Consider the following 57,671-nt stretch of genomic DNA (forward strand, 5'->3'; position numbering starts at 1 on the left):
CTCCAACCCTCCAACCCTCCAACCCTCCAGACCTCCAACCCTCCAGACCGACTGACCTCCGGACCTCCAGACCACCAGCCCCTTCAGACCATTCAGACCTCCAGACCATTCAGACCACCAGCCCCTTCAGACCTCCGACGCCGACCGAACAAGTTGTAAATGTACAACTTTTTTCGCAGGATGACCTTCATATCAATCAATAAGTTGTAAATGTACAACTAAATCGGCCATTTTTTGCTGATTTATCGATTTTCTGCTGAANNAGTAAATGCCTCTTCTCCGCCAATGGGAGCCAAATAAGTTGTACGAATACAATTGATTGGGGAGCGAGCACCATCATCGGTTGACCTACGCTATTCTCCGGCGCTCGCGAGTCCAAGATGGATTCTATTTTCGAAAAGTCCGTGCGGTATGCGCAATCTGAGCTAGCCGCATCTTGAGGGACGCCGCTCGCCCGAGTCCCGAGCACCCTGTGTCACGCTAACCGCAGCTCGAAGCCGACTTCGAACATGCGCCGCCAAGGCATCTCGACGTTGTCCAGGAGGAAGCGCGAAGGATCGAGATCCTGCAGGTACGTCTCCGCGAACGCGGTCAGCTTGGCCAGCACCAGCGCCGAGATCTCGCCATGGATGGCCGAGACGTCGAAGTAGTTGCCGCCGAGCGCTTCCAGATGGTTCCACGCAATATCGGTGCGCACGATCGCTTGGTAGCCCCAATCCTCCAGCAACCGCGACACGTAGAAGGACTCGCTGTTCCGCGCGCGTTCCGCTTCCCAGGCCGCGCCAGTGGACTCTCCCGCTTGCACGTCTACCTGCCCGCCTGCTCCGCCTTGCTGCTCGCCAAACGCGCTCGGAGTCCCTTGCTTCTTGCCGCCAAGCTCGCCAGCCGCTCCCCCCGCTTCACGCGACTGCAAGCCTCCCGCTCGCTGCGCCGCCCCGCGATAATAGGATTCCACGATCGCATGCGCGATCACGGTGCCGAGCGTGTTGCCGGACGTGTTCCAGCCGGCATACGCCGCGATCTTCGGCAGCAGCCCCCACCGCGATAGCAGCTTCATGAGCGGCTCGTCCGACCCGTTGCACGTCGCGACGTCGGCCAGCGCGACCATCCGCCCTTTCGCCGTATAGCGCGCGATCGCTTCCGCGAATTCCCGCAGGTTAACCTCCGAGAAGTAGGACGCATGCCGGTCGGCCAGCGCCGTCGTCGTCTCGGCCATGTCGTGCTGTCCGACGGGCGGAGAGTTGACCATGAGGACGAAGTCGGCCTCCGAGGCATGATCGCCGATGAAGCCGCCGGCCGCATGGATCTGCGCCTTCAGGCTCTCGCCCAGCGAACGGTCCTCGTACTTCGGAATGGAGAACGGGCCGGAGGTGGAGGCGTGACGGATGTAGATCTCGGGTTGGTAACCCTTCAGCTCGCAGAAGGCGCGCGCGAACAGCGTGTTCCCGATCTCGTCCGCTCCCGGGTACAGATGGATGCGATCCAGCAGCCCCAGCTTCTCCACCCGCAGCAGAAGGTTGCGCTGCTCGGAGGAGGAATAGCCGTACTTGGCATTGTCGTCGAGCGGAATAAGGAGGAAGTCGATGACATTCTCCTTCACGAGATCGATCGCCATGCGGTTTACCGTCGTATTGATCCGCCGACGATCCGTAAAGTCGAGCCGTACCGCTTCGGGCACGTATGCCGTCAGCCGCTCCAGCTCCGCCTGCGCGTCCTCGTCCAGACCGTCCCGCGCCAACTGGTCCTGCAGCGCCCCGAGCCGCGCCAATTCGGCGCCGTAGTCCGCGTAGTAGTCCGGCTCTTCGTCGCTGCTGCTGTAAGCGGGCGCCCGCATGATGAGATTAAAGGCAAAGATCCGCAGCGCGGGATTGCGTTCCTTGCACGACTTGATGACGTTCAGCCGCGCTTGGCATTGCGCTTCGCTCAGATGGTGCAGGCGAGAAGGGACGATCCCCCCGTAGACGAGCATGTCCAGCGAGACGATCAGCCGGCTTGCCTCGGCGGATTGCGCCAGCAGCCACTCGGCGAGCGCGGCCGTATCGGCGGGACGTTTTTTGTCGCCGAGCATGGCGCGCGGAGGCGCGGTCAGACGGACGTCCGAGGCGGCGGCGATCCGGACGGGATAGGCGGCGTTGCAGGGCCGTTCGTCCAACGGCAGGTAGACGATTGCGGACATCGGAGATTCCTCCCGGAAAAAATGATGTAATTTGGCTCCAGTATACCATAGCTTTTGAACTTAAATTCCATAAACATTTAATAAAAAGAAATAAATATCTTTCCCAAATCGAACCAAATTGCTATAATGAAACCAATTCAGAGATGGAGGTGAATTCCACTAAGTGTGATGGAAATGAAAAATAACTCCAATGACAAAATGGGTGAGCTCATGAATGAAGCATTAATCATCGATAGCCTGAAGGACGGATTTATCGTCTCCTGCCAAGCGCTGGAGCAGGAGCCGCTCTTCGGGGCAGAGCTCATGGCATCCATGGCCGTTGCGGCAGAAGAGGGCGGAGCCGTAGCGATTCGCGCCAACACGCCAAGGGATATCGCCGCGATCAAACGAAAAAGCGCGCTGCCGGTCATCGGACTTTATAAGAAGCATTATCCAGGCTCGGAAGTCTATATCACGCCTACGCTCCAAGAGATCCGGGAGATCGCGGAGGCGGGAGCCGATCTGCTGGCGTTCGACGCCACGCAGCTCCCGCGGCCGGACGGACGGTCACTCCAGGAATTCGTCGCCGCGATCCGTCTGGCTTACCCCCATCTTCGCTTGGTCGCCGACATCTCTACCTACGAGGAAGGCGTCGCGGCCATGGCGCTCGGCGTCGATCTGGTCTCGACGACGCTGTCCGGATACACCTCCTACAGCACGCAGCAAGAGCAGCCGGACATCGACTTGGTATCGCGCCTCGCCGCGCTGCGCCGCACGCCGGTATTGGCCGAAGGACGGATCTGGACGCCGGAGGAATGCATCGCCTGCCTGCGGCTGGGCGCGCATGCCGTCGTCGTCGGCACCGCCATCACGAGACCCCAAGAGATTACCAAACGCTTCGTCCAAGCCATCCGGGGCGCATTGAATCATGACGGATCTTGATCCGGCATGATTCAAGCCGCGATCGCGATGATCTGGATTATCTGTTATCCCTAAAAATAATAGCGCTTTCTTTTCAAAATATAGCAGCATTCCCTAAACGCCCGAACGGAGGCGAAGGATCGTTCGGCACGACCCATCAACCAAATCGAATCGGAAGAGGAGGCAAGGAGAATGAATCGTTTGTTTAGAACGTTAACGCTCGTAATGGTTATGGTGCTGTTATTCGCCGGAGCCGCGTCGGCGGCCGGTACGGAAGGCGCGGCGCAGCCGCTCGCTGCGCCCCAGATCGTGCTGGAGGACGGCAGAACGCTGACGGTGGCCGCGGTCGATCAAGAGCGGCAGAACGATCAGTTGGCCGTATACACGCGGAACTACGGAGAGAAGACGAAGCCGTTCGCCTCCGGAACGGTAGAGTACATCGTGGCGGACGGCGCCGTGGTCGTCAAGTCCGCCGAAGGAAGCCAAGGGACGTTCATCCCGACGACGGGCTACGTGCTCTCGGCCTCGGGGACGGCGGCCGCCGCGCTCGGCGATCTCGCGATCGGCGCGCTCGTCGAGACGCGCGACCTGAATATTCCCGTGCTGCCGTCGAAGTACTTCACCGTCCAAGGCGTCGCGGTCGGCATCGACCGGGTCGACGGGCCTCGCGGCGCGGGCGAAGTCGTCCTCTATCAACCCGCGTACGGCCCCTCGACCCGGCAGAACGCCTGGGGCATGGAGCTGGCGGTGTCGGGCGGCAAAGTGACGAAGGTAACGGACGTTCGCACGGATTCGAATACGGGGGCCTACCTGGACAACGATACGCCGATTCCGGCGGACGGCTATGTCGTCTCGATCCAGTCGGGCAGTTCGTTCTACGACCGGCTGACCGGCAAAGTCGCCGTCGGGGACCCGGTGGAGCTCGTGACGGACAGCCTCATCTATTCGGCCGGCAAGATGACCTACGACGCCTTCAATCCGAAAACGCGGGAGGACAACCCCGGCGGCTGGGACGATGTCGGGAATACGCCTTATCCCGGGATGCGCGGCACCGATCAGCTCATCGTTTATGACAGCAGCTACGGCGCCAGCACCGGCACGAATCCTTGGGGCTTCGAGGCGGTCGTGAACGACCGGGGCTTCGTCATCGCGAGCGGCGGCAACGACAACGCGATCCCGGCGGGCGGCTATGTCCTGTCCGGCCACGGCGCGAAGAATACGTGGCTGACCAAGAACGCGCTGGTAGGCGCCAAGGTGCGGATCGACAAGGTCAACAAGCAGGTGCTCCTGATCTTCACGCCCGAATCGTATCTGGACCGGGCGACGATCAGCGTCGACAACGCGGAGAAGGCGCTGCAGACGTCCCGCAGCCAATTCCTGGACGTGCCTTACAAGCAGATCGAGCAAAAGATCGCCGAAGCCAAGACGCTGCGCGATCAGGCCAAGACCGCGATCGAGAGCGGCGCGACCGGGGGCTTGTTCGCATTGCTGAACAAGCTGGACCAGAGCATCTCGGATACGCACTTCATGAACTTCGAGTCCCGCAAGGTGGACAACCGCGGCCTGTGGCTGCGTCCGAAGGAGACGAACCTGGCGCAGGTGCGCGAGCATCTGGACCGCATCCAGGCGACGAATATCAACTCTATCTATCTGGAGACCTGGTGGGACGGTTATACCATCTATCCGACGAAGGTGCAGGATTCGGCGCAGAATCCGATCTACCAAGGGTTCGACGTCTTGAAGGCCTATCTGGACGAAGGCAAGAAACGCGGCATCGAGATCCATGCCTGGGTCGAGAACTTCTTCGCCGGCGGCCCGGTCGTCGAGCGTCATCCCGATTGGCTGTTGATTAGCCGCAAGGGCGACAACTACGAAGTCGGAACGAACGGCGCAAAGTGGTATTGGCTGAACCCGGCGCTGCCGCAGGCGAGGGACTTCGTGTCCGCCGTCTACAAGGAGCTGCTGCAGAAATACGACGTGGATTCGCTGCATCTGGACTATGCCCGCTATCCCGGCTCCGGCGACTACACCAACGATTTCGGCTATGACGCGTATACCCGCGACTTGTTCAAGAAGCAAGCCGCCGTCGATCCGCTCGAACTCCATCCGGGCGATGCGCATTGGGACGAGTGGCTGCAATTCCGCGCCGATATCATTAACAGCTGGGTCGACCGGCTCGTCTCCGAAGCGCGCAAGACGGCACCCGGCATTATCGTGACGGCGGCCGTATGGCCGAACTACGACGAAGCGCCGAAGTCGCACGCCCAGCAGACGAAGTATTGGACCGATCATAACTACATCCACAACCTCTTCCACATGTCGTACGTGCCGGACGCCACCATCATCGTGCAGGATCTGAAGAGCTCGCTGGCCGTCGCGAACGGCCGCGCCTTCGTCACGTCCGGCATCGGCACCTTCATCGACCTGACGAAGACGGAGCTCGTGCGCCAGATCGACGAAGCGGTCAAGAACGGCGCGGACGGAACGGCCCTGTTCGAGTTCGAGTCGTTGTACGACTATGGCTATGACCGGGAGCTTACGCTAGGCGTCTACCGGAACAAGGCCGTCATGCCCGACTACCGGACGACGAAGCCGCTCTATACGCTGCTTGCGGACATGGCCCGCAAGATCGACGAAGTCTACGTGCCCCTCGGGGGCATGAACGCCATGGACGCGGCCGAGCTGAAGAAGGATCTGAATAATGCGATGAACGTCCTTCAACCGGACAAGAAGTTCAACCACGGCATCGCGACCTCCGCGAAGCAGAAGCTCGGCAAGCTGGAGCAGACGCTGGCGGGCGCGAAGTCGGTACAGACCGAGGCGGCGAACCGGATTCGGTTCGATCTGAACTTCGCCGGGCGCATCGTGGATCTCTACTTCGTCAAAGAAGGCGAAAAGTAGACGCGAGCGGCGCAGAGAGAGCTGACGTTGGCGAAGACTAACAAAATATGGATTCATGATCCGAATCGAATGTAAAGATCAGATAAAAATTCCAAAATGATGTTGACGGTAATAAAAACCTATCCTATATTATGGACATTAATACCGCATAAATTGGATGGGTTGAAGAAAAATTCCAAACAGTGAAAAGAGGGAAGCGTATGACCAGCAAGTTCAGGTACACGGCTTTAACGGTCATCTGCACGCTCATGGTCTCGGTCTTCGCGGCATGCGGGAGCGGCAACAAGGAAGAGAGCAGCGGATCGCCGTCCGCCTCCGCCTCCTCTTCGCCGGAAGCGTCAGCCAGCCCGAGCGCAAGTCCGGAGGAGACGCCGAAGAAGGACATTACCCTCCAGTTCTGGACGATCTCGCTCAGCCCCAACTTCGACGATTATATCAACGGCAGAATCAAGAAGTTCCAAGACGAGAATCCGGGCATTACGGTCAAATGGACGGATCTCCCGTACGACGCGATGGAGAACAAGCTGCTCACCTCCATCGCGGGCGGCAAAGCGCCGGACGTCGTCAACCTGAACACCGGCATGACGATGACGCTCGCGGGCAAGAACGCGCTCGTCGACCTGAACGCCGAAGCGACGGAAGATCAGCGCTCGATCTACTTCGAGAATCTGTACAACTCCGCGAAGCTGGGCGACAGCGTCTACGCCTTCCCTTGGTACTACGGGCTGAACGCCTTCATGTACAACAAGGAGCTCTACGAGAAAGCGGGCCTCGATCCGGCCAAGCCGCCGACCACTTGGGACGAACTGAAGGAGCAGGCCGTCACGATCAAGCAGAAGACCGGCAAATACGGCTTCGTTCCGACCTACAACCCGCCGGCCGACCTGTACTTCTCCGGGGTGCCGGTCATCAGCGACGACAAGAAGAAAATGATCATCAACACGCCGGAAGCGCTCGAGTGGGTGAAGTGGAACAAGGCGCTCTATGACGAAGGCGTCGTTCCGAAGGAGAGCCTGACCGCCGACGCCAACTACGCCACGGACAAGTACCAGTCCGGTCAGATCGCCACGCTCACGACCGGCGCCGCCTTCCTGAGCCGGGTCAAGACGAACGCCAAGAAGGTCTACGACAATACCCTTGTCGCGCCGATGCCGGCGCTGAAGACCGGCAAGTATCACGCGGGCCTCATGAATCTCGTCGTGCCGGAGAAGAGCAAGAACCACAAGGAAGCGATCGCGCTCGCGAACTTCATGACGAACGACGAATCGCAGCTTGAGTTCTGCAAGATCGTCAACATCCTGCCGTCTACGAAGAAGGCGGCCGCCGACCCGTTCTTCACGGAAGCCGGCGACGATCCGGAGTCCAAAGCGAAGATCATCACCGCGCAGGAAGCCGCGCAGGCGCAAGACTTCACGCTTGGGGTCAAGGACGAAGGGAAGATTCTGGAGTCTCTCTGGAAGAACTGGCAGAAGATGCTGCTCGGCAAGATGACGCCGGAAGAATATCTGAGCCAATCCGAAGCCGCCGCGCAGAAGGTGCTCGACGAGGTCAACAAGGCCAACGGCTAATCCAAGTAATAACGGCTTCGCCGTCCGCTTTAGAGGGCGATACGTTTTTATCGGAGACGGACCAGCGAAGGATTGGTGAAACTTATACTTCCTGATACGTGAATATAGGGATAAATAGGAGTGAATTTCTTCACTCCTATTTATCCGTTGAAGGCCCGATTCGTGCTTCTTACACTGCAGGGGGGGTGACCGCTTTTGTTCTCCAACAAGCTCATGCGCAGGCAAGCCGGGTTCGCCTATCTGATGCTCGTTCCCGGCTGCATCTTGCTCCTCGCGTTTACGTTCTACCCCATCTTCCGCGGCCTGCCGCTCGCGTTCACGGATTACTCGGTCGTGGACACGACGCATTGGACGGGATGGGCCAACTTCAAGCGCGCCTTCGCCGACGGCAACTTCGGCCTCGCGCTCCAGCATTCGCTCTTCTATCTGATCGTCGTGCCGGTGCTGCAGATTCTCTCCATTCTGATGGCGATTCTCGTGAACAACAAGCTTCGCTTCATTACCTTCTTCCGCGTCGCCTACTTCGTACCCGTCGTTACGTCGATGGTCGCCGCCGCCATCGCCTGGAAGTGGGTCTACGAGGAGCAAGGCATCCTCAACTATTTCCTCCTCAAATTCGGCATCCTCGATCAGCCGGTCTCGTTCATGGTCGAGACGCGGCTGGCGCTGTACGGCGTCATGTTCGTCACGATTTGGAAAGGCCTCGGCTACTACATGATGATCTATCTGGCCGGCTTGCAGTCGATCCCGAGCGAGCTTCAGGAAGCCGCCCGAATCGACGGCGCGAACTGGTGGAGAACGATCTGGCATATCACCATCCCGCTCCTCATGCCGTTCGTCCTGCTCTGCTCCCTGTTGTCGATGATGGGCGCGATCCAGGTGTTCGACGAGGTGTTCGTCATGCACGGTCCGCTCGGCGATCCGGCCTATACGACGCTGACGACCAGCATCTATTCCTACAAGGTGGCGTTCCAGGACTTCGAATTCGGTTATGCGGCCACGCTCGGCCTGCTCGTCTCGCTGATCGTCATGGTGCTCTCGATCTTCATGTTCCGGTATACGAGAAAAGGAGGGCTGACTTACTATGAGTGATACCCCGATCGCGCCGGCCGCGGAGCGCCTTCCAGGCAATCGGAAGACGTCACCTAAGAAGATCGTGCAAGCGATCGTCGTCTATCCGCTGCTCCTGCTCACGACGGTCGTGACGCTGGGGCCGTTCCTGTGGCTGCTCTCGACCGCGCTCAAGACGGGCGACAACATCTACGCCTACCCGCCGCAGTTCATCCCGAACCCGATCACGTTCAAGAACTTCATCGACGTCTTTAACCTGATGCCGCTCTGGTCGTACATCGGCAACACCGTCTACATGACGGCGCTCGGCGTCCTGCTCAACATCTTCCTGTGCGCGATCACGGCCTATCCGCTGGCTCGGCTGCGGTTCCCGTTCCGCAACGCGATCTTCTTCGCGATGGTCAGCACGATGATCCTGCCGAACGCGGGGGGCATGATCGTCAACTTCCTGACGATCCAATCGCTCGGCCTGTACAACAACATGTTCGGCGTCGTTCTGCCGTCGGCGATCAGCATCTTTAATATCTTCCTGCTGCGCCAGGCGTTCATCACGGTGCCGAACGATATGGAGCATTCCGCCCGGATCGACGGCGCCGGCGAATTCCGCATCTTCGCGACCATTATGGTGCCGATGATCCGTCCGGCCATCGCGACCGTGCTGATCTTCGACTTCATGGCGTTCTGGAACAGCCTGATCTGGCCGGTCATCATCCTGGACGACCGCGCCAAGTATCCGCTCGGCCCCGCGCTCAAGTACCTGAACAGCAATCTGGCGTTTAACTTCCCCTATGTCGCCGCAGGCACGATCATCTCCGTCATCCCGATCATCATCATCTTCCTCGTGCTGCAGAAGCAGTTCATTAACGGCATGGTCGGGGCCGTCAAGGGGTAGGCGAATTGTCTCTCCGGGCATCAAGCCCGCGCAACCACACTCTGATGAAGCTGGAGGGTTGATTCATGAAGAGGCTGCCAGGAAGACTCGTGCTCTACGTGATGGCCATCGTTCTATCCGTGGGTACGCTCGGCATCGGTGCAGGGAAGACCGCGCTCGCGGCAGAGTCGATCAAGGCGATCGCGCCGGACGGCAGCGAGATCGTCATCACCGCCGTGAACCGCCCCGTCGCGGCGGTGAACGACATGATCCTCTACACCCGCGACAATAGCGGCAAGCAGACGGATTCGAACGAATGGTCCACCGCGGCCGTCGTGGATGATGTCGAAGGAAAGTACATCGTCAGCGCCATCGCGGACAAGAAGGGGGCCGTCGACATTCCGTCGAATGGATTCGTCCTCTTCGGCAACGCGGCGAGCGGCCAGTGGGTACTTGACCATTTAAAGGCCGGCGATGAAGTGATCGTATCGGGATATACGCTGCCCCAGCCTGTCATCGGTCCTTCCCTTCTGCTGGAGGATGGATCCTCGTATCCGGTAGATGCGCTGGACGAGGACAGGCAGCCGAGTCTGACCGTCATCTACACGCATGCGTACGGGGAAAAGACAAAGCCTTTCGATACGGATACGGTAGAGTACATCGTCGCCGGCGATGTCGTCGTCTCGCGCAATACGAACGGATCGGCAGGCACGGTCATTCCGGGGTCGGGTTACGTGCTGTCCGCCGCGGCTTCGGGGCCTCTCGGCATGCTGGAGATCGGGCAAGGGTTGCGAGCCTTTAATCTGGATATTCGGATCCTGCCCGCTCGCTATGCGGAGATCGGCCAGCTGCCGGTTGGAATCGACAAGCTGGGCGGCAGCCGGGATCTGGGCCAAGTCGTGCTGTATCAGCCGTCATACGGTTCTTCGACGCGGACGAATCCGTGGGGAATGGAGATCACGGTCGAAGGGGAGCGAGTGACGCGAATCGTGGCGATCGCGCCGGATCCGTCCCGTCCGGGCAGCTATCTGGACAACGACTCCCCCATTCCTTCGAACGGATTCGTTCTTTCCATTCAGTCGGCTAGCCCCTTCTACAACCAATTAAACGGCAAAGTCGCAGTAGGAGACTCCGTCAAGCTGGTGCTCGACAGCCTCGTCTACCAGGCGGGCAAGATCGGTTACGATGCCTTCAATCCGCGAACGAGAGAGGACAACCCCGCCGGGTGGGACGATGCCAACAACGTGCCGTTCCCAGGGTACAGAGGGCTCGATCAGATCATCGTGTACGATCGGACCTACGGAGAGCGGAGCGGTACGAATCCCTGGGGCAACGAGATCGTCGTCGATGCGAGAGGACTCGTCATCAGCAACGGAGGCAACAACAACGCGATTCCCGAAGGCGGCTTCGTCGTCTCCGGCGTAGGAACCACGGCCGCCTGGCTGGCGAGTCGCGTTCCGATCGGAGCGACAGTCACCGTAGATCGCGCAAAGAAGCGCGTCGTCGTCATCTTCACGCCTTCGTCCTATCTGGATAAGGCGAGCATCGGCATCGAACAGGCGGAACGGGGCATTCAAGCATCGAAGGCGAGATTCCTCGATGTGCCTTACGCGCAGATGGCGCAGCAGATCGCGGAGGCTAAGGCGGTCATGGCGCAGGTGCAGGCCAAGCTGGAACAAGGCGATCAAGAAGGGCTGCTCGCGATGCTGAACGAGATGGATCGAAGGGTGAGCGATCTTGCGTTCATGAATTACGAATCCCGCAAGGTCGAGACGCGCGGCTTGTGGCTGCGGCCCAAGGAGACGAATCTTGCGCAGGTCAAGGAGCATCTGGACCGGATCCAAGCGACTCGCATCAACGCGATCTATCTGGAGACCTGGTGGGACGGGTATGCTTCCTATCCTTCCAAGCAGCCGGATACGGCGCTTAATCCGATCTACCAAGGCTTCGATGTGCTGCAAGCGTACATTGAGGAAGGGTCAAAGCGCGGAATCGAGATTCACGCATGGGTGGAAAACTTCTATGTCGGCCAAGGCCATACGAGTCCGGTGTACGACAACCATCCCGATTGGTGGATGATCAGCCGCAAGGGCGATCCGTACGCCGATCTCGGCAATACGAAGGATTACTTCCTCAATCCGGCTTTGCCGGAAGCGAGGGACTATGTCCTCTCGATCTACAAAGAGTTGGTCTCCAAATACGACGTGGCCGGCATTCATCTGGACTTCACCCGATATCCCGATTCCGGCGATTATACGAACGATTTCTCCTATGATCCCTATACGCGCGGCTTGTTCAAGGACCGGTACGGGACGGATCCGATCGATCTGCATCCGGGAGACGTCCTCTGGGACGAATGGACCCGGTTCCGCATCGATGTCATTAACACGTTCGTGGACCGGATCGCCCATGAAGTGATGCCGCTGAGACCCGGTATGAAGCTGACCGCGGCGGTGTGGCCGAACTTCGAGCTGGCGCCGAAGACGGTGCTGCAGGAAGTGAAGAACTGGGTGGACAAGAATTACATGGATCAAATCTTCCATATGTCCTACGTGCCCGATACGACGCTGATCGCGGCCGATGCCAAGCGTTCGCTCGATCTCATGGGCGACAAGGGGCTCGTCGCGTCCGGCGTCGGCACCTTCATCAATCTGACAAAGCAGGTGCTCGCCGATCAGATCGATCAGGTGAACCGGCTGGGGGTAGCTGGTACGGCGTTGTTCGAATTCGAGTCGCTGTTTAACAACGGTTACGACCATGAATTGAAGCTCGGCCTGTACCGGAACGAAGCCATCGTGCCGGATTACGCGACCACCCTGCCCGTCTATACGATGCTCGAAGACGTCGTTCGCAAGATGAACGAGATCTACGTGCCGTTCGGAGGCATGTCATCGGTTGACGCCAAGGCGATCGCGGACGACATTCGCAAGGAGACGAAGAAGCTGCAGCCCCGGGAACGCTGGAACCACGGCAAAGTCGTCTCCTTGAAGTCGCACCTGTCGAAGATCGTATCCGATGTTCAAGGTCGTTCTTCCATTCAAGCGGAAGTCAAGAATCGGATCTTGACCGACCTACAGGCCTGCGATCATCTCCTCGATATCTATCTGACGAAGGAAGGGAAGAGCGGGCAATGACCGATATCGCAGGCGAAACGGCAGGACTCGTCTGGCACGACCCGCGGGAGGCGCCGTTCCGGATCGACGGTTTCGCTTGGCTGGCGGAGGAGGGCGTCTACCGCCGATTGCCGCGGCGGCCCGCGCATCCGCTGCCGCCGGCCGTCGACGAATTGGCGAGCCATACCGCGGGCGGGCAGATCCGCTTCCGAACCGACTCTGCCGGATTGTCCGTCCAGGTCCGGCTCGCCGGACCGGCGAATATGAATCATATGCCGGTGACGGGACAATGCGGCTTCGACTGTTATCTGGGCCCGCCGGGGCGGCAGCACTACTGCAATACGGCGAAGTACGATCAGACGCAGACGGAATATACGTTCACGATGTTCGAAGGTCTGGCGCGGGAGATGCGGGACGTGACTTTGTACTTCCCGCTCTACCAAGGCGTGCGAGAGGTGCGGATCGGATTGGATCGAGGGGCGGAGCGGCTTGCTCCGCCGCCATACGCGAGTGAGAAACGAATCGTCATCTACGGTACCTCGATTACCCAAGGCGGCTGCGCCGCAAGACCGGGAATGGCGTATCCGAACGTCCTGAGCCGTCGGATCGACGCCGAATTCATCAATCTCGGCTTCTCCGGCAGCGGCAAGGGCGAAGCGGAAGTTGCCCGCCTCGTCGCCGAAGTGCCGAATCCGGGGCTGCTCGTGCTCGATTACGAAGCGAATTGCGTCAGCCCCGAGCTGTTCCGGGAGACGCTGCCGGCGTTCATCCGGATCTACCGCGAGGCGCAACCGGACGTGCCGATCCTCGTCCTCTCCCAGATCCGCTTCGCCCGCGAGACGTTCGATCTCGATCTGCGCGACCTGCGACTCCTGCGGAAGCAGATTCAGATCGAGACGGTCCACGCCTGCCGGGAGCGGGGAGACGAGCGGATCTGGTTCCATGACGGCGGAGAGCTGCTCGGGCCGGACTACCACGAATGCACGGTGGACGGCATCCACCCGACCGATCTGGGCTTTGCCCGGATGGCCGAGGGACTGGCGCCGATACTGAGACGCTATATGGACGGCGGGGGGCGTTAAGCCTCCCGCCGTTTCGTTTGCGGGCTGCCGTCGGCGGCCCGGTCGTCTGACCCCGCGTCATCGCCATTCGCGACCGGGCGCTCGCTGGATCGCCGCGCGCGAATCGTGAATCCCAAGAGGGCGCCGGCGAAGGCGACGGCCGCCACGGCGAGATAGGCGTCTTTGAAAGCGTGCATCCATACGCCGCTCTCCGCGGGCGAAGCGGAGTCCGCATAGGCGCGCAGGCGGCTCGCGAGCAGCGTCGCCAGCCCGGCTACGCCGAAGGACGCCATCACTTGCTGAAAGGCGCCCGTCAAGGAGGCGACCCGGCCTGCCAGATGCGGCGGCGCAGCTTGGAACAGGTAGGCGTTCAATCCCATGCCGAACAGCGCCTGACCGGATCCGGCCAATAGGAAGGGCAGAATCAGCGTGCTTATTCCGTCATTGGCGGACAGCCTGGAGAGCAGGAATGCGCCTAAGCCGATCAAAGCCATGCCCGCGATCACGAGCGGCCTCAAGCCGATTCGGTCGAACCAGCGTCCGCCGAGCTGGATGAAGACCGCGGATAGGACGGCTTGCGGCAGCAACAGAAGGCCCGTGTCCCAGGCGCCGTATCCCTTGGCCTGCTGAAGCAGGACGGGATTCAGGAAAAGCAGGCCGTAGAAGGCGATAGCGACGATCCATTGGATCAGAATGGCGCGCGTAAAGGCGAACGAACGGAAGACGCGAAGGTCCAGCAGCGGCTGCTCCCGGCGTAGCTCCGCGAGGACGAGCGCGATCAGCGCCGCGGCGCCGACGGCAAGACCCGCGAGGGTCGAACTTGCGCCCCATCCGGCGTCGCCTCCCCTGCTCACGCCGTAGACGAGCGAGGCGAACGCCAGCGGAGCGAGCAGCAGGCCGGGCAGATCGAGCTTCGCCGATGCGCCCCGTTCGAGCCGTGGCAGCTTGCGAATTCCAAGCCATACCCCTGCGATGCCTACCGGCAGATTGAGGAGGAAAATGTACGGCCAACTCGCATAGTCCACGAGCATACCTGCGATCGCGGGCGCGATGGCCGGCGCGATCAGGATCGGGACGCCGACCATCCCCATGACGGTGCCGATCTTCTCCTGCGGACTGATGCGGTAGATCATCGATATGCCGATCGGCATGACCATCCCGCCGCCCAATCCCTGCAGGATGCGGAAGGCGATGAAAGTGCCCGCATCTTGGGCGATGGCGCAGAGGAGGGAGCTGACCGTAAACCAGACGATCGCGAGTAGAAAGACGCGTTTGGCGCCGAATCGGTCGGACAGCCATCCGGCCAGCGGGATAACGGCGGCTTCCGCGAGAATATAGCCGGTCAAGCTCCATTGGACGACCGGGAGCGAGCTGTCGAATTGGCGAACCAGCGCCGGGACGGCGACATTGATGGCGCTGCTATCCAAGAGCACCATGAACATGCCGACGATGACGGCGACGAGCGGTCCGCCGATCGATCGGATGGACCATGGTTGCGTTGCGGTTTGAATTTTCGGCGAAGACGATGACATGAGAATCCCTCCTACCTTGAATCTCTCTAGATGGGAGCTCGGGCATCCGTTGGCCGCCCGGCCCTCTCAGTGGGATTGTAAGGCGGATAGTTCAAAAATGTAAGAAGGCAAAAGTTTCTGATATTATCGTGTAAAGTAGACTTACTATAAATAAGTAAGATGAAGGTTGGCATGAATAAGAAGCCGTCCCGAGCGAGAAACGCGAATGGGGGGCTGCATGTCGATGTATGAGTTCAACTATGCTTTGTGTGGGGGGGGGCGCCGGTTCGGCCGATATGCGTATATAAACTACGCACATCGGCTGTCGGTGCGCCGAATCGGCCAAAGTGCGTATATAAACTACGCACATCGGTTGTCGGTGCGCCGAATCGGCCAAAGTGCGTATATAAGCTACGCACATCGGCTGTCGGTGCGTCGAATCGGCCAAAGTGCGTATATAAACTACGCACATCGGCTGTCGGTGCGTCGAATCGGCCAAAGTGCGTATATAAACTACGCACATCGGCGGTCGGTGCGCCGGATCGGCCAAAGTGCGTATATAAACTACGCACATCGGCGATCGGTGTGCCGGAACGGTAAATGGGGCTGTTCCCGAGGACGGCGACGACCTAGCGGAACAGCCTATTTTATTGACTCGAATAGACGGGGTGTGGACGGATATAGGTAGATCTCCCATAACGATTTTATATTGACTAAACGTTCACCCAATAATAAAATGGAGATGTTTAACGATACCCTGATTGGATGGAGGGATTGCAAATGGATTTGTATTATGAGGTCAGCGGATACGGAAAACCTGTCGTTCTTCTTCACAGCGGTGGTGCGGATATGCGGGATTGGACGTTTGTCGCCCCCCTTTTAGCCAAACACTATAAGACCGTCGCATTCGACGGACGCGGCGCCGGAAAATCGCCATCGCCCATGAAGCCAGCCAACTATGTTGAAGACTTGCTCGCCCTGCTTGACCATCTTGCGATTGATCAAGCTGTGCTCGTAGGTCATTCTATGGGCGGTCAAATCGCAACGGATTTCGCTCTGAAATATCCTGAGAGAGTATCTGAGCTCGTACTTATCGCTCCCTCGTTGTCAGGCTTCCGACACTCGCAGGAATTTGAGGACTGGATGCAGAAAATAAACGATGCTGTCCCTGACATCGATAAGATGGTTGAGCTTTCTTTCGACGCGCCGTCCTATCGGATCGTGATGTCAGGTCCACATCGGGATCTGATGGATCAAATGTTCAGACATCATTTAAAGAAAACGGGCGAATGGGGGACGTTCGAATCCATTTGGCCAGAGCCGCCAGCTGCCGAAAGATTAAAAGAATTAACGGTGAAGACGCTCTTTATGATTGGCGAAGAGGAATTGCCGGATAACATACGCGTTGCAGAATGCTTCCGGAGAGTTCCCCATATTCGTTTCATTCAAATGGCCGGCGCCGATCATAAGGTCACGCTAACCCATCCTGACGATGTGTATCGCCATATTACCGGTTTTTTGGAGGAATAAGGTCATGCCGCGTACCCCGAAAGAAAATGAACGCTTGCGACTGATGGCCAAAGAGAAAATTCGCATCGCTGCGATGGAGCTGTTCATTAAACAAGGATATCACGCGACTTCGATAGACGAAGTAGCGAAACATGCAGGTATATCCAAAGGTCTGCTTTACAATTATTACAAAGGGAAAGAAGACCTGCTAGCGACAATGGTCGAGGCCAGAATCGGCGAATTGGTTCAAGTGATGGAAGAGGCGATCGCCATTGAATCGCCTACCGAGCAACTTCGGCATATTGTCGAGGGCGCTATTGATAACGTCTATCGAAACCCGGAAATATTCCGGTTCTATCTCCATCTGCAGACGCAGCCGGAATCGGACGAAGCGGTAGCGAAATACAGTAAGCTGCTGATCGATGAAAGTGCCAGACAGTACAACTTTCAATGTGAAATGTTCGAAAGGCTGGGCGCAAAGGAACCGAGAAAACGGTCGTTATACTTTTCATCAACGCTTCAAGGCATCATGTTGATGATATCCACCTATCGCGAGCAGTTTCCTATCGAAGAAGTGAAGGCGCAGATCATACAGGATTTTTGTAACCCAGAACGGGAACGAGATGAATCTAACGTATAGAAAGCGGCTCGGCGAACAAGAAGATGCTTGCTTAAAAACCATCCCTGGCGACCGGTCGTGACTAACGATATAATCTACATCAAATCGAAACGACTTGCATGCGAGGGGCGTGATCCTATGCAGAATGTCTATACGGAAGAAGAGAACCGCGATTGCTGGGCGACGATCGGCGATGTCCTGCAGATTATCGGCAAGAAGTACGCATTCCTCATCATCGGCGAGCTGCACGAAGGGCCGCTGCGATTCAATCAGCTGCGCGGGCGGCTGGGGTCGATCAGCACCCAATCCCTGACGGATATGCTGCGACACCTGGAGAAAAACCGGATCGTGCATCGCGAGGTGTTCCCGACGGTGCCCGTAACCGTCGAATACTCGTTGACGGAGCTGGGTCGCAGCTTTCAAACGGTTCTGATCGAGATGCGCAAATGGGGGGTAGCGTGGAAACGGTCGTGCCCGGATTCGAAGGAAACGGAATAAAAACGGCGGCGAGTCCGGCAGGTACGCGTAACCGGAAACGCCGCCTTTCTCGTTGCTTCCGTTCCGCGTTGGCGGTGAAGTGTTAGATAACATAACGCATTATCGAGGAGAAAGGAAGAATTCTATCGATACATCCTAAATGGAGGCGCAAACGCCAAAAATACCTTACATAAACATTGACGAACGCCCCTTTATGCGTTATGTTTATTCACAACAAATGAATACTTAAGTTTACTAGGGTTCCGCCGACGGCAGTCGGGACTGGTCCGAGAGTAAACCGCTCTTGTTGCAAGGGCGCCACGGAAGGATAAAAACCTGGGAGATATCAACAAGACATTCGTCTTGTGGTATCTCCTTTTTTCATCCCCTTCCGATTCACGATATCGAACCGTAAAGGAGCGAATCATTCATGACAACCTTATGGAGCACGACCTTGCGCGCCGGAGGCAAATGGTCGGGATCGATCGGCCGCGGCAAGCTGATTCGTTTCACCGCTATGAATGACGGCGCGAACGTCTCTCTCCAGCTCTACAGCGCGAGGGACCTGACGGAGCGATACAACATGCCGGATACGCTCAAGGCGCAGCACACCGCGCACCTCACGCGCGGCAACGTCCTCATGAGCGACAACGGACGCGCGCTCGCCAGCATCGTGGCAGACAGCCTCGGGTGGCATGACCCGATCGCGGGCTACTCCACCCGCGAGGGGACGGACGCCAAGTACGGCAAAACGACCTACCAAGAGCTTCGCAACGCATGGCTGCGCAGCGGCGAAGAGAACTTCGCGGTCGAGCTTGCGCGGAACGGTCTCGGACCGCGGGATATGGCGCCGATCGTGAACCTGTTCTCGAAGGTGGTCTGCGACGAGGCCGGCGATCTGCATTTCGACGCGAATCATTGCCGATCGGGGGACTCGGTGACGCTGCGGACGGAGATGGACGTCCTGCTCCTCCTCTCCAACACGCCGAACCCGTTCGATCCGGCCGCCGAATATTCTTCCGTTCCCGTGAAGATAGAGGTGCTGGACGCCGAACCGGCGGACGGCGGGGATTACTGCGTGAATTATCGTCCGGAGAACCGCCGGGCTTTCGAGAATACGTGGGAATACCACGCGCTGCTGGGATTGAAGTAGGGAAGCGAAAACAGGAGATCGTGTAACGAGACCGGAGATTAGAGGAGGAAACGAAATGGCCGTATTCAACCGGGTGGAGAGCCCGCGCAGGGTCGAGGATGCCATATACAGCGAGACTATACTGGCCGGGGACGGCTGGATGTACGATCTGGAACCGAACCAAGTGCTGCGGATCGTCGACCTCGACGGGAACCAAGCCGCAGACACGTTGTTCTACGACGCGGACCGTCCGGAAGATCATTACAGCGCCGTACGGACGATCGCGGGTCAAGGCAACGTCTACCTGACGACGGGCTCGGTGCTGCGAACGGAGAGCGGGGCGGAGCTGCTGCGGATCGTCGCCGACACGTGCGGACGCCACGATACGCTGGGGGGCTCCTGCTCCGCGCAGAGCAACACGGTGCGCTACGCGCATGAGAAGCTGCACATGCACAACTGCCGCGACACGTTCATGCTCCAGCTCGCCAAGCGGGATGCGGGATATACGAAGCGGGACCTCGCGCCGAACATCAACTTCTTCATGAACGTGCCGGTGACCCCCGAGGGCGGCCTGACGTTCGCGGACGGCGTCTCCTCGCCGGGCGCCTACGTGGAGATGCGGGCGACGCGCCGCGCGACGGTGCTGATCAGCAACTGCCCGCAATTGAACAATCCGTGCAACGCCTACAACCCGACGCCGGTACGGGTGCTCGTCTGGAACGAATAGATCGATACGCAACATCGCGGATGAACGAAGGGGAGCGGTTCGTATGTTCAACAAAGTACTCATCGCCAATCGCGGCGCCATCGCCGTACGCATCGAGCGGACGCTGAAGCGGCTCGGCATCGCGTCGGTCGCCGTGTACACGGCGGCGGACCAAGACAGCCTGCACGCGGACGGAGCGGACGAGGCGGTCCTCATCGGGGAGGGACTCGCCAAGGAAAGCTATCTGAACGCGGAGCTGATCCTGCAGACGGCTATCGAGACGGGCGCGGAGGCGATCCATCCGGGCTACGGCTTCCTGAGCGAGAACGCGTCGTTCGCCCGCGCCTGCCGCGAGCGCGGGATCGCGTTCATCGGACCGACGCCGGAGCAGATGGAGCTCTTCGGGCTGAAGCACTCCGCCCGCGAGATCGCGGAGAAGGCGGGCGTGCCGCTCCTGCCGGGGACGTCGCTCATCGAGGAGCTGGATGAAGCGCTCGACGCAGCCGTACGCATCGGCTACCCGGTCATCCTGAAAAGCACGGCCGGCGGCGGCGGCATCGGCATGCGGGTCTGCGCGGACGAAGGCGGGCTGCGCGCCGCGTTCGAGGGCGTGCGCCATCTGGCGGAGACGAACTTCAAGAACGGCGGCGTCTTCTTGGAGAAATATATCGTGAGGGCGCGTCACGTCGAGGTGCAAATCTTCGGCAACGCCTACGGAGAGGCCGTGGCGCTAGGCGAGCGGGACTGCTCCATCCAGCGCCGCAACCAGAAGGTCATCGAGGAGAGCCCGGCGCCGAATCTGGCGCCCGAGGTACGCGAAGCGATGTTCGAGGCCGCCCGGCGGCTGGCGGCGGAGGCGGGCTACCGGAGCGCGGGGACGGTCGAGTTCCTGTACGACCCGCAGACATGCGCATTTTACTTCCTCGAGGTGAATACGCGTCTGCAGGTCGAGCACGGCGTTACCGAAGAGGTGCTCGGCGTCGATCTCGTGGAGTGGATGGTCCGGGAAGCAGCGGATGAACTGCGCGACCTGGCTTCGCTGGTTCCCGCCGCCCGGGGCCACAGCATCCAGGCGCGCATCTACGCGGAGGATTGCCTGCAGGGCTTTCGGCCGAGCGCGGGTCAGCTGGACAAGGCGTTATTTCCGGCGGACGCGCGGGTCGAGACGTGGGTGCGCGACGGCCTCGCGGTCACGACGCTCTACGACCCGATGCTGGCGAAGATCATCGTGCGCGGCCGGGACCGCGCCGAAGCGATCGCGAAGCTCGGGCGGGCGCTAGCCGATACGCGATTGTACGGCATCACTACGAACCTGCAGTATCTGGAGGCGCTGCTGAAGGAGGAAGAGGTCGCAGCTGGCCATGTCTATACCCAGTTGCTGAACGGCTTCGCGCCGGCGGAGCTGGCGCTGGAAGTGCTGGACGGCGGCGTACAGACGACGGTGCAGGACTGGCCGGGCCGGACCGGACACTGGGACGTGGGGGTGCCGCCTTGCGGACCGATGGACCCGCTGGCGTTCCGTACGGGGAACAAGCTGCTCGGCAACGCGGACGATGCGGCCGGTTTGGAGCTGACGCTGCGCGGCGGCGCCTACAAGTTCCGCAGCGACATGTGGTTCTGCGTTACCGGCGCGGATATGCAGGCCGAGCTGGACGGCGCGGCGGTGCCGATATATCGGCCGGTTCGGGTCAAACGCGGACAAGAGCTGAGCTTCGGCGAAGCGGCGGCGGGCATGCGCGCTTATCTCCTGATTGCGGGCGGGTTCGACGTGCCCCGCATTCTTGGCAGCGCGGCGACGTTCACGCTCGGCGGCTTCGGCGGCCACGGCGGCCGCGCGCTGCGCGCCGGCGACGTGCTCCGCGCGAACGCCGGCGGCGCGCCCGCCTTCGAGGGCGAGCTGGCCGCTCCCGCGCGGCCGGAGATCGTCCGGACGTGGACGATCGGCGTCATCCCGGGGCCGCACTGCACGGAGGAGTTCCTGCTCCCGAGTTATCTGCCGATGCTCACGGAGACGAAGTGGGAAGTGCACTTCAACAGCTCCCGCACCGGCGTCCGCCTGATCGGACCGGCGCCCCATTGGACGCGCGAAGACGGCGGCGAAGCGGGGCTTCACCCGTCGAACATCCATGACAACGCTTATGCAATCGGCACGCTCGATCTGACCGGCGACATGCCGATCCTGCTCGGCCCTGACGGCCCGAGTCTCGGCGGCTTCGTCTGTCCGGTGACGACGGCTTCCGCCGAGTTCTGGAAGCTGGGCCAGCTGCACGCGGGCGACACCGTCGAATTCCGCCTGCTGACGCTGGAAGAGGCGGACGCGCTGCGCGAACGGCAGGAGCGGCAGCTCGCTGCGATCGGCGACGGCTTGCGCGAGGGACTGGCGCTCGGAGCCGGCCGATCGGAAGGACTGCCGGTCGGCGATAGCCGGCGCGACGCGCTGGCGGTCGGCAGACTGCCGGAAACGCCGAACGCGGCGATCACGCCGGCCTATCCGCTGCTCGTGCAGGAGGAAGCGGGTCGACGCTTCCCCATCACGATCCGCTGCAGCGGGGACGAGAATCTGCTCGTCGAATACGGCGCGCTCGAGCTCGACTTGCTGCTGCGGTTCCAAGTGCACGCCTTAATGGAGGCGCTCAAGGTGAGTCGCGACATTCCCGTGCTGGATCTGACGCCGGGCATTCGCTCCCTCCAGGTGCACATCGACCGTTCGCGAATAACCGTGCAGGAGGCGTGCAGCCGCATCCTGGAGTTGGACGGAGAACTGCCGCCGCTCGAATCGGTCGAGGTGCCGTCGCGTATCGTGCGCTTGCCGTTGTCTTGGGACGACCCGGCGACGCAGCTCGCGATCGAGCGCTATCAGAAGAACGTCCGGCCGGATGCGCCGTGGTGTCCGAGCAATCTGGAGTTTATCCGCCGCATCAACGGGCTGGACGGCATCGACGACGTCGGGAAGGTCGTCTTCGAAGCCAACTATCTCGTCCTCGGTTTGGGTGACGTCTATCTGGGCGCGCCCGTCGCGACCCCGACCGACCCGCGCCACCGGCTGGTGACGACGAAGTACAATCCGGCGCGGACGTGGACGCCCGAGAATGCCGTCGGCATCGGCGGCGCCTACATGTGCGTCTACGGCATGGAAGGCCCGGGCGGCTATCAATTCGTCGGGCGCACGATCCAGATGTGGAACAAGCTGCGCGAGACGGAGAGCTTCAAGCCCGGCAAGCCTTGGCTGCTGCGTTTCTTCGACCAGATTCGGTTCTACCCCGTGAGCGCGGAAGAACTGCTGAAGCTGCGCGAAGACTTCCTGCGCGGACGCTTCGAAGCGGACATCGCGGAGACGACGTTCCGCCTTGGCGACTATTTGAAGTTCCTGGACGACATCGCCGATGACGTCGAGGCGTTCCGCGGCAAGCAGCAGGCGGCTTTCCGCGCGGAGCGCGACAGTTGGAAGGCGCTGGGCCTCGCGGAGTACGTCTCCGAGGGCGAATCGGCCAAGGCGTCGGAGGAGGAAGCGCTGCCCGAGGGCGCGACGGCCGTCCGCTGCTCGATGCCGGGCAGCGTGTGGAAGGTGCTCGTCGAGCCGGGCCAAGCGGTAAAGAAGGGCGAGACGCTGATCATCGTAGAAAGCATGAAGATGGAGTTCACTCAGCTCGCGCCATGCGACGGACGCGTATCGACGATCTATGTGAACCCGGGCGACGAGGTTCAGGCGGGACAGCTGATCGTGGCGCTCATGACGGCCTAAGGGAAAACCCGCGCTAGACGGCAGGCAGGATGGCAAGCGGGCTAGTTGGCGAAATGGAAAGGCGATGAGATTCAGGCAGCCGAGATGAAGGAGGAACATGATCATGACCCCAGATAAACTCGAAATTCCTCGCGAGCTAACGATCGGCTGGCTAGCGGAGGCCTATGCGGCCAAAGCGCTGACGCCTGCCGAGGTCGTGCGGGAGATCGTGCGCCGCGCCGAGGCGGACGCGGAGATGAACGTCTGGATCGCTCCGCCGGAGATCGGCCGTATTCAGCCGTATCTCGACCGGCTGGCGGAGCTGGATCCCGCGGATGCGCCGCTGTGGGGCATCCCGTTCGCGATCAAGGACAACATCGACCTGGCCGGAGTGCCGACGACGGCGGCTTGCGCCGAGTACGCGTATACGCCCGAGGCGAGCGCTGCCGTCGTGGAGCGTCTCGTCGCGGCCGGCGCGATCCCGCTCGGCAAGACGAATCTCGACCAGTTCGCCACCGGACTCGTCGGCACGCGCAGCCCCTACGGCGAGACGCATAACGCGCTGCGCCCCGAGCTTATCAGCGGCGGCTCCAGCTCCGGCTCCGCCGCGGCGGTGGCGCGAGGCCACGCGGCCTTCTCGCTCGGCACCGACACGGCCGGCTCCGGCCGGGTGCCGGCGGCGCTGCACGGGCTCGTCGGCTTCAAGCCGTCGCTAGGCGCCTGGCCGGTGCGAGGCGTCGTGCCCGCCTGCGAGAGTCTCGACTGCGTGACCGTCTTCGCCCATAGCTTGTCTGACGCGCTCGCGGCGGACGGCGCGGCGCGCGGCGCGGACGAGCGCGATCCCTGGTCGCGGGCGATCCCCGCGCCGATGCCGGCTTTGCCGGCCAAGCTGCTCCTGCCGAAGGAGACGCCGGCCTTCTACGGCCCCTTCGCGGACGCGTATCGGTCCGCGTGGTTGCGCGCGGCGGAACAGGCGGAGTCGGCCGGCCTGCCGGTCGAATACGCGGATTGGACGCTGTTCGCGGAAGCGGCGTCCGTCCTGTACGAAGGTCCGTGGGTGGCGGAGCGTTGGGCGGGACTCGGCGAATTCGTCGAAGCGAATCCGGGCGTTTCCTTCCCCGTGACCGAGCGGATCCTGCGCTCCGGCTCCGGCGAGCGGTACGACGCGGCGTCGGCGTTCCGCGCGATGCACAAGCTGCAGCGCTTCAAGCGCGAGGCGCGCGGGTTGCTGCAGGACGCCGTACTCGTCATGCCGACCTGCGGCGGGACTTGGACGCGCGACGAGGTTCGCGCCGATCCGATCGGCGCGAACCGCGACATGGGACGCTATACCAATCACTGCAACCTGCTCGACCTGAGCGCGGTGGCGATCCCGGCCGGCGAAGCGGCGCCCCGCACGCCGTTCGGCATCACGCTGTTCGCGCTCGCGGACAGCGAGGGGCTGCTCTGCGGCGCGGCCGAGGCGCTAGGCGCAGCTAAGCAGACGACGGCGCTAGCCGAGGGCGGACGCTCCGCCGCAGCCGGGGCCGACGCGCTGACGATCGCCGCGCCGCGCGCCGGCACGACGTTCGTCGCCGTCTGCGGCCTGCACATGCGCGGCTTGCCGCTGGAGCGGCAGATGCGCGACAGCGGCGCGCGCTTCATCCGCGAGACGGAGACCGCGCCGAAGTACCGTCTCGTGCGGCTGCCGACGGCGCCGGCCAAGCCGGGCTTGCTGAAGCAGGCCAGCGGCGGCGCGGCCATCCGGCTCGAGGTGTGGGAGATGCCGCTCGAGCGGTTCGGCGGCTTCGCCGCCGCCATTCCGGCGCCGCTCGGCATCGGCAAGGTCGAGCTCGCCGACGGCATGGAGGTGCCCGGTTTCGTCTGCGAAGGCTATGCCGAAGCGGGCGCGGAAGACGTCACCGCGTACGGAGGGTGGCGGAGTCTGTTGACGCAAGCGTAACGCCGATAACGGGATGGATCAGATCGCTTGCTGATCCGTCCCGTTTTGTTACCTACGGCCCTTGAACGCGTTGGAAGAGATAGAGAGGGATGGCAGGATATCCTTAGGGAATCTGGAAATAGAAGAGAGGCGGGAGAGCGGTCAAGACAAGCCGGACCGGGGGAACTAAGGATGAGATACGCCATCAAGCTGCAGATCGTAAGCGCCGGGTTCGCCTTTGCGCTGTTTGCGGCACTCGAACTGATGATGAACGTTTATCGCATCGGCAGATGGACCGGCTGGGAGATCGATACGGTCAACCGGACGCTGCTCTGGATTTATATCGGCGGATTTTTCCTCTCGTCTTTTCTGTTTCCGCTAATCTTGCTTCGCTGGCTGGAGGGAAGGTGGGCCAATTTCTGGTCGCTGCTGCTGTGGATGCCTTATTTCCTGCTGTTTGCCTATACGTTTGCCGAAGGATTTCCCATCACCGATCCGGGCGAATATCCGAATCCGATCGCAGGATTAATCGCCATAGGGGCTTTCGTCTTGTACCCGATCTACCTAGGCTTGTTGAATCTGGCCGCGAATGCGGTCCGGACCTTCTCCTAACCTTTACATGATGTTACACTGTAGGGAATCATGGCATTCTTTTCTTGCTGCGAAAAGGAAGGAGGGCGATCGCATGAAGATCAGCGAGCTGTCCAAGATTACCGGCGTCAGTGCGCGATCGATCCGGCATTACGAGAAGAAGAAATTGATCGCTCCGACCCGCCTGGAGAACGACTACCGGGAATTCAACGAGGCCGCGATTGAACGGATCAAGTCGATCAAGATCTATTTGGGCTTGGGCCTCACGACGGAAGAGATCGGGGAATTGCTGAGCTGTCACGATCCGGAGCCGGAACCGGATATGGACGAATATTGCGACGAGATGCTCGAGGTCTACGAGCAGAAGTGGGCGGAGCTGAACGGTCAGATCAAGACATTGGCTTCCGTGCAGCATCGGCTGGAGTCGCAGATCAATGAGATGAAGACTCTGCGGGATCGACAGAATGCCGATCAAGCCAAAGAAGTCCGTTCCGATTAACGCGAACGGACTTCCTTTCTGTTCAGTTTGGGCTGCGGCTCCGTTACGGCGTCTTGAAGGCCGGCTGCCGGAGCAGCTCGGCCAATCTGGACAGGCCGTCAGATCCGTAACCTTCGGCCACGCCGCGCCGGATGAGCGCCTGAATCGGGGCGATCAGGTCGAGGCCGACGCCTTGGCCCCGGCTGGCTTCGATCAGGTTGACGAACCCGACATGGTTGATATCCAAGCTGGAGATATCTGTCGCGTGGTTTCCGGTGTCGATCGCTTGAGCGAGGTGAGGCAGGCTGGTCATCATGGCGTTCAGCCAAGGGATGATCAGCGAGGTGAAATCTGCCGCCTTGACTCTCTCAGATGCGACCATGGCGGCGGCATGGAAGAAGCCGCCGAACATGCCGTACATCGCGCTAAGCAAGGCCAGGTCATAGAGGGGCGCGAGGCCGGCATCGGCGCCGAGGTACATCGCGGTACCGAGGGACTCCCACACGCGCTGATGCTTCTCGAAGGCGCGTTCCGATCCGCTATACAGCAGCAGCGCTTCAGGGCGCGAGATCATCGGAGGGATCGCCATGATACCCCCGTCCAGGTAGTCGGCGCCGAGCGCGGCAGCCCATTCCGCCGTTTGACGGCCCTGCTCCGGCGTTCCGTTGGTGAGGTTCGCCAACGTTCGGCCGGACAGCGCTTCGCCGATAGGGTCCAGAATGTCGTGCATGACCGCATAGTCGGATACGCAGATGACGATCAGAGGACTGGCCGCAACCGCTTCGGCGATCGTAGCTGCGGGGATGGCCCCTTGTTTGGCGAGCTCATCGGCTTTCCCGGCCGAGCGGTTCCAGACCGTCGTCGGGTGGCCTTGCTTCAGGAACGCGGCGGCCAAGGCCGCGCCCATCTTGCCTAGACCGATGACGGTCACGGGGGAGCCGGCCTTGCCCGGATTGGCGACGATATCGTTAACGTGGTCCGGACTTCCATGAGCCGTCTGGTTTGGATGCTCGAATCCCATTCTGTAGCACGCTCCTTCGCTCGATTAGATGATGATTCATCATTGGACGAAATAAGGATAATCAGGTCTCCGCGAGACGTTAGACTGACGGTTGCCGAATCTCTTCAACCAGCCTGGAGAAGCCTTCCGTGCCGTGTCCGGCGTCGATCGCCCGCTGCGCGATCGCCTTGGCGGCGGTGAGCACGCTGGTGTCGAGGCCGTGATGCCGGGCGGCATGGAGGATGTGCGTCATGCCCGCGGCGGCCGAGAGCAGATTGGAGCTGTCGCCCGGATACCGGCCGGCATCGACTTGGTCCGCGATTGACGTCATGATGGCGGGAAGGATGCGGACGATGCCCTGGGCATGAACGGCGAGTTCCCTTGCCGGGATATTCTCGGTCCGGGCCAGCGCCAGCGCGTGAACGTAACCGCTCATCGACGTCCAGAACAGATCCAGCAGCGCCACGTCGAAGGCGGCCGCCCGTCCGGGATCGTCGCCCAGATGCGAGACGGCTCCGCCGATGCTCGCGAGCGCGGGCCGGACGGCCTCGAAGGCGTCGGACGATCCGCTGTAGAGGACGGAGGCGGCCGGCGTCCCGATCGTCGGGGTCGGCGTCATGATCGCCCCGTCGACGTAATCGATGCCGTGTTCGGCCGCCCATGCGGCGGTCCCGCGCGCACGCGCCGGCGAGTCGGCGGTGAGGTTCACGAGCGTACGTCCCTTCAAGGCGGCGGCCACGGGCTCGAGAATCGCGTGCACGGCGTCATCGTTCAGCACGCAGACGATGACGAGCGGACTCGCGGCGACCGCGTCGGCGATCCGGTCCGCGCGATACGCCCCCTGCGCGGCGAGATCGTCGGCTTTGCCGGGCGAGCGGTTCCACACGGTCGTCGGATGGCCGGCGCGCAGGAACGCGCCGGCCAGCGCTCGGCCCATCGGGCCTAAGCCGACGATCGTTACCGGCGTGCGTGTCCCGACCGACGCGATAGACGGCGAGGGCGATTGTTGGTTTTGGTTGTGCAATGGATATCCCTCCTTCGTAGTTTCGAATCCCATTCTAAAGTTTGACACTAATGTTAAGGTCAACAGATAAATCTCCCCAAAAAACGATCGCGACCCGGAATGGGGCGCGATCGAGCCGAGGACCGAAACTACAACCTGTATCGGTTCAGGCCGAAACGAACGAAGTTCATGCCGCGCGAACCGGCTGGCCCAGCTTCGTCCATGCATCCGATTTGGAGTTGTTTTCAGCCGTATCCACCGCACATCCGCGCTGTCCCCCTCGCCGTCCGAATGGGAAAAAGAGCATCGTATAGCCCCCAAAATGAGAAACCGTCTTACCGGGGGCCGCGCTCTCTTTTGCATCTCGGCAGGAACAATTTGGCCGCCTACCCCCTTAAGTTAAAGACCTCGTGCGAATACGCGCGAACCCCGCGCTTGAAACCTGCCAATTCCTTCCCCGCCCTGAATCTTAAAATTTAGATGATAAACTTTTAATCTCGTTATCATCGTTCTCATGTGTCCAACTGGATCGGGTTGGCAGACGGTTATCCCGCTCGGCGCCTGGTTTTCCGCGCCTTTGCGTTCCCTGCGTTTGACGATACGTTTTGTTGCCCCCTCGACGGCTTCCGCAAGGTTGCATTAAAAATTTCGTACACGTCCTTAATGAATTCTAAAGTATCCGACGGCAGGCAGGTTTATAGTACTTGAAGTGAGCATGGCAGGGCGCGTTAGCACTACGAACCATATCAAAACGAACCATAAAAAGAGATCGATAGGCGTAGGAGGGAATCCATATGTGCGGCATTATGGGATACATCGGCGGCAAGCCGTCCCAGCACATTCTGTTGAACGGTCTGAAAAAGCTGGAATATCGCGGATACGATTCCGCGGGCATTGCCGTCTGCACGGAGCAGGGACTGAAGGTCGTCAAATCGCAAGGACGCATTCTGGAATTGGAGAATCGGCTGCAGGACGAGGAACTGGCCGGCACGATCGGCATCGGGCATACCCGTTGGGCGACGCACGGCAGACCGTCCGACCTCAATTCGCATCCCCACACGGACAATGACATGAAATTCTCCGTCGTCCATAACGGCATCATAGAGAATTATCTGGAGCTGAAGGAGGAGCTGAGCGGGCAAGGCGCGCAATTCGTCTCCGAGACGGATACCGAAGTCGTCTCGCATCTGATCGCGGCGCACTACGACGGCGATATCGTCAAGGCCGTGCAAGCGGCGACCAAGCGGATGCGCGGCGCCTATGCGCTCGCCGTACTGTCCGCGCACGAGCCGGACAAGCTGGTTGCCGTAAGGCTGCATAGCCCGCTCATCATCGGAATCGGGGAAGGGGAACACTTCGTCGGCTCCGATATCCCCGCGATACTGGAGCATACGCGCGACGTCTACATTCTCGACGACGGCGAGATGGCCGTGCTCGCCCGGGAAGGCGTAGAGCTGATGACGATCGAAGGCAATCTGATCGCGAAGACGCCGCTGAGGGTGAACTGGGATCTGGCCGTTGCCGAGAAGGACGGCTATGCGCACTTCATGTTAAAAGAAATTCACGAGCAGCCCGCGGCTTATCGGCGCGCGCTGGCGGGCCGGCTGCTGACCGGTTATCCATGGGTGTACCTGCCCGAGCTGCAGCTGACCGCGGAGCGGCTCCGGCAATTCCGCTCCGTTCATATCGTCGCCTGCGGAACAGCCTATCATGCCGGTCTCGTCGGCCAGACGGCGATCGAACGTTGGGCGCGCTTGCCCGTCTTGACGGATGTCGCCTCCGAATACCGATACCGCCAGCCGCTCATCACGCCGGAGACGCTCGTCATCGTCGTCAGCCAATCCGGCGAGACGGCCGACACGCTCGCCGCGATGCGGGAAGCGCGGCGCCAAGGCGCCCATGTGCTGGCGATCACGAACGTCGTCGGCAGCACGGCGGCGCGGGAAGCCGACGACGTGCTGTTCACGTGCGCCGGGCCGGAGATCTCCGTCGCTTCGACGAAGGCGTACACCACGCAGTTGCTCGTGCTATATCTCTTCGCGCTGCATATGGCTTGCGCCAGAGGGACGCTTCCGGCCGAGGAGATCGGCCCGATCGTCGAGGCGCTGGGGCGGCTGCCGGAACAAGCGGCAGCGCTGCTGGAAAGGGCCGATGACGTGGCCGATTATGCGCAATCGATCGCCTGGCAGGAGCACTTGTTCTTCATCGGGCGCGGCGCGGACTACGCGGTAGCCATGGAAGGCTCGCTCAAGCTGAAGGAGATCTCCTATATCCACTCCGAAGCCTACGCGGCCGGCGAGTTGAAGCACGGCACGCTGGCGCTGATCGAAGAGGGCACGCCGGTCGTCGCCCTCGCGACGCAGCCGGAGCTTTATGAGAAGACCGTTAGCAACATCAAGGAAGTGATCGCGCGAGGCGCGCAGGTGCTCGGCATCGCGGCTGCCGGACAGCCGGATCTATCCGTGCACGCGCACCGGACGCTGACAATACCGGACACGCATCCGATGCTGGCGCCGGCGCTGGCCGTCATTCCGCTGCAGCTCCTCGCTTATTACGCTTCCGTTACGCTCGGTCACGACGTGGACAAGCCGCGCAATCTGGCCAAGAGCGTAACGGTCGAATAGAGGTGGATGCAGCATGGATTATCCTGGAACCGAAAGATCGAAACGCGTCTGGTGGCGAGGCTGGAAGGGCGTCCTGTGCGGCGTCGTCGTCCTCGCGGCCGTCGCCGCGGGCGGGCTGTTCGCCCGCGATCACTACGCCGCGGCCGGCGTCGAGATGGAAGTCGCGAGCGACGGCACGCAGCTGAAGTTCAAGACCGAAGGCGAATCGATGGCGATCTACAAGGACGGGAAGTGGCAGCCCTTGTTCGTCCAAGGCGTCAACCTCGGAGCGACGCTGCCCGGGCATTTCCCCGGCGAGCTGCCGCTCTCGCGCAAAGACTATCTGCGCTGGTTCGGCGAGATCAAGGAGATGGGCGCGAACGTCATCCGGATCTATACGATTCACAAGCCGGTCTTCTACGACGCGCTCGTCGAGTTCAACCGCAAGCACGGAGACGATCCGCTGTTCTTCGTGCAAGGCGTATGGTCGCCCGAGGAGCAGCTGATCGAGAAGCGCGACGCTTACTTGCCGGAGATCCGGGACGCCTTCAAGACGGAGATCAACCGCGCGGTCAAAGCGGTGTACGGCGATTTGACGCTGCCGGAGACGAAGGGCTCGGCTTCGGGCAAGTACAAGACGAACGCCGGTCCGTACCTGCTCGCCTGGAGCATCGGGACGGAGTGGGACCCGGAGATGGTCGCCAATACGAACAAGCAGCACAAGGATAAAGCCCAATATGCGGGCGCGCACTTCGCGACGGCGGCGAAGGCGACGCCGTTCGAAGCGTGGCTCGCGGAGATGGTCGACCATGCGGCCGAGACCGAGCGGACTTACGGCTGGCAGCATCCGATGTCGTTCACCAACTGGGTGACGACCGACGTGCTGAACCATCCGTCGGAGCCGCTCTTCACCGAGGATATGGTCAGCGTCGACGCGACGCACGTGAAGCCGGTGGATTGGAAAGCGGGCTACCTCGCGACCTACCACGTGTATCCTTATTATCCGGATTTCTTCCGGTATGAGGATGCTTCCGGCGTAAAGACGGCGGCTGCGCAGAACAAATCCGCGAGCGCCGGCGGAGCCAAGACGGCCGGGAAGCCGGGCTCTGACGCCAAGGACAAGGGCAAGACCGCCACGAGCGGGGGATCGTCGTCGGCATCTCCGAAGAAGACCGACGAAGATACTTACGAGATCTATCTGAAGCGGCTCAAGGCCTATCACAAAGGCATGCCGATCATGATCACCGAGTACGGCGTGCCGTCTTCGGCAGGCATCTCGCATCAGGCGCCTCTGGGACGCTCCCAAGGGGGGCACAACGAACAGGCCCAGGGCGAGATCGACGCCGATCTGACGCGCATCATCCATGACGAGGGCTACGCGGGGGCCATCCTGTTCATGTGGCAGGACGAATGGTTCAAGAAGACGTGGAACACGGTCCCGATGGAGCTACCGGAGGACCGCAGGGCTTACTGGCTTAACGTGCTGACGAACGAAAAGCAGTTCGGCGTTCTCGGCATGTATTCGGGCTTGGAGGGTCGGCTGCGCATCGACGGCGACCCGAAGGATTGGAGCAAGCTGAAGAAAAGCGAGAAGACGAAGCTCGCGGCCGACGTCCCCGGCATCCGGGAGATGTGGGCGGCTCATGACGAAGCCTACGTCTACCTGAGCGTCAAGCTGGATCACGACTTCGATCCCGCCAAGGAGCAGCTCTTCATCGGCTCCGACTCGCTGCCGGGCGGCAACAAGCACGGCGAGGAGCTGTACGGCCGGACGCTGGACGAAGGGCTGGAGACGCTCATCTCGATCGGCGCGGACGACGAGTCGGAAGTGAAGATCGCCGCCAACTACGACTTGGAGAAGCGGCTTTACGGCTACGTGTACGGCATGATCGACATGTCCGCGAAGGAGATCAAGGACGATTCGGGCCTGTTCAATCCTTGGAAGCTGCCCGTGAGCCTGAAGATGGAGCCGCCGGATACGAAGTACGCGCATGCGTTCGAGGACACGGACGCGGGCCGGCTGCCGCGAGGCACGAACGATCCGGCGGATCCGGCTTATGACTCGCTGGCGATGTGGCAGTACAAGGGCGACTTCATCGAGATGCGGATTCCGTGGATGCTCCTGGGACTGGCGGATCCGAGCTCGCATCAGGCGATCAGCTACGAGATGCCGGACAAGGCGTTCAAGCTGACGAAGACCGACGGCATCCGGTTCCTGCCCTGGATCTTGGACAAGGCGACGCACGAAGTCCGCGGCCTCGGAGAGGCATCCGGGTCGGGCGCCTATCCGCTCAGCCAGCTGCAGCCCTACACTTGGTCCGCTTGGGATACGGTGAACTTCGCCGAGCGGCTTAAGCCTAGCTACTACGCGATGCAAGAGATCTACAAGACGATCGGAGAACAACCGAAGACGGGAGGCTAATCCGTGTTATTGAGTCAACAAGCTGCCATCTATCTCATCTATGTCATGATCGCCGTCATCGCGATCGGCCTCGGCATCCTGGTCGGCATGAAGCTCGTTCAGACGTACAGGCGCCGCGCCGAAGCGCGCGCGCTCGCCAAGCATGACGACTGGTTCACGTACGTGCTCGCCAACCTCGAAGGAGTCGAACCGCTCAGCCCGCCGCCCGACATTCGCGGCGCGGGAGAGCGCCGGGCCGTGCGCGACCGTCTCCTGCCCTGGATCGAACAGATGCGGGGCGCCCAACAGGAGAAGCTCGTCCGCCTTTGCGACGAGATGGGCTGGACGGCGCGGGAGCGGAGACGGCTGGATAGCCCCTTCCTGAGCGTCCGGCTGGACGCGGCCTATCGGCTGGGGTGCATGCGGGACGCGGAAGCTGTCCCGGCGCTCATGAAGCTGCTATCCGGCATGAAGTCCGGCACGCTGTCGTTCATCGTCGCCCGCGCGGTCGCGAAGTGCGCCCGCCGTCCGGGCGAGCTGCGGGATATGGCTGCGTTCATACTGTCCCGGCAGAATGAAGCGTACCTGCTCGTCGCCGACATCCTGACGGAATCCAGCCTGGACGAGGCGAACGTCGTGAAGACGTTCCTGCAATCCGGCGAGACGAGCCTCGTCAAGCTGGCGCTGGCGGTACTGAAGACGCACACGCGGCCGGAGATCGCGATGGCGCTGTCGCATCTGGTCGACGCCGAAGACAAGGTCGTCCGTACCCAAGCGGCGGGCCTCATCGTACGCGGCAGCGGCAAGCTCACGCTGGAGCAGATCCGCAAGCTCATGGCGCACCGCGACGGAGACATCCGCGCGGCGGTCGCGAGCAGCCTCGGCGCGCTCGGCATGAAGGACAGCGTCGTTCTGCTGCAGGCCGCGCTGGCCGATGCCGATTGGAAGGTCCGCTACAATAGCGGCAAGGCGCTCGCGCAGCTCGGCGAAGAAGGGTTCACCGCGCTCTGCGAAGCGGCCCGGGGACCGGAAGCCGAACATCCCGCGAGTATCGCCCGGCTCGTCATCCGCGAAGCGATGGGGAGCGGGGAAGCGTCGGCGCCCGGGATCGAAGGGATGGCTGAACGCAATATGCGGCAGTTCGTCTATGAAGACTACTTCGGACGCGCCCGCGGTCGCGAACGCGAGCTGCGGAGCGACGGATAAGGAGAGATCGCGCTTGCTGAGAGACCTGTTGTATAGCTATGGCATGGTCGCGACGTATTACGTCGCGGCCGTCAGTCTCATTTATTTTTCCATCTTGTTTTTCTCGTACCGGGGCATGTACGGCATGCTGAAAGGCGAAGTCTACTCGCGCTTCCGGTCGTTGTCCGGCTCTTCGTACGTGCCGCCGGTATCCTTGCTGGTCCCGGCTTACAATGAAGAGCTGACCATCATCGACAACGTGAAGTCGCTGCTGACGCTGAACTACCACACCTATGAAGTGATCGTCGTCAACGACGGCTCGAACGACCGGACGGTGGAGTTGCTGATCGAAGCTTTCCAGCTGACGCCGCACGAGAATGAGACCATGACCTATGCGATCGACTGCACCGAGGTCAAAGGAATTTATCACAACCCGGCATATCCGCGCCTGTACGTCATCGACAAGGACAATGGCGGCAAGGCCGATTCGCTGAATGCCGGCATCAACTTTTCCCACTATCCGCTCATCTGCTCGATCGACGCCGACTCGCTGCTGGAGAAGGACGCGCTGATCCGGATGGCGCGGGTCTACATGGAGGATCCCGGACGCATCGTGGCGGTCGGGGGCAACGTTCGGATCGCGAACGGCTGCACGATCGAGGACGGCGTCGTCAAGGACGTGCGCCTGCCGCGCAAACTATGGCCGATGTTCCAGACGCTGGAGTACCTGAAGGCGTTCCTCGGCGGGCGGATCGGCTGGAGCCATATCAACGGCCTGATTATCGTCTCCGGCGCGTTCGGCATGTTCCGCAAGGATTATGTCGTTAAAGTCGGCGGCTACCGGGACGGCTATCCGGGCGAGGACATGAACATCATCATCAAGCTGCACCGCTATATGCTGGACAACAAGCTGCCTTACAAGATCGCCTACAGTCCGGACGCGGTCTGCTGGACGCAGGCGCCGGATTCGTACCGCATTCTGAGCAGCCAGCGCAAGCGCTGGGGACGCGGCAACCTGAAGAATATGCTGGAGAATCGCGATATGATCTTCCGGCCCAAGTACAAGCTGTTCGGCTTGCTGACCATGCCGTACAACGTCATCTTCGAGACGCTGAATCCGTACGTGAAGATCACCGGGCTCTTTGCGCTCATCGGCTACGTGGCGATGGACATGACGCAGTGGCGGGTGCTCCTCATCTACGGATTGATCAACTTCCTAACAGGCTATCTGCTGGCCGTAGGCTCCCTCGTGCTTGAAGAGATCGGCTATCGCCGGTATCCCCGCATGCGCGATCTGTTCAAGATGATCGGCTTCTCCGCGCTGATGTTCCTCGGCTACTATCAGCTCGGCGTCCTCTGGAGGCTGCAAGGTCATGTCGAGTACCTGCGGAAGAACAATACGTGGGGCGTCATGACGCGGCAGAGCTGGAACGAGGACTCGGCGGCCAAGACGAGCGCTTAGGCGCGATCATTCTGCACGCTTAACCATTTAATTGTAGATCAAAGGAGGCGACTGCGGTGAGCAAGCCGTTAGAGGCAAGCAAGTGGCACGAGAAAATGTATCAAGCCTACGTGGAGCAGTACTGGCTGGCGGAGGAGAACGAGCGGACGGACTGCGGCATCATCCTCATCCGCGTCGATCGGGCATGGGCCGAGACGCTGGAAGCGGTCCGGGCGATCGTCGAGCCGGAGGACGGCATCGCCGTGCGCGAATTCGCGGAGGCGGACCGGCATCAGGCCGCCTTCCTCCTGTTCGGGGCGAGCTGGAACCGGGCGCACTACGCGGCGCTGCGGATCAAGCGGCTGCTCGCCAAGATGGCGGACGGCGCTTACAGCATCCTGCTGGCGAGCGCCGCGGATCAGGCGGAACGCAATCCGAAGTTCTTCGAGGCGCTGACGGATCTGTTCGAGCAGGCGCCGCCAGACCCGAACCTCATCCTCTTCCATGAGCTGTATCAATCGAACGAGACGCAGTCGGTGCTGCTCGTGGACAGCGACGAGGAAGTGCGCCGGTATCTGCAGCTGCGGCTGCAGATGAAGGGCTACCGGGTGCTGGCGGCCGGAGACGGCAAGCAGGGGTTGGACCTGTTCCGTCAGGAGCAGCCGGATATGGTGATCACCGACTTGAACCTGTCCGGCATCGACGGGTTCCACTTCCTCATCCGCATGCACCGGGAGGACCCGGACGCGAAGAGCAAGATCGTCGTCTTCACGGACAACCGCGAGGAGGATACGATCAGCCGCTGCTTCAAGCTCGGCGTCGCGGACTATATCACGCGGCCGTTCTCCCCGGTAGAGCTGGAAGCGCGGATCGAACGGCTGCTTTGAATGATGCTCCAACAAACGATACCGACCCAAAGGGGGATTATTCATGAATGCGAATTATACGCGCCTAAGACGGGCGATCGAACGGAAGGGCGCCAAGCTGGGCGTCGTTGGATTGGGGTACGTCGGGCTTCCGCTGGCGGTCGAGATGGTTCGCCAAGGCTTCGAGGTTCACGGGATCGATCTGGACGGGCGCAAGGTGGCGCAGCTGCAGGCGGGCATCTCCTACGTGCAGGACGTCTCGAACGAGAAGCTGTGGGAGGCGGTGGAGGGCGGCCGGTTCCGTCCGACGACGGACTTCGCCGTAATGGCGGAGCTGGACGCCGTCTCGATCTGCGTGCCGACGCCGCTCAGCGCCAACCAGGACCCGGATACGTCGCACATCGTGCACGTGGTAGGGCAAATTAAGCTGCATATGAAGAAAGGCGGGCTCATCGTCCTCGAGAGCACGACCTATCCCGGCACGACGGAGGAGCTCATCGAGCGCGAGCTGGAGCGGGAAGGCTGGAAGGTCGGGCACGATTACTTCCTCTGCTTCTCGCCGGAGCGGGTGGACCCGTCCAACGAACAATACGCCACCTACAATACGCCGAAGGTGCTGGGCGGCACGACGCCGGAGTGCGCGAAGCTGGGCAGCCTGCTGTACGAGAACATCGTGCAGACCGTCGTGCCCGTCTCCTCGCCGAAGGTGGCCGAGATGTCGAAGCTGCTGGAGAATACGTTCCGCAGCGTCAATATCGCGTTCATCAACGAGATGGCCATGATGTGCGAGCGAATGTCCATCGACATCTGGGAAGTCATAAAGGCGGCCAGCACGAAGCCGTTCGGGTTCATGCCGTTCTACCCGGGTCCGGGCATCGGGGGCCACTGCATCCCGCTCGACCCGATGTACCTGTCGTGGAAGGCGAAGGGCTACCGGTTCTACAGCAGCTTCATCGAGCTGGCGCAGTCGGTGAACACGAACATGCCGTACTACGTCGTGAACAAGACGTCGCATATCCTGAACCAGTCGTCCAAGTCGCTGCGTGGCTCGCGCATCCTCATTCTGGGCATGGCGTACAAGCCGAACGTCGACGACCTGCGCGAATCGCCCGGCCTCGAGGTGTACGAACTGTTCAAGGAAGGCGGCGCCGCCGTCGACTACTACGATCCGCTCGCGGCTTCGTTCCGGGACGCGGAGGGGGAGACGGTCTATTCGGTGCCATACGAGCCGAATCGCTTCCGCGGCTACGACTGCTTCGTGCTCGTCACGCATCATGACGCGTTCAAGTACGAAGAGCTGGTCGGGCTCGGCGTGCCGATCCTGGACACGCGCAACGCGATGAAGGCGTTCGACCTGCCGCACATCCACAAGATCGGCGCGCCGGTCGAGCAGAAGCGCTACGAAGTGGCGGCCGCCTCCTCGATGGGATGAATGGCCGTAATGCAAGCAAAAAGGCTGTCCCGAGGGGACAGCCTTTTTTGCTTGCGTGCTCGGCGAACCGCGATTCATGCCGGACGGGACTTGCGATTACTGGCCGAGAAAATGCTGCTTGAAAAATTCAAGCTGATACTCCAAGCTCAACGGATCGTTGAAGTAGAAAGACTTGGCGTCGGCTTCGTAGACGTGGTTATTCTGGACCGCGGGAAGGTTCTTGTACGTCGAGGTGTTCTGGAAAGAATTGTCCTCGTCCGCGTTTTTGCTGAAGATGATGTAGTCGCCGGTGTAGTCCTTGAGCACTTCCGTCGACAAGGCGAAGTAGCCGTCGGTGCGGGTCGCTTCCTTCACCTTCTCGGGCATGGCGAACCCGAACGGGCCATAGAGGAGCTCGGTGCCGCGGCCGAAGTTTTCTCCGTAGACATAGAGCTGCTTGTTGAACGTCTCGATGACCGACACGGTCGCATTCGCGCCGATCTTCGCCTTGATTTCTTCGCCGGCTTTTTCCGTCCGCGCTTTGAAGCCGTCGGCCCAAGCTTGCGCTTCCTTTTCCTTGTTGAGCAGCTTGCCGACTTCTACCTGCAGCTTTAAATAATCGAGTTTGCCGTAAGTATACGTGACCGTCGGCGCGATTTGCTTGAGCTTGTCGATATTCTTAATGTCGGAGAGCCCGACGATGAGATCCGGATTCAGCTCGATGATCTTCTCGAGGCTTTCGTCCGACACCGCCTCGACGTCTTTGAGCTTCTCTTCGAATCTCGGGTTGGTCTTGGACATCTCGTCCACCCCGACGACGGGGACGCCGAGCGCCATGACATTCCCCGTCAAGAACCGGGTCAGCACGACGACGCGCTGCGGGTGCGTCGGCACCTCGACCGGTCCGTTCTCGGATTGGTAGGTGAACGTGGCGGCTTCCGGTGCAGCCGAAGACGACGAAGAAGGCGAAGATGAAGGCGAAGCGGACGGGGACGGGGACGGGTTGCCGCCCTTGTCGGCGTCGTTGGCGGCGTTGCCGCCGCAAGCGCTCAGCAGAAGAACAAGTGACAGGACAAGCGGGATGAACCCTTTTTTCATTCGATTTCTCTCTCCCTTTTCCATGACGATGCACGCTAGGAATGCGTGCGAATGAGATTCACAATGCCTCGATAACGAAAATGATAATCATTATCAATCGCAATGTATTGAATTATATCGTCAGGCTGCGGGGGCTGTCAATAGCTAGCAAGGGAGCTAGGCTAACAAGGGAGCTAGCAAGGAAGGATTGATCGAAAAATGGAATTTCCAGGTATGATCATCTGGATGAATTAGATGGATTGGACGGAAGCTAGCCGGCGAAATGATCGAAAGAGGCTGTCTCAAACCACGGCGAATGTGCGGAAATTATTTACCTACATGGGCGGTCGGCGAGCTGAAGCGGCGATTATCCATATTGGACGTGACCTTTGTGAAAACGCACCAAGGGACTGTCCCTCCAGGCCCAATCGGCCTGCTGAGACAGTCCCTTGACGGGCGGCTGGCGAGATGGAGGAGAAAGTGAGTCGTAGAAAGAGTCCTAGACTCCTCCTTCTTTCTCCGCACCGTCGCCAGCGTCCTTACCGCCGATGTCCTTGCCCTCGTCCGCCTCGAGCGCCATCCACCGCGCCAGGTCGTGCACGGCGATGCCGCCGAAAGCGGGATCGTCCGTATAGCGGGCCGCGATGCGATCCGCCACCTGCCGGAAGCGGCCCGCGCCCTCTTCATGGAAGGTGAGCGAGCTGGCTTCGTCGGGCGCCACGTTGAGGCCGATGAACACTTGCTTGTCGGACTTCCGGGCCGCCTCGGCCGCCTGCATCATGGGCTTCACGAGGGAGAGCACGCCGTTGCTGCCCTCGGCGCGGTTGCGATAGGACATCAGCGCCACGGAGTCGGCCGTGTCCAGCATCCACGCATCGAGCGTCCGTTCGTCGTCGGGAAGCTTGACTTTGTCCAGCCAGAACGGCAGGTCGACGCCCGCATGCAGTCCATGCGCATGCGCAAAGTCCTTGTACGCGGCCATCATCTCTCGCCAGCCGGCGACGACGGACGCTTCGTCGGTCTCCCACTTGGGCAGCAAGTATGGCTCGACGTCCAGATGGATGCCCGTGAACCGGGAAGCTTCGGGAACCGAAGCGTTGTAATCGGCCACGCGATCCAGGAAGGCGCGAAGCCCTTGCATGCGATCCGGCAGCGCCCATTCACGTTCGCCTCCTAGGGCGTGCACCTGGATCTTCGCTTCGCGCGCTTCGGCGATGAAGGCGCGGTACTTCTCCGGCATGCCGGGCTTGGCCAGCTCCGCATCCGCGTGCACGTAGACGGTACTGACGCGGTGCTCGCGCAGGAACGGGATGATGGCGCCGGTACGTTCGGCGAGCAGGGCGTCCAGGTCCCACACCCATGTGACGCGGTGCTCCGGGGCTTTCTTCTCAGGACCGAAGAGAGGGATTATGGCGATCGCCAATCCGACGACGGCGGTGACGGCGACCGCGAGCAATGCATATGGTTTTGGGATCTTTCGCATTATCGTTTTCATTCTTCTATTGAATCATACCTGCTGGGCGAACCCCAAGAAAATGAGGCAATTCTTATTTTCCGGACGGGTTTGGCATGATTTGGGCCTGTCCCGGCATCGCGGTCTTGCGCAGGGCTGACGGAGAGACGTTCTTGTAGGTCTTGAACAAGCGGCTGAAGTAGTAAATGTCGTTGAATCCGTTGGCCGTGGCGATCTCGGCGATCGTCTTTTCCGTGTGCCGCAGTTCGTATTCGGATTTGTTGATGCGCACGAAGTTGATGTATTCGGTGACGGAGCGGTTCGTCAGCTCCTTGAACACGCGGCTGAAGTGGAACCGGCTCATCCGGGCGATGGCGGCCAGGCGGTCGACGGTCAGGCGCTCGGCGTAGTGCTCCTCCACGTGCCGGAACACGGGATCGAGCCGCTCCAGCTGCCGAATCCGCGAGGAATAGTCGGCCGGGGAGAAGTGGGCGGCGACGTGCTTGCGCAGCAAGACGGTCAGCAGCCGGTACAGCCAGGACTTCACGGCGAGCTCGAACCCGAACTCGCGGTTCTTGAACTCCTCGATGAGCGAGACGAGGCACTCGCGCGCGGCCGTCTCGTCCCGGCCGATCTTGTTCGCGAAGCGGATGCGGTTCTGGGTGATCGGCGTAATATATTTGGCTTCAACCGTGTCTACGGTATGGCTATGCAGAAGTGCGGGATCGACGATCAGCGCATAATAGAACAAATCGTCCGACAAGCTGATGCCGTGATGCAGATCGGTGCCGTTGATCACGATGAGGTCTCCGGCGGCGACGTCGTAGCTGTCCGAATTGCAGGAGAACCGCGCCTCTCCTTCCACGATATACAGGAACTCTATGTGCTCGTGCCAATGGTGCGGGAACGTGGTGATGCCCGACTGCGCGAAGCGGCAATGATGCAGCTTCAGCGGGAAGAACGGGTCGGGCATATCCATCGGTTCCCGGAGGGCGGGCAGCTTCTCCATACGGTTCACCTCATCATCGCACAATTTTACAAAACATTAGCAAGGTCGTTCATGGTTCTTTCCCTCCTTTCATTTTATAGTACGAGTTAAGAAAAGGATAGCCGAGAGGAGCGAACGGCATTGACGGAGAAGTTGAAGGTAGGCGTCATTGGGACAGGTTCGATATCGCAAGCGCATCTGGATGCTTATAAGAACAACCCTGCGGTCGAATTGATCGCGATCTGCGACCAGGTGAAGGAACGCGCGGAGGAAGTCGCCCGCAAGTACGGCGCTTCCCGGGTCTACACGGATTATCGCGAGCTGCTCGCGGATCCGGACGTGCAGGCGATCAGCATCTGCACCTGGAACTATACGCACGCGGAGATCAGCATCGCGGCGGTGAAGGCCGGCAAGCACGTGCTGGTCGAGAAGCCGCTCGCGATGACGGTCGAGCAAGCGCTCGAGATCCAAGCGGCGGTTCGCGCCTCGGGCCGCATCCTGCAGGTCGGCTTCGTACGCCGCTGCGACCCGAATGCGCAGATGCTCCGCCAATTCGCCGAGAGCGGCGAGTTCGGAGAGCTGTACTACGCCAAAGCTTCGCTCGTCCGCCGGCTCGGCAATCCGGGCGGCTGGTTCGCGGACAAGTCTCGCTCCGGCGGCGGCCCGCTGATCGATATCGGCGTTCACGTGATCGACCTCATCTGGTATCTGATGGGCAAACCGAAGGTCAAATCGGTCAGCGGCAACGTCTATGCCAAGCTCGGCAACCGCTCGAACGTAACCGGGCTGTCCTTCTACAAGGCGGCGGACTACGATCCGACCGTCAACACGGTCGAGGATATGGCGAACGCGCTGATCCGCTTTGAGAATGGCGCGTCCCTGCTGGTCGACGTGAGCTATACGCTGCACGCGATGAAGGACGAGAGCTCGGTCAAGGTATTCGGCACGAAGGGCGGCTTCGAGATCGATCCGGAAGTGCAGTACACGACGGAACGCCACAATACGATCATCAACGTAACGCCGCAGACGGACAGCCGGGGCTTCAACTTCGCGAAGGCGTTCCAAGCCGAGATCGATCTGTTCGTCTCCGCCGTTCTGGAAGGCAAGGAGCCGATCAGCCCGGTCGAGGACGGCGTCGAGATCACGAAGATCCTTCGCGCGGTATACGAGTCGGCGGAGCAAGGCAAGGAAATTCAATTCTAAGAGCGGAGGATGCCAGATGAAGCTCGGACTTAGCACATACAGTCTGGCGCGCGAGATCCAGGCCGGCGCGATGAGCGTCCTGGACGTCATCGCATGGATCGCGGAGCATGGGGGCGAGCATGTCGAGATCGTGCCGATCGGCTACAATCTCGTAGACAACCCCGATCTCATCGGCGCCATCCGCGCCAAAGCGGACGCCGTCGGGATCGACATCTCGGGCTACGCCGTCGGCGGCAATTTCGTCACGGACGACGAAGCGGCCTTCGAGGCCGAGATCGCCCGGCTTAAGGGCGAGGTCGACATCGCGAACGCGCTTGGCGTGAAGCGGATGCGCCATGACGTCGCCTCGCGCCAGGATACGTCGATCGAGCGCTTCATGCGCGAGCTGCCGAAACTGGCGGAAGCGTGCCGGCGCATCGCCGACTACGCGGCGACGTTCGGCATCGTGACGAGCGTGGAGAACCACGGCTACTTTATCCAGGCGAGCGACCGCGTGCTGGCGCTGATCGATGCCGTCGGGCGCGATAACTACAAGCTGACGCTCGACGTCGGCAACTTCATGTGCGCGGACGAGAACTCGGTCGCCGCCGTGAAGCGCACGATCCGGGCGGCCTCGATCGTCCATCTGAAGGACTTCTACCTGCGTCCCGCAGCGCAGCCGCCGGGCGAGGGCTGGTTCCAGACGATCTCGGGCAACTATTTGCGCGGCGCGGTTCTGGGCAACGGAGACATCGACATGCGAGGGGTATTGCAAGCCGTGAAGGCATCCGGCTACGACGGCTATCTGTCGCTGGAGTTCGAAGGTATCGAGGATTGCAAGTTCGGCGCCCGCGTCGGTCTCGCGAACGCGCGCCGGCTTTGGGATGAAGTCTAATTCGGGCGATAGGGAGGAGAATTCACACATGGTCAAAGTAACGAATCCGATCGGCGTCATCGTCGACAGCTTCCGCGTCGGCGTGCGTGAAGGCTTGCGCAAGGCGAAGGAAGTCGGAGCGAACGGCGTACAGATCTATGCGGTAAGCGGCGAGATGGATCCCGACAACCTGTCCGCCGAACAGCGCCGGGAGATGCGCGAATACATCGCTTCCCTGGGGCTTGAGATCTCCGCGCTGGTCGGCGATCTCGGCGGTCACGGACTCCAGGATCGCAAAGAGAATGCCTGGAAGATCGAGAAGTCGAAGAAGATCCTCGACCTCGCCGTGGAGCTCGGCACGAACGTCGTGACGACGCATATCGGCATGGTGCCGGAGGACGCGGACAGCGACGTCTACAAAGCGATGCAGGAAGCGTGCGAAGAGCTCAGCCGGTACGCGAGCAGCCTGAACGCGTACTTCGCGATCGAGACGGGCCCGGAGACGGCCGCGCGGCTGAAGGAGTTCCTAGACACGCTCAGCACGAACGGCGTATCCGTGAACTTCGATCCGGCGAACATGGTCATGGTGACGGGGGACGATCCGGTGCAGGGCGTCTACACGCTGCGCGACTATATCGTCCACACGCACGCCAAGGACGGCGTCCGCCTGAAGGAGACCGACCCTCGCAATATTTACGGCTCTCTGGGCTACGAGCCGATGGATCACGACAAGCTGGCCGAGATGGTCGAGTCCGGCGAGTTCTTCCGGGAGGTGCCGCTAGGCGAAGGCAAAGTCGATTGGCCGGCTTACCTGCAAGCGCTGCAGGATATCGGCTACACGGGCTATCTGACGATCGAGCGCGAAGTCGGGACGCAGCCGGAAGTGGATATCGCGAAGGCCGTGAAGTTCCTGGAGCAGTACAAGTAAAAACAAATTATCGATTTCATACGGAGCCGCCAGTCCTCATGCGAGGAGCTGGCGGCTTTGTTGATCGGATAGCATATATAAGTTTCACGAGCCTATCCATTATTGTATGACCTCCGATAAAAAACGTTTCGCCCTCTTCCGGGAAGACGGCAAAGCCGTTTTTACTTGCGTGGACGGCCATTTATTTATTGCGTTGCAGCAACAGATATCCGCTGACGTTGGAGGTTTTTTTCTGGAATACCACTTTGAATCCGACGTCATGGTCCAGTAAGCAGTTTAAGGCATTGATCAGCAATCTCTTGGGTGCCAACGTGAACGTGCAGGGTTGGGCGCTGCCGATCACGCGAGCTGCAATAATCCTGCGGGCAGAGCCCGGAACCAGAGGGTTTCTTGTCCAACTGATCAAGACCAAGTCCGGCTGTTTAACCGCATTTACGCGCGCCATTCCGATCACCTCGTTTCCTTGTAGATTCTCTATATTACATGCTTAGTAGATTTAAACGTGCTGAGCAAAAGGCGGAGCGGGAACGTCAAGCCGCGGAAAGGAAGAAGGAGGCGAGCGCAAAATAAGAGAACGGAGAGCTAGAGATCAGGAAATAGAATAGCTGACGATCGTGTTGCCGGGGGAATAGGCTGGCTAGCAGGAGTCGGAGGAGGAGGAGTGAAGAGGTTGGGCAGAAACGCCAAAAGGAGTCTCTGGGTCGCGCTGCCGCTGTTCGTCTTGTTGGCGGTACTGGGGCGTCGAGCGGCTCGCCTCCAAGACGATCGAGATCGAATAAAGCGCGCGAAAGGACCGGCGTAGCCAACACGACGGTGCTCTGTTGCAGCTGATATTCCTCCGCCTTGGCGTATCCGGGACTGTTCGGCAAACCGTTGTATTTCTACAACTTATTTGGAGGCGGACGGGCGTTAAGCGGCCATTCGTTGCATTCGTACAACTGTTTCGAGCGGATCGAGGCGATTTAATCGTTTTGCCCGAAAAAAGCTGTACGTTTGCAACACATTCCTCTTTTACCCGCAATTTCAGCTGAAAAAGATGTAATTTTGCAAGTGATTGCCAATACATGGACATTCGCAATTCGATGCATGGACATTCACTAGGCGATGCATGGGCATTCGCAAGGGATTGCTAATGCATGGACAGCGGCAAGTGAAGCGCAGGCGGATCAAAGGCAGGCTCGTCGGCAGTCTCCGCCCATACGCTGCGAATCACCTCCCGAATCGCACGAGGACGTGCCAGAGCTGCTTGAAATGCTGGAACGTCTCCTCCGGCGACGCCCAATCGCGCCAAAGTTCGGGCTCATGGCGCGCCGACGCGGCGGCCCGGCCTATCGCGGCCGCGTCCAGCAAGCCGGGCGTCGCCGCGAAGCCGCGGTCCACGCGGCGGGCGAGCGGCGGCATCGCCGGCCCCCGGAAGTCGTCCGGCACGCGCGCCGTCTCCAGCCGGAATCCGGCATGCCAGTAGAGGCCGAGCCCGTGCCGGGCGCACAAGTCTCTCAATCGGCCGCCGATCTGCGTGCCCCGGTACGAGGGATCTGCCACGAGCGCTTCGACGTCGGCGGACAGATCGATCTCCCCGTGCACCTGCGCTTCGACGTAGTCGTCCAGCGCGCGGCCGACGAGGCCGGACCCGGGAACGGAAGCTACGGCCTCCGCCTGCCGCAGGCGATTCAGGAACGCGCCCGGATCGAGCGGAGCTACCCCAAGCGCCGCATGATCGGTTTCGATCTGCCGGAGCAGCGCGGCAAGCAGCGGCGCGAGGACGTCGCTCGTGCCGACGTGCTCGGGCCCCAGATGGCTGTCGCCCAACGTAAACGTGCACCGGCCCGAGACCTCCGGACGCAGGATCAGATAGCACGATCCGAACCGGGGGGCGGCGCCGTCCGCATGACGCATGAGATTCAGCGCGCCGTACTTGGGCCTCGCGTCCTCCCGCGCATCGGACGCTTGATAGGCGCCGCCGAAGAGAAGCTCCTCCCAGCGGTCGCGGTCCCCGCCGGGATAGGCCGTGCGGCTGCCGTTGGTCACGCGCGTCTCGAACTGGCTTCGGTACTTGCCCGCCAGCAGCAGCCCCTCTACGACGGTAATTCCGTCCGGCAGCACCCGATCCGGGTGGAAGTTGAGCGTGACGCGGGCGCGCCGGCCGATCCGGGACAGGATCGCCATCCCTTCATCTTTCAGGACGCCGGCGCGAGAGAGGATGTCCTCCAAGATCTCCTGCGCGCGCTGCCGATGCGGCCATGCGGCCTCTCTCACATGCTGCAGCGCCTGGGCTTGCGCGCGAGTCAATGCGTGCATGGGATAACCTCCTCTCCTTTCGCTCACCGCCGATCTTTTTCCGGTTTCGTTTTTCTATTGTAAACATAATCGCCGCCTGCTCCACAAGACGGCAGGAACCGCCTTCAGCGGCGAAATGGCGAGCGAATTTGCGAAAATCGCCGACGAACCCGCTTTTTTCGTCAATTTAGGTTGCCAACATCGGGTAAAAGGCGATAATGGTATCAGCGACTATACATGTAGGTGGGAATCTTAAATGTCTACTGAACAAACGATCATTCAGTTCGAACAAGTCACGAAGCGCTACGATGACGGCGAGACGGTGCTGAAGTCCGTCAGCTTCGAGATCGAACGCGGCAAGTTCTACACGCTGCTCGGCCCTTCGGGCTGCGGAAAAACGACGATCCTGCGGCTGATCGCCGGCTTCCTCGAGCCGTCCGAAGGCGAGATCCGGTTCGACGGCAAGGTCATCAACCGCGTCCCGGCGAACGAGCGTCTGGTCAATACCGTCTTCCAGGACTACGCGCTGTTCCCGCATCTGAACGTCTTCGAGAACGTGGCCTTCGGCTTGCGCATCAAGAAGCTGAAGCAGGCGGCCGTCGAAGCGAAGGTGCTGGAGGCGCTCCGGTTCGTTAATCTCAAAGGCTACGAGAAACGGGAAATCACCGAACTCTCCGGCGGGCAGCGGCAGCGCGTCGCGATCGCGCGGGCGATCGTGAACGAGCCCGAGGTTCTGCTGTTGGACGAGCCCCTCTCCGCGCTCGATCTGAAGCTGCGTACGGAGATGCAGTACGAGCTGCGCGAGCTGCAGCGGCGCCTCGGCATCACGTTCATCTTCGTGACCCACGATCAGGAAGAGGCGCTCGCCATGTCGGACGAGATCTTCGTCATGAAGGAGGGCACGATCCAGCAGAGCGGCACGCCTACCGACATCTACGACGAGCCGATCAACCGGTTCGTCGCGGACTTCATCGGGGAGTCGAACATCGTGCCGGGCAGCATGGCGGAGGACTACCGCGTGCAATTCGCGGGCAAGACGTTCGAGTGCGTCGACGGCGGCCTGCGGCCGAACGAGCCGGTCGAGATCGTCATCCGTCCCGAAGACCTCGAGATCACGACGCCGGAGCGGGGCAAGCTGCAGGTGAAGGTCGACACGCAGCTGTTCCGCGGCGTGCATTACGAGATCGTGGGCTACGACGAGGCCGGCAACGAGTGGATGGTTCACTCCACCAAGAAGGTCGAGGTCGGCGAGCGGATCGGCCTCGACTTCGATCCTGAAGCGATCCACGTCATGCGCTTCGGCGAGACCGAAGAGGAGTTCGACAAGCGGCTCCTCGCTTACGAGGAGATCGGACATGACCAGTAGATCGCGCAACGTCTATCTCGTCCCTTATCTGCTCTGGATGGCGCTCTTTATCGTCGTGCCGATCGCGCTCATCCTCTACGATTCGTTCTTCGACGTCGAAGGACAGTTCACGTTCGGCAACTACGGCAAGTTCCTAACGCCGATCTACCTGCGCATGACGGCCAGCTCGATCTGGTACGCGCTGCTCATCACCGTGTTCTCGCTGCTCGTGGCCTATCCCGCCGCGTACGCGCTCACGAAGATGAAGCACAAGCAGCTCTGGCTGCTGCTGCTCATCCTGCCGAGCTGGGTGAACCTGCTGCTGAAGGTGTACGCGTTTCTCGGCATCTTCGGCACCTACGGCTTCGTCAACGGCGTGCTGGAGACGCTCGGTATCGGCCGGCACCAGATTCTGTTCACGGACTTCAGCTTCGTCTTCGTTTCGGTCTATATTTTCATTCCGTTCATGATCCTGCCGATCTACAACGCTTTGGAGGATCTCAATCCGTCGCTCGTCTTCGCGGCGCGGGATCTGGGAGCATCCGCTTGGACGACGTTCCGGCGGGTCGTCTTTCCGCTGACGTTGGACGGGGTCAAGGCCGGCTGCCAGGCCGTATTCATCCCGGCGCTGTCCCTGTTCATGATCACGCGCCTCGTCGCGGGCAACCGCGTCATTACGCTCGGGACGGCGATCGAGCAGCATTTCCTCGTGACGCAGGATTGGGGCATGGGCGCGGCCATCGCGGTCTTCCTCATCCTCGCCATGGTCGTCATCATGATCGTCACCGGCAAGCGGCAGAAAGGAGGGGCGCGATGAACAAGTCCAAGAGCGGCGCGTCGATCTATCTGGCCGTCATCTTCGTCATCCTGTACGCCCCGATCTTCTACCTGGTGTACTATTCGTTCAACAGCGGCGGGTCGATGCACGGTTACGAGGGCTTCACGCTCCAATACTACGGCGAAGTGTTCCAAGACGCGCGGCTGCTCATCATCGTGCTCAATACGGTGATCATCGCGCTGCTGTCTTCGGCGATCTCAACCGTGCTCGGCGTGCTCGGCGCGCTCGCCATCCGCCGCGTGCGCAGTCGCCGCGCCCGGAACTCGCTCCTCTCGATGAACAACGTGCTGATCGTGAGCCCGGACGTCATCATCGGCGCCTCGTTCCTCATCCTGTTCACGATGGCCGGCATCAAGCTCGGCTTCACGTCGGTGCTGCTGTCGCACATCGCGTTCAGCGTGCCGATCGTCGTCCTCATGGTGCTGCCGAAGCTGCAGGAGATGAGCCCGTCGCTCCTCGACGCGGCGCGGGACCTCGGCGCGAACGGCTGGCAGGTGCTGACCCGGGTCGTGGTGCCGTTCATCAAGCCGGGCATCTTCGCGGGCTTCTTCATGGCGCTGACCTACTCGCTGGACGACTTCGCCGTGACGTTCTTCGTGACGGGCAACGGCTTCTCCACGCTGTCGGTCGAGATCTATTCGCGGGCCCGCCAAGGCATCTCCCTGTCGATTAACGCGCTGTCGACGCTCATCTTCCTGTTCACGGTGCTGGTCGTCCTCGGCTACTACTGGCTGAACCGGCGGAGCAGCAAGCGGCTCGGAATGGGGGTTCCCAAATGAAGGAGCTCGTCCGACTGTTTATCGCCGTCCTGGTCGTAGCGTTCGGCCTCATGTACGGCGTGTCCGCGTTGAACTCGTCGCAGGGCTACTCCGGCGCGAATACGCTGACGGTCTACAACTGGGGAGACTATATCGACCCCGCGCTGATCTCGGCGTTCGAGAAGGAGACCGGCATCAAGGTCATCTATCAGACCTTCGACTCCAACGAGGCGATGATGACGAAGATCGCCCAAGGGGGCACGACCTTCGACGTGAGCATCCCGTCCGAATACGCGATCAGCAAGATGAAGGCCGACGGCCTGCTGCTGCCGCTGGATCACGCGAAGCTGCCCAACTTGAAGTCTATCGATCCGCGCTACCTGAATCTGGACTTCGATCCGGGCAACGCCTATTCGATCCCTTACTTCTGGGGCACCGTCGGCATCATTTACAACCCGGAGCTCGTAGGCGATCTCAAGTTCGACAGTTGGGACGATCTGTGGGACCCGTCGCTGCGCAATAACATCCTGCTCGTCGACAGCGCGCGCGAAGTGATCGGCATGGGGCTCAACAGCCTCGGCTATTCGCTGAACGATCGCGACGAGGACCATCTCCAGGAGGCGCTGCGCAAGCTCAAGACGTTGACGCCCAACGTGAAGGCGCTCGTCGGCGACGAGATCAAGATGCTGCTCGCGAACGAGGAGGCGGCCGTCGGACTCGTCTGGTCCGGCGACGCCTCGGAGATCATGGACGAGAACGACAAGCTGGACTACGTCATCCCGAAGGAAGGGTCCAACCTGTGGTTCGACAACATGGTCATCCCGAAGACGGCGCGCAACATCGAGGGCGCGCACCGGTTCATCAACTTTATGCTGGACCCGAAGCACGCCGCGCAGAACGCCGAGTATGTCGGCTATGCGACGCCGAACGCCGAAGCGATAAAGTACCTGCCCGAGGAGATCGCGAGCGACGAGCGGTTCTACCCGGCTCCGGCGATCACGGACAAGCTCGAGGTGTACGCCAACCTGGGCAAAAAGATGCTGTCGCACTATAACGAGCTGTTCCTCGAGTTCAAGATGCACAAGAAGTAAGCCGCCATGCTGTGGTGACCGCCGACACGAGACTCCGCGCCTCGCGCGGGGAGCTGTGCGAGGTGCGGGGAGGAAGCTCCGCGAACGGTTCGGCGCGGTTCAGCGGCGGCGGATGCCGCCCGCCCGGACGACAGTACGGTGATCGGGCTTCCCGGGAGCGAAGGTGAACCTTCGCTCCTTCTTTGTTACAATAGGAAGACAGAGATCTCAAGGATCAGGAAGCGAGGGAAACAAGATGAGCGAAGTTGAACGCAAGGAACTCGCGACGTTCGCGGGCGGTTGCTTCTGGTGCATGGTGACGCCGTTCGAGAAGATGCCGGGCATCATCCGGGTCGTGTCGGGCTATACCGGCGGCCACGTCGAGAATCCGACGTACGAGCAGGTGTGCTCGGAGACGACCGGCCACGCGGAGGCGGTGCAGATCACGTTCGATCCGGCCGTCTTCCCGTACGGCAAGCTGCTGGACATCTACTGGCAATCCGTCGATCCGACGGATGCGGGCGGGCAATTCTTCGATCGGGGCGAATCGTACCGCCCGGCGATCTTCTATCATAGCGAAGCGCAGCGGCAAGAGGCCGAGGCATCCAAGCAGGCGCTGCAGGAGAGCGGCCGCTTCGATCGTACGATCGTGGTCGCGATCGAGCCCGCGGCGGTCTTCTATCCCGCGGAAGATTATCATCAGGACTACCACAAGAAGAACCCGCTGCGCTATAAGATGTATCGCAAGGGCTCCGGCCGCGACACCTTCATCAAGCAGCATTGGAATACGGACAGAGACAAGGCCAAGCTGAAGGAGCGGCTGACGACGATGCAGTTCGAGGTTACGCAGAACAGCGCGACGGAGCCGCCGTTCCGCAACGAGTTCTGGGACAATCACCGCGAAGGACTGTACGTCGACATCGTCTCCGGCGCCCCGCTGTTCAGCTCCCGCGACAAGTTCGATTCCGGCTGCGGCTGGCCGAGCTTCACGCGGCCGCTCGACGAAGGCGGCGTGAAGGAAGAGGAAGACTTCAGCCACAACATGTTCCGGACGGAGGTGCGCAGCCGAGAGGCGGATTCGCATCTGGGCCACGTCTTCAACGACGGTCCGCCGGAAGCGGGCGGCCTGCGGTACTGCATCAATTCCGCGGCGCTGCGCTTCATCCCGGTGGAGGATCTGGAGAAGGAAGGCTACGGGAGCTACGCCAAGCTGTTCGACCGGGCGTAAGCGTCCATGACGAAAAAGCGGGATGCGCCGCATCCCGCTCCTTGCCGCCCCCTTGCGCGCGATCGCGCCGAGGGGGCTTTTTGTGTTGTAGGCCCGGCTGGACCGCGCCCGATCAAAGGTGCGGGGAGCAGACCGGCCGCCTGCTCAGTGGTTGTTGCCGGACGAGTTGCCTTTTTTGTCGGACGACTTGGTCTGCGTGTTCTTGGCGCCGTGGCCTTGCTGCTTGGACATCGCGGGAATCCCTCCTTTGGGCGAAGATGCCAATAGGGTGCGCCGAGTAGGGGACACTTATGAGCGTCGCTAGGGGCGTGCGCGCTTATATTTCGTGCCGGCGCGACCGTTCCGAGCAATCCCTTGCAGATGCAGGTGAACGGGCGGAAAGATACAAATTTAAAATGGAAAGCGCACTTGTAAAATGTTAATGTTTAGTAAGATCCGGGGGTTGAATCTGACGTAGCGAGTGTCGAATGTTACCACGTTTAAGAAAGCGGTGATCGGAAATGGCGTATATGGGAGGACAGGCGTATTGGGATCGTAAATTTGTCAAACGCGATAACCAAATATTAAATCCCGAGCAGAGCTTAGTTGAGCATATCCGCTTTTTCAAAAAGGGTTCTGTTCTGGATATCGCATGCGGAGATGGGAGAAATGCGCTGTTTCTGCTCGAAAATCATTTTAAAGTAACTGGCGTTGATTTTAGCGGCGAAGCTTTAAACCGATTGAACAAGTTCGCTGCCGAAAGAAAATATGCGGTACATACCATACAAATGGACTTATCGGATCTTGAAGCTTGGAGAGATATAGGCGTTTTCGACAACGTGGTGATCAATCATTATCGATTGGGAAAAAACCGAATGTCCAGAATGAACGAGCATTTAGCTGACGGGGGCGTTTTATTTGTCTGCGGATTCGGCCACAAGCACCAAGACGAAACTTCCGTTCGGGAAGAGGATTTGATCCAACCTGCCGATTTTGAAGATGTGGAGAGGGTAATGGAGCGTCTCGCATACGTGGAGCATCAAGACCGGAATGGCTTTTTTGTAACCTATGTATTTAGAAAAGCCTAACTCGCCGATCATGCATGAACCTGTCGTGTACGAAAGGACGATCGACAGGGAGAAGTCAATGTCGTCTGTACGTTCTCCGTTTAAGTTTTCTTAAGAAAAAAATGAGATCTTTTTTCGATTCCCTTAAATCCCGCGCGCTAAAATGACAGCAGAGTCGAATCACATGAGGGGATCGGGCTATGAAAAAGGGAATGCTGCTGGGCGTCCTGGCGGTTGCGCTAGGATTCGGCTGGCTGATCGCGGAACGGCCCGGAAGCCAACCGGAGCCGAAAGGCCGCGCGGAGGCGACGGCAACGGCTACGCCAACGGCCACGGCAAGCAAACCGGAGCCGGCTGGCAGTCCGGAGGCTACGCCAACGAGCACGGGAAGCGAACCGGAAGGCAGCGCGAAGCCGACGGATGAGGCTGCGATCACGGGGACGGTCGCGGCGAAGTCCGCCGCCATGCTGGACGTCGAAACGGGCAAATGGCTGTTCGCGCAAAACGCGGACAAGCCTCTGCCGCCCGCCAGCATGACGAAGCTGATGACCGAGACGCTCATTCTGGAGGACATCTCCTCCGGCCGGATGAAATGGGACGATAAAGTGGAGATCGGTCATTATGCGGCAAACGTCGTCGGGTCGGGCATGGGACTGACGAAGGGCCAGCGCGTGACGGTCAAGACGCTGTTCCGCGGCATGGCCGTGCATTCGGCCAACGACGCGACGGTCGCGCTGGCGGAGTACGCGGCCGGAGACGAGCGGAAGTTCGTCGAACGGATGAACGCCAAGGCGAAGAAGATCGGCTTGTCCAAGCGGACGCGCTTCGCGAACGCGACGGGCTTATCCAGCGCGGACCTGACCGCCTTCTCCGCCGCGGCGAGCGAGGGCGAGACGGTCATGACCGCGAAGGACGTCGCCAAACTCGCGAAGTACATGGTGCAGCATGTGCCGGACATTCTGGATTTCACGCGGGAAAGCGAAGCGAAAGGCTACGGGACGAAGACGGCGCTGCGGAACTCGAACGAGATGCTTCCCGGTCAGCGCTTCGCCACGGCGGGGAACGAAGGGCTGAAGACGGGGTATACGGCCGCGGCGGGTTACTGCTTCACGGGTTCTTTCCGATTGAACGGCCATCGGTATATCACGGTCGTCATGGGGACGGCCACGTTGGAGGCGCGGTTCGAAGAGACGCGCGCGCTGCTCGCGCTGGGATTGGGCGAGGAGAAGCGGGCGGAATGACGCTGACGTCGAAGCAAGCTTCACGGAAAGCTTATTCCAGCGCGACTGCAATCGTCGAAGCGGGATCGGACGGCATATAGCCGCACGCAGCCGACTCGAATCCGATAGGCAGCTAACGAAAAGCCGGCAAGCGAATCGTTGCGGGACATCCGCGACGGTAGAGCTCCGGCTTTTTTTGCGTGCGTCTGCGCCCGAATCGGGATGGGGACTTTTTTTGAACGTAACAGAAAGTATAAGTTTCACCTATGCTTGGCTGATACGTCTCCGATAAAAACGTGTTGCCCCCTTCCGAGAAGACGGCAAATCCGTTTTTACTTACTTTGGCAGCGAAACATGCATCGGGTATGATGCGTAAAGATTGTCATGCGCTTTTTTCTGGAAGAGGAGGGGATCGGTTTGGAAAAAGGAATTGTTGTCCATCTGCTGGAGAAGCAGCCGAACGGGGTGATCGCGAAGATCGACGAACGGCTCTGGACGGCCGATATGCTGGCGGCCCTCCATCACGTCAATTACTTGACGGTCGGGGGCAACGAGTACGAGACGCTGGAAGGCCGATTGAACGTGGACGCGCAATCGATCGAGCTGCTCCTGGCCGCGGTGCGGCACGGCAAGTCGATCTGACGGGGAGATGAGAGAGATGAGTCAGGAACAAGACAAGTCCGGGGCGCCGAAGCTGCCTCTGCTGTTCACCCCGGAAGGCAAGCCGCTCCGGGTGTTGTCGACGTCGCTCGGCATCGCGCTGCTCGCGAACGCGCTATACGCGGCTGGCGTGCCGCATCCGGCCTCGGCGGCGTCCGCGCAGGCCGGCCCGACGGCGTCGTCGGGGGCGGACGCCGGACCGGCGCTGACCGAGTGGTCCTCGGACGCCGTCAAAGCCTATTTCGACCCGTCCGTCGATTGGAACATCCCGATGCCCGAGGAGGAGCCGGACGACGGCGCTGCGGGCGGAACGTCATCCGGCACGGTCGGGTCCGGGGGTTCCGGCGGCACGACCGTCATTCATCATACGTCCGGCTTCGGCTGGGACGATCTGCTCTTGTACCATCTGATCTTCAACCGGGGCGGATCCTACTCCTCGGGCGCTTACTACAACAGCCATCCCGCCTATGACGCGAGGAGCGGCTCGGCTTACCGGCCGCGCACGTACGGCGGCGATACGTTCCGGAACAAGGCGGTCGTCGGGTCCGCCGTCCGGCCGAAGACGTCGGATTCGAGCGGGTCGATCACGCGCCGCTCCACCTCTTCCTCCAAGGGCGGCATCGGCGGCAAGTCCAGCGGATTCGGCTCTTCCGGTTCGAGCTCGAAGTCCTCGGGCGGGTTCGGCGGTTGAGCGCGGGCGTCTTCGAAGTGGTCGGCGCGCCGCATCCGGACCGGGCCGCGCGCGTGGAGACGCTGCGCGGCATGGGCTTCGGCTGGGCCGACCTGGATGGCGAGGCGTACTGGACGGATCAGCTCGTCGTCGTCCCGGAGCCCAAGTACGCGGAGCTCGAAGCCGCGGCCGGGCGGCTGTGGCGCGTCTTCGACAAGGCCGTCCGCTTCGTGGCGGGACGACACGATCTGTACGCGATGATCGGCATCCCCGAAGTGCTGTGGCAGAGCCTCGATACGCTGGAGATGGCGCCCGAGGGCTTCATCAGCAGGTATGCCCGGTTCGACTTCGCGGTCTCTTCGGAAGGGGAGATCAAGCTGCTGGAGCTGAACGCGGATACGCCGACCGGCTACGCGGAAGCGGCGGTCGCCACGCCGTGGCTATGCGCGCAATACGGCGCCCGCTCGCCGAACGCGCGCATGGCGGAGCTCGTGCGCGAAGCGTGGGCCGAGGAGCGGCCCGATACGGCGGCTTGCGTCGGCTACGGCAGCCACCTGGAGGATACGGGCACGATCGATATGCTCGTGCGCCATAGCGGGCTGGACGTGGCTTGCGAGGATTGCCTGGATCTGTGGGTGGACGAAGGGGTCCTCCGCAACGCGGAAGGCCGCGAGATCCGCCGGATGTTCGCCTTGTACCCGAAGGAGTGGATGGCGGTGGACGAAGGCGGCGACGCCCTCGCCTACGCGATGGAGACGGAACGGCTCCGGCTGTTCAATCCGCCGCACGCCATCGTGCTTCAGTCCAAAGGCCTGCAGGCGCTCATCTGGGGCCTGTACGAGCTCGAGCTGATCTTCACGCCGGAGGAGCGCGAGACGATCGGCCGCTACATGCTGCCCACGTATACCAAAGCGGTGTTCGACGGCAGCTTCGTCTCCAAGTCCATGTTCGGACGGGAAGGCGGCTCCGTCTCGCTCTTCGACGCGGAGGGCCGGCTGGAGACGAAGGACGAGGAGGGTTTCGACACGAGCGGGCTGTTCCCCTTGGTGTACCAGAAGCGGGCGGAGCTGGCGAAGGTGAAGCTCGCGAACGGGGAGTTCCACCTGCTCGTCGGGATGTTCGTGATCAACGGGGAGCCCTGCGGCCTCTTGGGACGCGCCGGCGGGCCGATCACGGGCAACGCAAGTCATTTTGTAGCGCTGGGGGTGAGCTGAATGAGCAACTATGGATACGAGGGGCGTCCGCCGCAACAAGGCCCGTCTTCGGCTGCGAGGATCGTCCCGGTCATCGTGATCGGCATTTTGTTCGCGATCGTCTTCGGCATCATCGCGAACGCCTGCTCGAAGCATGACGGATCGTCCTCGCTGTCTTGGTCGGGCGGCGCCGAGCGAGGCGAATCGGCCGAGTCGTCGGATACCGTCCCTTGGGACTATCAACTGACCGAAGCGACGGTTGGCGATCTGATCGGCGGGGATATGACCCTGTTGCCTGGCAATGAGCTCATGCCGAACGACGACAACTACGGAACCGGCGACAAGATCTGGGTGCTGGAATATATGGGCGCCGTCATGAAGACGAGCGCGGACAACCGCACCGACGTGACGCTCACGGCATGGAAGCCGATCAAGTCGTACAAGACGAAGACGGCGGCCGACGCCGATATCGGGGAATTGAAGCTGAACCTGAAGACGGAAGTCGACTTGATCGGCGTTTACAAGACGACTTATCAAGGGAAGACGCGCGAGTTCGCCGTCCTGCAGCTGCCGTCCGGGCAGACGGTGAAGCAGCCGATCGACGACGATCGCTACGCAAAGCTGAAGC

The 57,671-nt window shown here is 60.9% G+C and carries 45 protein-coding genes and 1 riboswitch (1 of these 46 running past the window's edge); of the genes, 36 read left to right on the forward strand and 9 right to left on the reverse strand.

Annotation, left to right across the window (positions count from 1 at the left end; translation table 11 throughout):
• Positions 1-475 precede the first annotated feature (475 nt).
• Positions 476-2,176: a DUF4127 family protein gene (locus tag H7C19_RS21720; RefSeq protein WP_185671170.1), complete on the reverse strand. Its 1,701-nt coding sequence runs from the start codon at positions 2,174-2,176 to the stop codon at positions 476-478.
• Between the two features lie 198 nt (positions 2,177-2,374).
• Between H7C19_RS21720 and H7C19_RS21725 the strand changes: the two genes are divergently transcribed.
• The 7 genes from H7C19_RS21725 (at position 2,375) to H7C19_RS21755 (ending at position 13,682) form a co-directional block, all read left to right on the forward strand.
• Positions 2,375-3,097, forward strand: coding sequence for an N-acetylmannosamine-6-phosphate 2-epimerase (locus tag H7C19_RS21725; protein WP_246469654.1), 723 nt, complete (start codon positions 2,375-2,377; stop codon positions 3,095-3,097).
• Positions 3,098-3,268: 171 nt separating this feature from the next.
• Positions 3,269-5,977 carry a family 10 glycosylhydrolase gene (locus H7C19_RS21730; protein WP_185671172.1) on the forward strand — a complete coding sequence of 903 codons (2,709 nt, stop codon included), beginning with the start codon at positions 3,269-3,271 and terminating at the stop codon, positions 5,975-5,977.
• Between the two features lie 200 nt (positions 5,978-6,177).
• On the forward strand, positions 6,178-7,545 hold the full coding sequence (locus tag H7C19_RS21735; protein ID WP_185671173.1) for an ABC transporter substrate-binding protein: 1,368 nt from the start codon (positions 6,178-6,180) through the stop codon (positions 7,543-7,545).
• 195 nt (positions 7,546-7,740) lie between these two features.
• A complete protein-coding gene (locus tag H7C19_RS21740; RefSeq protein WP_246469655.1) occupies positions 7,741-8,637 on the forward strand; it encodes a carbohydrate ABC transporter permease in 897 nt (298 codons plus the stop codon).
• Positions 8,630-9,508, forward strand: coding sequence for a carbohydrate ABC transporter permease (locus H7C19_RS21745; protein ID WP_185671174.1), 879 nt, complete (start codon positions 8,630-8,632; stop codon positions 9,506-9,508). The genes H7C19_RS21740 and H7C19_RS21745 overlap by 8 nt, the downstream gene beginning before the upstream one ends.
• Positions 9,509-9,573: 65 nt before the next feature.
• Entirely contained in the window at positions 9,574-12,621 is a 3,048-nt protein-coding gene (locus tag H7C19_RS21750; protein WP_185671175.1) for a glycoside hydrolase family 10-like protein, read from the forward strand.
• Entirely contained in the window at positions 12,618-13,682 is a 1,065-nt protein-coding gene (locus tag H7C19_RS21755; protein WP_185671176.1) for an SGNH/GDSL hydrolase family protein, read from the forward strand. Before H7C19_RS21750 ends, H7C19_RS21755 begins: the two co-directional genes overlap by 4 nt.
• On the opposite strand, the gene H7C19_RS21760 is transcribed toward H7C19_RS21755, so the two are convergent.
• On the reverse strand, positions 13,679-15,193 hold the full coding sequence (locus tag H7C19_RS21760; RefSeq protein ID WP_185671177.1) for an MDR family MFS transporter: 1,515 nt from the start codon (positions 15,191-15,193) through the stop codon (positions 13,679-13,681). The genes H7C19_RS21755 and H7C19_RS21760 overlap by 4 nt on opposite strands.
• A 759-nt stretch (positions 15,194-15,952) precedes the next feature.
• Here H7C19_RS21760 and H7C19_RS21765 point away from each other — a divergent pair.
• The 9 genes from H7C19_RS21765 to H7C19_RS21805 all read left to right on the forward strand — a co-directional run bounded on the left by H7C19_RS21765 (position 15,953) and on the right by H7C19_RS21805 (position 26,347).
• Entirely contained in the window at positions 15,953-16,702 is a 750-nt protein-coding gene (locus H7C19_RS21765; RefSeq protein WP_185671178.1) for an alpha/beta fold hydrolase, read from the forward strand.
• A gap of 4 nt (positions 16,703-16,706) precedes the next feature.
• Positions 16,707-17,321, forward strand: a complete 615-nt coding sequence (locus H7C19_RS21770; protein ID WP_185671179.1) for a TetR/AcrR family transcriptional regulator — start codon at positions 16,707-16,709, stop codon at positions 17,319-17,321.
• Positions 17,322-17,438: 117 nt separating this feature from the next.
• On the forward strand, positions 17,439-17,798 hold the full coding sequence (locus tag H7C19_RS21775) for a winged helix-turn-helix transcriptional regulator (protein WP_185671180.1): 360 nt from the start codon (positions 17,439-17,441) through the stop codon (positions 17,796-17,798).
• A 223-nt stretch (positions 17,799-18,021) separates the two neighbouring features.
• Positions 18,022-18,122, forward strand: a riboswitch (guanidine-I (ykkC/yxkD leader).
• An 85-nt stretch (positions 18,123-18,207) separates the two neighbouring features.
• Positions 18,208-18,930, forward strand: a complete 723-nt coding sequence (locus H7C19_RS21780; protein WP_185671181.1) for an urea amidolyase associated protein UAAP1 — start codon at positions 18,208-18,210, stop codon at positions 18,928-18,930.
• A 55-nt stretch (positions 18,931-18,985) separates the two neighbouring features.
• The gene (locus H7C19_RS21785) at positions 18,986-19,636 is read left to right on the forward strand and encodes an urea amidolyase associated protein UAAP2 (RefSeq protein WP_185671182.1); all 651 of its coding nucleotides are present in this window, start codon (positions 18,986-18,988) and stop codon (positions 19,634-19,636) included.
• Positions 19,637-19,679: 43 nt separating this feature from the next.
• The gene (uca, locus tag H7C19_RS21790; protein ID WP_185671183.1) at positions 19,680-23,357 is read left to right on the forward strand and encodes an urea carboxylase; all 3,678 of its coding nucleotides are present in this window, start codon (positions 19,680-19,682) and stop codon (positions 23,355-23,357) included.
• 103 nt (positions 23,358-23,460) lie between these two features.
• A complete protein-coding gene (gene atzF / locus H7C19_RS21795) occupies positions 23,461-25,278 on the forward strand; it encodes an allophanate hydrolase (RefSeq protein ID WP_185671184.1) in 1,818 nt (605 codons plus the stop codon).
• Between the two features lie 171 nt (positions 25,279-25,449).
• Complete coding sequence (locus H7C19_RS21800; protein WP_185671185.1) at positions 25,450-25,869, forward strand: hypothetical protein; 420 nt, start codon at positions 25,450-25,452, stop codon at positions 25,867-25,869.
• A 73-nt stretch (positions 25,870-25,942) separates the two neighbouring features.
• On the forward strand, positions 25,943-26,347 hold the full coding sequence (locus H7C19_RS21805; protein ID WP_185671186.1) for a MerR family transcriptional regulator: 405 nt from the start codon (positions 25,943-25,945) through the stop codon (positions 26,345-26,347).
• A gap of 43 nt (positions 26,348-26,390) precedes the next feature.
• On the opposite strand, the gene H7C19_RS21810 is transcribed toward H7C19_RS21805, so the two are convergent.
• Both H7C19_RS21810 and H7C19_RS21815 read right to left on the reverse strand, forming a co-directional pair.
• Positions 26,391-27,347 (reverse strand): NAD(P)-dependent oxidoreductase, encoded by a 957-nt coding sequence (locus tag H7C19_RS21810; RefSeq protein WP_185671187.1) that lies wholly within the window; start codon positions 27,345-27,347, stop codon positions 26,391-26,393.
• A 79-nt stretch (positions 27,348-27,426) separates the two neighbouring features.
• A complete protein-coding gene (locus H7C19_RS21815; protein ID WP_281384925.1) occupies positions 27,427-28,350 on the reverse strand; it encodes an NAD(P)-dependent oxidoreductase in 924 nt (307 codons plus the stop codon).
• A 773-nt stretch (positions 28,351-29,123) separates the two neighbouring features.
• Here H7C19_RS21815 and glmS point away from each other — a divergent pair.
• Genes glmS through H7C19_RS21845 form a run of 6 tightly spaced genes read left to right on the forward strand, consistent with a single transcriptional unit; the run spans position 29,124 to position 38,257 of the window.
• Complete coding sequence (gene glmS / locus H7C19_RS21820) at positions 29,124-30,953, forward strand: glutamine--fructose-6-phosphate transaminase (isomerizing) (RefSeq protein WP_185671189.1); 1,830 nt, start codon at positions 29,124-29,126, stop codon at positions 30,951-30,953.
• Positions 30,954-30,966: 13 nt separating this feature from the next.
• Complete coding sequence (locus tag H7C19_RS21825) at positions 30,967-33,354, forward strand: glycoside hydrolase family 5 protein (RefSeq protein ID WP_185671190.1); 2,388 nt, start codon at positions 30,967-30,969, stop codon at positions 33,352-33,354.
• A 3-nt stretch (positions 33,355-33,357) separates the two neighbouring features.
• Complete coding sequence (locus tag H7C19_RS21830) at positions 33,358-34,539, forward strand: HEAT repeat domain-containing protein (protein ID WP_185671191.1); 1,182 nt, start codon at positions 33,358-33,360, stop codon at positions 34,537-34,539.
• Positions 34,540-34,555: 16 nt separating this feature from the next.
• Complete coding sequence (locus H7C19_RS21835) at positions 34,556-35,980, forward strand: glycosyltransferase family 2 protein (RefSeq protein WP_185671227.1); 1,425 nt, start codon at positions 34,556-34,558, stop codon at positions 35,978-35,980.
• Positions 35,981-36,036: 56 nt separating this feature from the next.
• Positions 36,037-36,846 carry a response regulator transcription factor gene (locus tag H7C19_RS35520; protein ID WP_185671192.1) on the forward strand — a complete coding sequence of 270 codons (810 nt, stop codon included), beginning with the start codon at positions 36,037-36,039 and terminating at the stop codon, positions 36,844-36,846.
• Between the two features lie 43 nt (positions 36,847-36,889).
• On the forward strand, positions 36,890-38,257 hold the full coding sequence (locus tag H7C19_RS21845; protein ID WP_185671193.1) for a nucleotide sugar dehydrogenase: 1,368 nt from the start codon (positions 36,890-36,892) through the stop codon (positions 38,255-38,257).
• 96 nt (positions 38,258-38,353) lie between these two features.
• Here H7C19_RS21845 and H7C19_RS21850 read toward each other — a convergent pair whose 3' ends face one another.
• From H7C19_RS21850 to H7C19_RS21860, 3 genes are all read right to left on the reverse strand, one after another.
• Positions 38,354-39,334 carry an iron-hydroxamate ABC transporter substrate-binding protein gene (locus tag H7C19_RS21850; RefSeq protein ID WP_185671194.1) on the reverse strand — a complete coding sequence of 327 codons (981 nt, stop codon included), beginning with the start codon at positions 39,332-39,334 and terminating at the stop codon, positions 38,354-38,356.
• Positions 39,335-39,812: 478 nt separating this feature from the next.
• Positions 39,813-40,796 carry a hypothetical protein gene (locus H7C19_RS21855; RefSeq protein ID WP_185671195.1) on the reverse strand — a complete coding sequence of 328 codons (984 nt, stop codon included), beginning with the start codon at positions 40,794-40,796 and terminating at the stop codon, positions 39,813-39,815.
• A gap of 64 nt (positions 40,797-40,860) precedes the next feature.
• Positions 40,861-41,799 (reverse strand): AraC family transcriptional regulator, encoded by a 939-nt coding sequence (locus tag H7C19_RS21860; RefSeq protein ID WP_313731918.1) that lies wholly within the window; start codon positions 41,797-41,799, stop codon positions 40,861-40,863.
• A 96-nt stretch (positions 41,800-41,895) separates the two neighbouring features.
• Here H7C19_RS21860 and H7C19_RS21865 point away from each other — a divergent pair, with 96 nt between their 5' ends.
• The 3 genes from H7C19_RS21865 to H7C19_RS21875 are packed head-to-tail and all read left to right on the forward strand — an operon-like array spanning position 41,896 to position 44,738.
• Positions 41,896-42,957, forward strand: coding sequence for a Gfo/Idh/MocA family protein (locus tag H7C19_RS21865; protein ID WP_185671197.1), 1,062 nt, complete (start codon positions 41,896-41,898; stop codon positions 42,955-42,957).
• Between the two features lie 16 nt (positions 42,958-42,973).
• Complete coding sequence (locus tag H7C19_RS21870) at positions 42,974-43,831, forward strand: sugar phosphate isomerase/epimerase family protein (protein WP_185671198.1); 858 nt, start codon at positions 42,974-42,976, stop codon at positions 43,829-43,831.
• A 28-nt stretch (positions 43,832-43,859) separates the two neighbouring features.
• Positions 43,860-44,738, forward strand: coding sequence for a sugar phosphate isomerase/epimerase family protein (locus H7C19_RS21875; protein ID WP_185671199.1), 879 nt, complete (start codon positions 43,860-43,862; stop codon positions 44,736-44,738).
• Between the two features lie 181 nt (positions 44,739-44,919).
• Here H7C19_RS21875 and H7C19_RS21880 read toward each other — a convergent pair whose 3' ends face one another.
• Positions 44,920-45,183 (reverse strand): hypothetical protein, encoded by a 264-nt coding sequence (locus H7C19_RS21880; protein WP_185671200.1) that lies wholly within the window; start codon positions 45,181-45,183, stop codon positions 44,920-44,922.
• A gap of 764 nt (positions 45,184-45,947) precedes the next feature.
• A complete protein-coding gene (locus H7C19_RS21885) occupies positions 45,948-47,036 on the reverse strand; it encodes a DUF3626 domain-containing protein (protein WP_185671201.1) in 1,089 nt (362 codons plus the stop codon).
• Between the two features lie 235 nt (positions 47,037-47,271).
• Here H7C19_RS21885 and H7C19_RS21890 point away from each other — a divergent pair, with 235 nt between their 5' ends.
• From H7C19_RS21890 to H7C19_RS21940, 11 genes are all read left to right on the forward strand, one after another.
• Positions 47,272-48,381, forward strand: coding sequence for an ABC transporter ATP-binding protein (locus H7C19_RS21890; protein ID WP_185671202.1), 1,110 nt, complete (start codon positions 47,272-47,274; stop codon positions 48,379-48,381).
• Positions 48,371-49,177: an ABC transporter permease gene (locus tag H7C19_RS21895; RefSeq protein WP_185671203.1), complete on the forward strand. Its 807-nt coding sequence runs from the start codon at positions 48,371-48,373 to the stop codon at positions 49,175-49,177. The genes H7C19_RS21890 and H7C19_RS21895 overlap by 11 nt, the downstream gene beginning before the upstream one ends.
• Positions 49,174-49,977, forward strand: coding sequence for an ABC transporter permease (locus H7C19_RS21900; RefSeq protein ID WP_185671204.1), 804 nt, complete (start codon positions 49,174-49,176; stop codon positions 49,975-49,977). The genes H7C19_RS21895 and H7C19_RS21900 overlap by 4 nt, the downstream gene beginning before the upstream one ends.
• Entirely contained in the window at positions 49,974-51,047 is a 1,074-nt protein-coding gene (locus H7C19_RS21905) for an ABC transporter substrate-binding protein (protein ID WP_185671205.1), read from the forward strand. Before H7C19_RS21900 ends, H7C19_RS21905 begins: the two co-directional genes overlap by 4 nt.
• A 235-nt stretch (positions 51,048-51,282) precedes the next feature.
• Entirely contained in the window at positions 51,283-52,254 is a 972-nt protein-coding gene (gene msrA, locus H7C19_RS21910) for a peptide-methionine (S)-S-oxide reductase MsrA (protein WP_185671206.1), read from the forward strand.
• A 500-nt stretch (positions 52,255-52,754) separates the two neighbouring features.
• Positions 52,755-53,321: a class I SAM-dependent methyltransferase gene (locus tag H7C19_RS21915; RefSeq protein ID WP_185671207.1), complete on the forward strand. Its 567-nt coding sequence runs from the start codon at positions 52,755-52,757 to the stop codon at positions 53,319-53,321.
• A 179-nt stretch (positions 53,322-53,500) separates the two neighbouring features.
• The gene (locus H7C19_RS21920) at positions 53,501-54,541 is read left to right on the forward strand and encodes a D-alanyl-D-alanine carboxypeptidase family protein (protein WP_246469656.1); all 1,041 of its coding nucleotides are present in this window, start codon (positions 53,501-53,503) and stop codon (positions 54,539-54,541) included.
• 396 nt (positions 54,542-54,937) lie between these two features.
• Positions 54,938-55,162 carry a hypothetical protein gene (locus H7C19_RS21925; RefSeq protein ID WP_185671208.1) on the forward strand — a complete coding sequence of 75 codons (225 nt, stop codon included), beginning with the start codon at positions 54,938-54,940 and terminating at the stop codon, positions 55,160-55,162.
• Positions 55,163-55,178: 16 nt separating this feature from the next.
• The gene (locus tag H7C19_RS21930) at positions 55,179-55,871 is read left to right on the forward strand and encodes a hypothetical protein (RefSeq protein ID WP_185671209.1); all 693 of its coding nucleotides are present in this window, start codon (positions 55,179-55,181) and stop codon (positions 55,869-55,871) included.
• A complete protein-coding gene (locus tag H7C19_RS21935) occupies positions 55,868-57,064 on the forward strand; it encodes a glutathionylspermidine synthase family protein (RefSeq protein WP_246469657.1) in 1,197 nt (398 codons plus the stop codon). Before H7C19_RS21930 ends, H7C19_RS21935 begins: the two co-directional genes overlap by 4 nt.
• Positions 57,065-57,671: the 5' portion of a hypothetical protein gene (locus tag H7C19_RS21940; RefSeq protein ID WP_185671210.1), read on the forward strand. Its footprint extends 92 nt past the window's final position; the window shows 607 of its 699 coding nt (coding positions 1-607); its start codon is at positions 57,065-57,067; its stop codon lies off the right edge, out of view.

The sequence above is a fragment of the Cohnella nanjingensis genome, from assembly GCF_014212125.1.
GTDB classification, from domain to species: Bacteria; Bacillota; Bacilli; order Paenibacillales; family Paenibacillaceae; genus Cohnella; species Cohnella nanjingensis.

What these genes read in the sequence shown, in the direction of transcription:
- H7C19_RS21805 (WP_185671186.1), top strand. Translation starts at nt 25,943, where the DNA reads ATGAAGATCAGCGAGCTGTCCAAGATTACCGGCGTCAGTGCGCGATCG.
- H7C19_RS21735 (WP_185671173.1), top strand. Translation starts at nt 6,178, where the DNA reads ATGACCAGCAAGTTCAGGTACACGGCTTTAACGGTCATCTGCACGCTC.
- H7C19_RS21885 (WP_185671201.1), bottom strand. Translation starts at nt 47,036, where the DNA reads ATGCACGCATTGACTCGCGCGCAAGCCCAGGCGCTGCAGCATGTGAGA.
- H7C19_RS21870 (WP_185671198.1), top strand. Translation starts at nt 42,974, where the DNA reads ATGAAGCTCGGACTTAGCACATACAGTCTGGCGCGCGAGATCCAGGCC.
- glmS (WP_185671189.1), top strand. Translation starts at nt 29,124, where the DNA reads ATGTGCGGCATTATGGGATACATCGGCGGCAAGCCGTCCCAGCACATT.
- H7C19_RS21725 (WP_246469654.1), top strand. Translation starts at nt 2,375, where the DNA reads ATGGGTGAGCTCATGAATGAAGCATTAATCATCGATAGCCTGAAGGAC.
- H7C19_RS21890 (WP_185671202.1), top strand. Translation starts at nt 47,272, where the DNA reads ATGTCTACTGAACAAACGATCATTCAGTTCGAACAAGTCACGAAGCGC.
- H7C19_RS21730 (WP_185671172.1), top strand. Translation starts at nt 3,269, where the DNA reads ATGAATCGTTTGTTTAGAACGTTAACGCTCGTAATGGTTATGGTGCTG.
- H7C19_RS21750 (WP_185671175.1), top strand. Translation starts at nt 9,574, where the DNA reads ATGAAGAGGCTGCCAGGAAGACTCGTGCTCTACGTGATGGCCATCGTT.
- H7C19_RS21880 (WP_185671200.1), bottom strand. Translation starts at nt 45,183, where the DNA reads ATGGCGCGCGTAAATGCGGTTAAACAGCCGGACTTGGTCTTGATCAGT.
- H7C19_RS21930 (WP_185671209.1), top strand. Translation starts at nt 55,179, where the DNA reads ATGAGTCAGGAACAAGACAAGTCCGGGGCGCCGAAGCTGCCTCTGCTG.
- H7C19_RS21875 (WP_185671199.1), top strand. Translation starts at nt 43,860, where the DNA reads ATGGTCAAAGTAACGAATCCGATCGGCGTCATCGTCGACAGCTTCCGC.
- H7C19_RS21920 (WP_246469656.1), top strand. Translation starts at nt 53,501, where the DNA reads ATGAAAAAGGGAATGCTGCTGGGCGTCCTGGCGGTTGCGCTAGGATTC.
- atzF (WP_185671184.1), top strand. Translation starts at nt 23,461, where the DNA reads ATGACCCCAGATAAACTCGAAATTCCTCGCGAGCTAACGATCGGCTGG.
- H7C19_RS21720 (WP_185671170.1), bottom strand. Translation starts at nt 2,176, where the DNA reads ATGTCCGCAATCGTCTACCTGCCGTTGGACGAACGGCCCTGCAACGCC.
- H7C19_RS21765 (WP_185671178.1), top strand. Translation starts at nt 15,953, where the DNA reads ATGGATTTGTATTATGAGGTCAGCGGATACGGAAAACCTGTCGTTCTT.
- H7C19_RS21915 (WP_185671207.1), top strand. Translation starts at nt 52,755, where the DNA reads ATGGCGTATATGGGAGGACAGGCGTATTGGGATCGTAAATTTGTCAAA.
- H7C19_RS21745 (WP_185671174.1), top strand. Translation starts at nt 8,630, where the DNA reads ATGAGTGATACCCCGATCGCGCCGGCCGCGGAGCGCCTTCCAGGCAAT.
- H7C19_RS21825 (WP_185671190.1), top strand. Translation starts at nt 30,967, where the DNA reads ATGGATTATCCTGGAACCGAAAGATCGAAACGCGTCTGGTGGCGAGGC.
- H7C19_RS21770 (WP_185671179.1), top strand. Translation starts at nt 16,707, where the DNA reads ATGCCGCGTACCCCGAAAGAAAATGAACGCTTGCGACTGATGGCCAAA.
- H7C19_RS21905 (WP_185671205.1), top strand. Translation starts at nt 49,974, where the DNA reads ATGAAGGAGCTCGTCCGACTGTTTATCGCCGTCCTGGTCGTAGCGTTC.
- H7C19_RS21900 (WP_185671204.1), top strand. Translation starts at nt 49,174, where the DNA reads ATGAACAAGTCCAAGAGCGGCGCGTCGATCTATCTGGCCGTCATCTTC.
- uca (WP_185671183.1), top strand. Translation starts at nt 19,680, where the DNA reads ATGTTCAACAAAGTACTCATCGCCAATCGCGGCGCCATCGCCGTACGC.
- H7C19_RS21850 (WP_185671194.1), bottom strand. Translation starts at nt 39,334, where the DNA reads ATGAAAAAAGGGTTCATCCCGCTTGTCCTGTCACTTGTTCTTCTGCTG.
- H7C19_RS21855 (WP_185671195.1), bottom strand. Translation starts at nt 40,796, where the DNA reads ATGCGAAAGATCCCAAAACCATATGCATTGCTCGCGGTCGCCGTCACC.
- H7C19_RS21895 (WP_185671203.1), top strand. Translation starts at nt 48,371, where the DNA reads ATGACCAGTAGATCGCGCAACGTCTATCTCGTCCCTTATCTGCTCTGG.
- H7C19_RS21755 (WP_185671176.1), top strand. Translation starts at nt 12,618, where the DNA reads ATGACCGATATCGCAGGCGAAACGGCAGGACTCGTCTGGCACGACCCG.
- H7C19_RS21800 (WP_185671185.1), top strand. Translation starts at nt 25,450, where the DNA reads ATGAGATACGCCATCAAGCTGCAGATCGTAAGCGCCGGGTTCGCCTTT.
- H7C19_RS21780 (WP_185671181.1), top strand. Translation starts at nt 18,208, where the DNA reads ATGACAACCTTATGGAGCACGACCTTGCGCGCCGGAGGCAAATGGTCG.
- H7C19_RS21775 (WP_185671180.1), top strand. Translation starts at nt 17,439, where the DNA reads ATGCAGAATGTCTATACGGAAGAAGAGAACCGCGATTGCTGGGCGACG.
- H7C19_RS21760 (WP_185671177.1), bottom strand. Translation starts at nt 15,193, where the DNA reads ATGTCATCGTCTTCGCCGAAAATTCAAACCGCAACGCAACCATGGTCC.
- H7C19_RS21785 (WP_185671182.1), top strand. Translation starts at nt 18,986, where the DNA reads ATGGCCGTATTCAACCGGGTGGAGAGCCCGCGCAGGGTCGAGGATGCC.
- H7C19_RS21810 (WP_185671187.1), bottom strand. Translation starts at nt 27,347, where the DNA reads ATGGGATTCGAGCATCCAAACCAGACGGCTCATGGAAGTCCGGACCAC.
- H7C19_RS21845 (WP_185671193.1), top strand. Translation starts at nt 36,890, where the DNA reads ATGAATGCGAATTATACGCGCCTAAGACGGGCGATCGAACGGAAGGGC.
- msrA (WP_185671206.1), top strand. Translation starts at nt 51,283, where the DNA reads ATGAGCGAAGTTGAACGCAAGGAACTCGCGACGTTCGCGGGCGGTTGC.